We start from the raw sequence: 56,666 nt of genomic DNA, 5'->3' as shown, positions 1-56,666 counted from the left end.
CAAGAATATCTGCCACTGTCGGGCGTTTGCTGGTCATGATTGTTCCTGTCTGTTTCAAGCTGCGAGCAATGATTTGAGTTTGACGTCCGGTGCCGCGAGCTGAGTAGCGGCGGGACAGGCGGAGCGAGCAATCAGCATTTCCGCCAATCTTATGTCCCTGGCGACAGCATTGCCGGGACCGATGCCGCTTGCCGCAACAAGGCGGCCATCAGCGGCGAGATGAAAGAGAATGAAAGCGCCGTCGCCAAGATCGCGGCGAATTGTCAGCGTGCCTTCATCCGGTAGCCCCGCCACCTGCAAGCCAAGCTCATATTGATCCGACCAGAACCATGGAACTGACAGATGCGGTTCCGCAAAGCCGAGCATGTTGCGTGCGGCCAAGGTTCCTTGTTCCTGGGCATTGCGCCACGCTTCCAGCCGCACGCGCCTGCCGCCATAGAGGGCGAGGGGAAAGATGCAGCAATCGCCAGCGGCGAAGATGTCGGGATCGCTGGTTTGCAGATATTCATTGACGAAAATGCCATTGCCGGTTTCGAGGCCTGCCGCTTCCGCAAGAGCTGTGACCGGCACGGCGCCTATGCCGATGATGACAAGATCCGCATGGATGGTTTCGCCATTGGCGAGACCTATCGTTGCGCTCGCGCCGCTATCCCGAATGGCCGATATGCCAATCCCGCAACGAAGCTGTACTCCCTCCTGCCGATGACGCGCCGCGATGGTTTCAGCGATTTCCTCCGGTACACCGCGCATCAAAACCCGCGCCTGGGTCTCCAGCACGGTCACTTCTGCTCCGCGTTTGCGCGCACTGGCGGCGAGTTCCAGCCCGATGAAGCCGCCGCCGACAATGACGATCCGGGCACCGGGCCGAAACCGCGCACGAATGGTCAGCGCATCGTCAAAGCTGCGCAGATAGGCGCAATGGCGGCTTTCGGCAGCGAGCGGCAAGGTGCGGGGAATAGCTCCCGTCGCCAGCAACAGTTTTTCATAAGGCAGGCTTTGTCCATCGGCGAAGGCAAGCTGTTTGGCTCGGCGATCGATGTGCGTCACCGTTGTTTCAGCGATGAATTGGATAGCCTTTTCGTCGAAATACTCCTGCGCCGCGATGGTCCGGGCAACGGGGTGGTCCTCGCAAACCATGATGTCCTTGGACAGTGGCGGACGCTCATAAGGCAGGTGTTTTTCAGCGCCAATCAATGTGACCAGCCCTTCGTAGCCGTTCTCGCGCAGGGCAAAGGCAGCGCGTGCGCCGCATTCGCCTGCACCGATGATGACCATGCCTGATGTCACGGTCATTGGCCCAACTGGATGAGGACTTTGCCAGCCTCAACCCTGATCGGATAGGTTTTAAGATTGACGCAGACCGGAGCGCCCTTGGCCTGTCCGGTCTTATAGCTGAAGCGGCCATTATGCTTGGGGCATTCAATGATGTCATCCATCACCAGCCCATCGGCCAGATGGATATGCTCGTGGGTGCAAAGTCCGTCGGTGGCGAAGAACTCATCATCCGGGCTGCGGTAAATCGCAAAGGTCCGGCCTTCATGATCAAAACGGATGACGTCTTCTTCATCGATATCATCAGCGGCGCAGGCTTCAATCCAGTCACTCATCATGGTCCTCCCTTGGGTAGGGTCAAAAAGCCCCAGCCTCGTGGTTTATTGGTAAGTTATTGCTTACGGATACTATTCAGCCGCAGCGCGTGCCGCTTTCCCGTGAAATTCCTCACGGTAGGGCTTCGCGGTCAGCGGCAATTTGCGTCTGAGGTAATAGTCTTCATTGCGCAGCTGACGCAGAAAGGCGGGCACCATTTCCCTGTAGCCATCCAAAATGGAGGGGTTGGGGGCGGGCAGGTCGTGCTTGATCATTGCATGCAGACGGGGCAGCGCATGGTAAGGCACCATCGGGAACATATGGTGTTCCACATGGTAGTTCATGTTCCAGTAGATGAAGCGGCTGACGGGGTTCATCAGGACTGTGCGGCTGTTCAGCCGGTGGTCGATGACATTGTCAGCAAGTCCGCCATGCTGCAGCAGTCCGGTCAGGACATGGTGCCATGCACCATAAAGCCGGGGCAAGCCGATGAGTACAAGCGGCAGGATCGAACCCATATAGAGTGCGAGGGTGATGGTCGCGGCATAGATCAAGGCCCAGATGCGGGCGACGCGGATGACCTTGTGCTGTTCCTGCTCGGGTATGAAGGTTTTTTCCTCAGCGCTGACAATGCCGGAGGCATTGCGTGCCATATCGATAACCGCATGCCATGCATCGAGGATGCCGAAGAAGTTTAGGGCAACGCGCAGCAGGTCAGGCGGGCGCATGACGGCGATTTCCGGATCACGGCCAACGATCACGGTATCCGTGTGGTGCCGTGCGTGGCTCCAGCGCCATGTCACCGGATTGCGCATGATCATGAAGCAGGCGATCTGATAGACGGCATCGTTCATCCAGCGGGTCTTAAAAGCAGTGCCGTGGCCGCATTCATGCCAGCGTGAATCCGAGGCAGAACCGTAGAGCACGCCATAGGCGAGGAAGAACGGCACGCACCAGATAGTGCCCCAAAGGGCAATGCCCAGAGCGGCAAGAACAATCATGCTGCCGAGCCAGATTGCCGTGTCGCGAATGGCTGGACCATCCACGCGCTTCATCAGCTCTTTCATATCCTTGCGGGGGATGTCGGTGTGATACCACTCGGCCGCTGCAAGACCCGTTTCGACCGCACGCGCCGAATCCCGGCCGATAAGGCTGTAATCGCGTGAAGGCGATAGCACTGCGTCCATTCGTGGACCTCCCAATCCGTGGCGGGTGATGAAAACCCGGGCTCATGGATTGAGATAGTAATGATGCAACGCGTGGCACTCAATTCGAAATGATAATATTCCATCATTGCCTATCATGCTGTGCTATGTGTAAATGATAGAAACTATCATTTGGATTTGCTATGGCGAATAGACCAACCATTGCCGATCTGGCGCGGGTTTCCGGCGTCAGTGTTGCTACTGTGGACCGCGTGCTCAACAACCGCTTGCCGGTGCGCGAAGAAACGGCACGGCGGGTTTATGAAGCAGCCAATAGCATCGGCTATCATGCGGCAGGCCTGATCCGGCAGCGCATGCGGCAGGAGCTTCCTGAATACAAGCTCGGTTTCCTGTTGCAGAAGTCCGGCCAATATTTCTATCAGGAATTTGCGCGGGAAATTGACCGGGCGGTGAATGCTGCGCCAAATTTTCGCGGAGTTCCTGTGGTGGATTTCTGCCCATCGCTGGCACCCGACGATATTATCGCCAAGCTGCGCTCATTGGCGGGGCGGACTCGTGCAATCGCGCTCGTTGCGCCGGATCATCCATCGATTACCGTGGTGATAGAAGAGTTGAAGGCCAAGGGGATCGCGGTCTTTTCCCTGCTCTCCGACTTTGCTGCCGGTGTGCGGGAAGGCTATGTCGGTCTCAACAACCGCAAGGCCGGGCGCACTGCCGCGTGGATGATCGCCAAGACAGCACGGCGTCCGGGCAAAGTTGCAGTCTTCGTTGGCAGCCACCGGTTCCAGGGGCATGAACTCAGGGAAATCGGCTTCCGCTCGTTCTTTCGGGAAGAAGCACCGGAATTCACCGTGCTTGATACGCTGATCAATCTGGAGACACGGCAGATCACCTATGAAGCCATGCTCAATTTACTGGAACATCACCCGGATCTTGCGGGCTGCTATGTGGCGGGCGGCGGCATGGAAGGTGCCATCGCTGCATTGCGCGAATGCACTCAGACTGAGCTGCCAGTGATGATCTGCAATGAGATTACGCCAGAGTCACGGGCGGCTCTTGCCGACAAAATCGCCATCATGGCAATCGCGACACCCCTGCCGCGCCTTTGCCGGGAACTGGTCGAACTGATGGGGCACGCGATTGAATCGGGGGCAGCCAATGCTCCGGGGCAAACCTTCCTGCCCTTCGATATTTATCTGCCTGAGAACATCTGAGCGCACGAATCTATCAGAAATGATAGTTTTTGGCTCATTGGGCCAATTGACTGACTGAGCAAGGGAACAGATGTTTCGCGCGACGCCAGCGTCGTGCTGGCATTTCATTCCTGGGAGATGTCTGGATGAGCGCGACACGTTCCGCACCGGTATTTGCAATCAATCATATGGTCACGCCCAAACTGCGGCCACAGGCATTTTTTGAGCTGACGCGGTGTCTGGGTTTGCAGGATGTCGAAATCCGCAATGATCTTGCCGGTAATGCCATTATCGATGGAATGCCCGCTGCGGATATTCGCGCGCAGGCGGCAAATGCAGGGGTGCGGATCGCAACAATCAACGCCTTGCAGCGCTTCAATGAATGGACCTCTGAGCGGGAACGCGAAGCCATCGCGCTTGCTGATTATGCGCGGGATGCGGGAGCCGCTGCGCTTGTTCTGGTGCCGGTCAATGACGGGACGGGCCAGAAGGATGGTGAGCGGCAAGCCAATCTGCGCACCGCACTCAAGGCCTTGCTGCCGATATTGAATGAGCGTGGCCTCAAAGGCTTTGTCGAACCTCTTGGGTTTGAGATTTGTTCGTTGCGGTCAAAACGTGAAGCGGTCGAAGCGATCAATGACATTGGCGGGCAGGGCACATTCCGCATTGCGCACGACACGTTCCATCACCATCTCGCCGGTGAACCTGCGCTGTTTCCCGAAATGACGGGACTGGTTCACATTTCCGGCGTGACTGATCCCGCATTGTCAATCAGTGATATGCGCGATTCGCATCGTGTTCTCATCGACGTGCAGGATCGGCTTGGCAATATTGCGCAGATTCAGGCGCTGCTGGATGCAGGTTATAAAGGCCCGTTCTCATTCGAACCTTTTGCCGAGGAAGTGCAGCAGCTGATAAATCCTGCGGCAGCACTGAGTGAAAGCATAGAGCTGATTAAATCCAAACTGGTTTGATGCCGACTATCGCGGGCAGCCACAGCTCTGTGCTGAGGTTGCCCGCCCCGCTGAACAGTCTTGGCAGGTTCAACCGTGAACCGGTGATATACCCGCTCAAAGTGCACAGCAGTGCAAATTTTTTGCCGGATAATTGCGCGATGCAAATGGCCGAAAAGTTCGGCTCCCTCATCTTTTTTATTGGTTCGCTGTCGTGAATCCCGCTTGACGCTTCGATTGGAAAATGGAATAAATATTTCAGAAACTGGATGCAACGGTTTTTATATTCCGTATGATAAATCCAGAACAAAGTTTGCGCGATGTCTCGCGCACTCTGGGGCAGAGGCGTCGCTGGCAGCAGGGGTTTGCATGGCTGCGATGCTGAAGTTCGAGGAGCTTCCGGATCAGGACGGTGTGGCCGGGCACCATTGTGGAGGAGACGAAATGAAGAAACTAATTTTGACACTGGCTGTTTCAGCCCTCATGAGCACAACGACATTTGCCGCGAATATTGGCGTCTCCATGGCGCAGTTCGACGACAACTTCCTGACCGTATTGCGCAACGGCATGCAGGATTACGCCAAGACGCTTGACGGTGTGACGCTGCAGGTTGAAGACGCGCAGAACGACGTTGCCAAGCAGCAGAGCCAGATCCAGAATTTCATCGCTTCCAAGGTTGATGCGATCATCGTCAACCCTGTTGATACGGATGCGACAGCGGCCATGTCGAAGATTGCTTCGGCAGCGGGTATTCCATTGGTTTACGTCAACCGCGAACCGGTCAATGTGAATGAACTGCCAGCCAAGCAGGCGTTTGTTGCTTCCAACGAAGTTGAATCCGGCACGCTGGAAACCAAGGAAGTGTGCAAGCTTCTGAAGGGCAAAGGCAAGATCGTCGTGATGATGGGCGAACTGTCCAATCAGGCTGCACGCCAGCGTACAAAGGACATTCACGACGTTATTGCGACGGATGAGTGCAAGGGTCTGACGATTGTTGAAGAGCAGACGGCCAACTGGTCGCGTACTCAAGGTGCCGATCTGATGACCAACTGGCTCTCCGCTGGTCTGGAATTCGATGCGGTTATTTCCAACAATGACGAAATGGCTATCGGCGCAATCCAGGCGCTCAAGGCGGCTGGCCGCAAGATGGAATCGGTTGTTGTTGCCGGTGTTGACGCGACGCAGGATGCATTGGCCGCAATGGCAGCCGGCGATCTCGATGTGACCGTTTTCCAGAACGCTGCCGGTCAGGGCAAGGGTTCGGTTGATGCGGCACTGAAGCTGGCCAAAGGCGAAAAGGTTGAGACCAAGGTCTACATTCCTTTCGAACTGGTGACCAAGGACAACCTGGCAAAATACCAGACCAAGAACTAAGGCTTTCCGCCTTGAACCGGAACGCATCGCAAGGTGCGTTCCGGCCTTCAGATTATAGTCTCGGGAGGAGACGGTTATGGCAGTCAGCCCTACGACAATGGCTGCGGTTCGCGCCAGTGGCGCGGTGCCGAAAGCCGAATATCTGCTCAACGTAGAGAATATTCGCAAGGAATTTCCCGGCGTTCTGGCGCTGGATGATGTGTCTTTTCGTCTGAAGCGTGGCACTGTGCATGCGCTGATGGGCGAGAATGGTGCCGGTAAATCCACTCTGATGAAGATACTCGCTGGAATATATGTTCCAGATCAGGGCGAGGTATTTCTCAAAGGATTGCCAATCCGTTTGAAATCGCCGCTGGATGCGCTTGAGAATGGTATCGCCATGATTCATCAGGAGTTGAACCTGATGCCGTTCATGACGGTGGCAGAGAATATCTGGATCCGCCGTGAGCCCCAAAACATGTTCGGCTTTGTCGATCATGGCAAAATGTTCGAGATGACCGCCGATCTGTTCAAGCGGCTGAACATTGCGCTCGATCCCGAAGCGCAGGTGCGTGACCTCAGTGTTGCCAACCGGCAAATGGTCGAAATCGCCAAAGCGGTTTCCTATGAATCCGATGTCCTGATCATGGATGAGCCGACCTCCGCGTTGACAGAACGCGAAGTAGAGCATCTTTTCGAGATTATTCGCAGCCTGCGCACGCAAGGCATTGGCATCGTCTATATCACCCACAAGATGAACGAGCTGTTCGAAATTGCCGATGAATTCTCGGTGTTTCGCGATGGCCGTTATATCGGCACCCATGCTTCCACGGATGTAACACGCGACGACATTATCAAGATGATGGTCGGGCGCGAAATCACCCAGATGTTTCCGAAAGAGATCGTACCGATCGGCGATGTCGTTCTGTCGGTGAAAGATCTGTCGCTGAAGAATGTTTTCAGCAGTGTTTCGTTCGACGTGCGTGCGGGTGAAATCCTCGGCATTGCCGGTCTTGTCGGCTCCGGCCGCTCCAATGTGGCGGAGACCATATTCGGCGTCACGCCCGCAACCACCGGCTCGATCGCAATCAATGGCAAGCCGGTCGCTATCGGCTCGCCCAATCAGGCGATTCAGCACGGCATGGCGTTCATAACCGAAGACCGCAAGGAAACGGGCTGCCTGCTTATTCTGGACGTTCTGGAAAACATGCAGATCGCTGTGTTGCAGGACCGGTTTGTCAAATTCGGATTTGTTGCGGAAAAGGAAATTTCTGCTGCCTGCAAGGTGATGAGCGACAAGCTGCGGGTGAAAACGCCCAATCTGCAGGAGCGGGTGGAAAACCTGTCCGGCGGCAATCAGCAGAAAGTTCTGATCGGCCGCTGGCTGCTGACCAATCCCAAAATTCTCATTCTCGACGAGCCGACACGCGGCATTGATGTTGGAGCCAAGGCGGAAATTCACCGTCTTGTCTCGGAACTGGCCAAACAGGGCGTCGCCGTCATCATGATCTCATCGGAAATGCCCGAGGTTCTCGGCATGAGCGACCGGATCATGGTGATGCATGAGGGCCGGGTGACCGGCTTTCTTGATCGGGCAGAAGCAACCCAGGTAAAAGTGATGGAGCTGGCTTCGAAATGAGCAAGGCTGGCATGAGCAGTGATACGTGGTTCGACAAGCTCACCATGAGGGAAACGGGAGATTGCAGGGAGCCGCGGTTTGCCAAGCCTATGACTGGTTTTGCAGCCCGACAATCTCCCTCATGGTGAGCTTGTCGACCACGGGCAGCAGGAATGCAATTTTGAATAAACGCACCTCTATTCGGGGGAGGAAAGAACATGACGAGCGAACAAGCAATCGCAAAGGCACCGGCGCAGTCGTCCTCAAAGCAGGGCCGCCGCTGGCCGCCGGAAGTCAGCATCCTTTTGGTGCTGATCGGCATCGCGCTGATTTATGAAGTGCTTGGCTGGATTTTCGTCGGCCAGAGCTTTTTGATGAATCAGCAGCGTCTGACGATCATCATTCTGCAGGTCTCGGTCATCGGCATTATCGCTGTCGGGGTGACGCAGGTCATTATCACAGGCGGTATTGATCTTTCGTCCGGCTCGGTTGTCGGTATGACGGCCATGATCGCCGCAAGCTTTGCGCAGGCATCCACCTGGGCTCGGCCGGTTTATCCCAGCCTGACCGATCTGCCCTTCATCATACCGCTGATTATCGGTCTCGGTATCGGTTTGCTTGCCGGTATCGTCAACGGCGCCTTGATTGCGCAGACCAAGATACCGCCCTTTATCGCCACACTTGGCATGATGGTTTCAGCGCGTGGTGTTGCCAAATGGTACACCAAGGGTTCGCCGGTTTCGGGCCTTACGGACCAGTTCAATTTCATTGGCACGGGCATCTGGCCGGTGGTGGTGTTTCTGGTGGTTGCGTTTATTTTCCACATTGCGCTGCGCTATACCCGATATGGAAAATTCACCTATGCGATTGGCGCCAACGTGCAGGCAGCACGGGTCTCCGGTATCAATGTCGAGCGCCATCTGGTCAAGGTCTATGCTATCGCCGGTCTGCTGGCTGGTCTGGCCGGTATCGTGACGGCAGCGCGTGCGCAAACCGCGCAGTCGGGTATGGGCGTCACCTATGAGCTTGATGCCATTGCGGCGGCTGTTATTGGCGGCACATCGCTGACAGGCGGTGTCGGGCGGATCACCGGCACGGTGATCGGCGCAATCATCCTTGGTGTGATGATATCCGGTTTCACGTTCCTGCGGGTGGACGCCTATTATCAGGAAATCATCAAGGGTGTGATCATTGTCGCCGCAGTTGTTGTCGATGTTTACCGGCAGAAAAAAGAAAAGTTTGAAGCTGAATAGGTCGCATAATGCCTATGCAAGTTCAAGAAGTAAGATAGAAACCAAAAATCTGTAACGCCCGGAACCCATCCGGGCTTCTTTCCAAGAGGTAATGAAATGACTGTACGCTTTGGTCTGCTCGGTGCGGGCCGTATCGGCAAGGTGCACGCGAAGGCCGTGATATCCAATCCGCAGGCGCAACTTGTTGCGGTAGCAGATGCTTTCGAGCAGGCAGCCAAGGACATTTCTGCGGCCTATGGTTGCGAAATCCGCACCATTGATGAGATCGAAAAAGCAGGCGATATCGATGCGGTCATCATCTGCACGCCAACCGATACGCATGCGGATCTGATCGAGCGTTTCGCCCGCGCCGGCAAGGCCATCTTCTGCGAAAAGCCGATCGATCTGAACGTCAAGCGCGTTGAAGAATGTCTTGCGGTTGTCGATGAAACCAAGGCGACTCTGATGGTCGGTTTCAACCGCCGCTTCGATCCGCACTTTGCCGCTGTGCGCAAGGCTATTGACGATGGTTCCATCGGCGCGGTCGAGATGGTCACGATCACCTCGCGTGATCCGGGCGCACCGCCTGCCGAATACATCACTCGTTCCGGCGGAATCTTCCGCGACATGACCATCCACGATTTCGATATGGCCCGTTTCCTGCTCGGCGAAGATCCAGTCGCTGTTACAGCCCATGCTTCGGTGCTGGTGGACAAGAAGATCGGCGAGCTGGGAGATTACGATAGCGTTTCAGTGATTCTGTCCACGGCTTCCGGCAAGCAGTGTGTCATTTCCAATTCGCGCCGCGCCACCTATGGCTACGATCAGCGTATTGAAGTGCATGGCTCCAAGGGCATGGTTGCGGCGGAAAACCAACGGCCGGTTTCGATCGAGATCGCCAATGGTTCCGGCTATACCCGTCCGCCGCTGCATGATTTCTTCATGACGCGCTACACGGAAGCCTATGCCAATGAAATCACTGCGTTTATCAATGCGATTGCAACCGGCGCCAAGGCTGCTCCAAGCGGCAAAGACGGGTTGATTGCTCTGGCACTTGCCGACGCAGCGTTGCGTTCGGTCAAGGAAGGCAAGACGATCACGGTTTGAGTTTCGTGGTTTATCTCCGATATCTCTCCCCTTGTGGGAGAGAACGGATTTTCTTGGATTTAGCCCTTTCGCTAAATCCTTAGAAAATCCAAGTGAGAGGGAAGTTTTTGATTAAATCCCCTCTCTTGCGATTTCTGGCACTTGAGCTTCGCTGCGCTCGCTAAGATGCCGAAATCGCTTTCTCCCCGCAAGGGGGAGATAATCGGCATCGGGCATTGCAACTCGTTGTTCAAGTTTTACCGCACATCAACCCAGCGCTGTTCATTGAACGAACGGGCCATGGCGTGGACGGTGCGCTCGATTTCCAGTCCTTCTTCAAACCCGATCAGATGTGCGTCCTGACCATTGATGCGTTTGATCAGCTCATGGCACTCGATGATTTTCAGGTCATTGAAACCGAGGCCGTGGCCCGGAGCGGGGATAAACCGGCCATAGGGATCGTGATGCGGGGCGGTCAGGATCGTGCGGTAGCCCTGCTCGGTCGGTCGGTCTGCCGTGACGTAGAGCTGAAACTCGTTGGCGCGCTCCTGATCGAACAGAATTGATCCCTTCGAGCCAAAAATCTGCAACGCGATGCGGCCTTTGCGGCCCCATGCGGAACGGTTCACCTGCAGCGTCCCGGCGACGCCATTCTCCATATGCAAAAGCACGCTGGCGCTGTCATAGGTTTCGACCGCGCGTGACTTGCCGTCTTCGGTCTTGCGCTCAGCATAGGGTCGCGACATGTCGCACATGACCCCGCTCACCCGGCCAAACAAGGCCCATAGCAACGAGAGAGGATGAACTGCGAAATCATCAAGCGCGCCGTAACCGGAGGTTGCAGCGTGTTTCCAATAGAACAGCGCGTCCGGATCAGCCATAAAATCCTCATCCATCTCGATACGCAGATGGTTGACGTCGCCGATGATCTTTTCCGCAAGCAACTGGCGGATGTGGCGAATAGCTGGACCCTGAATGTAATTGTACCCAAGAGCGGCGACCTTGCCGGATTGTTTGGCGGCATCCGTCATGGCCTTGGCATCGTCGAATGCGGGCGCCATAGGCTTTTCGCACCAGACGTGTTTGCCGGCTTGCAGGGCTGCCAGCGCCATTTCCGGATGGAACTGATTGGGCGTGGTTATGGAGACAATGTCGACGTCGGGATCATTAACAACTGCGCGCCAGTCACCCGACGCCTTGCTGAAACCGAACTCATCGGCGCGTTGCCGGGCAAGGTCAGCATTGGCTTCACCCAGATGCACCAGATTAACGGGGGGAACGTCACCGAAAACAGCGCGGACAGAATTCCAGGCCAAGGCGTGGCATTTGCCCATGAATCCTGTCCCGATCAGCCCAACACCCAGCGCACGCGTATTTCCATGACCTGACATGTCTTCACTCCCACGACATCCAGGGATAATCGCATCCCTTGCAGATATTGATTGAAGTAATCTATAACAAACAAAAATGGAATAACTGATCCGTTTTGTATGCCGGGTTATTTTGTTAGTCTCACCATAGCGTCGCAATACCAAGGGGAACGATTCGCAATGGGCAGCACGGTTATTCAGGCATCCTTGCCGCAGGACTTTGATGCATTGCGCACGCTGATCCTTGATCGCCGGCAAACGCTGCCGAAACGGCTGGCGCAGATTGCCGCCTATGCGCTGAGCAACCCTGATGAGATCGCTTTTGGCACAGCGGCGAGCATCGCTCAGTCAGCTGGCGTACAACCTTCGACGCTCATTCGTTTTGCCCAGCATCTGGGTTTTGATGGCTTCACCAGTCTACAATCGGTGTTTCGCGAACGCTTGCGTGAACGGCAGGGAACCTATGAAGAGCGGCTATCCGGGTTGCGTGGCGACACGTCAGGTCTGTCCAAAAATCGGGTTATTCTCAATGGTTTTTTGAACGCTGCCAGCCAATCAATCGAGACCATTTCCCGCAAGGTGGAAGAGAATACGCTTGAAGACGCGGTGGAGATCTTGGCAAAGGCCGAAACGATTTATCTCCTTGCCCGCCGCCGGTCCTATCCGATCACCGCCTATATGGCTTATGCCTTCGGCAAGCTCAAAATCCGTAATCAGCTGATTGAATCAACGGCGGGGATCGATCCGGAAATCCTGTCATTTGCCGAACCGCGCGATGCGGCCATCGCTATCAGTTTTTCACCCTATGCATCGGCAACCATTGAGCATGCGGCAGCTTTGGCAGCGCGGGGAGTGCCGGTTGTGGCGATCACCGATAGTGCATTTTCCCCGCTGGCCCAGTCGGCATCAGTCTGGTTTGAGGCGGCGGAGGGGGACTTTTCCGGTTTCCGCTCATTGTCCGGCACCATGGCGCTGGCGATGGCTTTGACTGTCAGCGTGGCGGAGCGGCGGCGCGGCCTGTAGAATAAATGTTGTAAGACTATTGTGCGTGGTTCGTGGTTCGTGGTTCGACAAGCTCACCATGAGGGAGATGGTAGCTGCAATACTAATCGGCAACATTGCAGGACAGCACCTGCAGTCCCCGCTCTCCCTCATGGTGAGCTTGTCGAACCACGAACCACGCACAATCATTTTGCAAATGAAACGCGGAGAAAACTAAAAAGAACATACATTCCATATTGACGATTTGATAGAATTATTATTTCATAAGGAAAAGTTCCCGGCCTGTCTTCAGCGGGATAGATCAGCATATCGGGAGGAACATCATGGGCAGCGCTGAAACAGGCAAAAAGCTTGATGTCATTACAATTGGCCGCTCATCAGTTGACCTTTACGGTCAGCAGATTGGTTCGCGCCTTGAAGACATCGCTTCCTTTGCCAAATCCGTTGGCGGTTGTCCGGCCAATATCGCCATTGGCACCGCGCGGCTCGGGCTGCGTTCGGCGCTTTTGAGCCGCGTCGGCAACGAACAGATGGGGCGTTTTATCCGCGAGCAGATGCTGCGCGAAGGCGTTGCAGTGGACGGTGTCATTACGGATGCAGAGCGTCTGTCGGCGCTGGTGATCCTGTCCGTTGAGAACGACAAAAGTTTCCCGCTGATTTTCTACCGTGAAAACTGTGCCGACATGGCGCTGAATGAAGATGATGTTGATCCCGATTTCATCAACTCAGCGCGCGCCGTGGTGGTGACGGGGACACATTTTTCCAAGCCCAACACCGACGCCGCCCAGCGCAAGGCAATCCGTCTGATGAAGGAAGCGGGCGGCAAAGTGGTGTTTGATATCGACTACCGCCCCAATCTCTGGGGACTTGCGGGACACGGTGATGGCGATAGCCGTTACATTGCCTCGGATGCGGTATCCAGCCATTTGAAAACGGTGCTGGCCGATTGTGATCTCATTGTCGGAACTGAAGAAGAAGTGCTGATCGCCTCGGGGGAGGCGGACCTTCTCGCAGCGCTGAAGACCATTCGCGCGCTTTCCGCCAATGCGATCATCGTGCTCAAGCGCGGGCCGATGGGCTGTATCGTGTATGAAGGAGCAATTTCCGACAATCTTGAAGACGGTATTGTCGGCAAGGGTTTCCCGATTGAAGTGTTCAATGTGCTCGGCGCGGGCGATGCCTTCATGTCCGGTTTCCTGCGCGGCTGGCTTGGCGGCGAAACATTGGCAACTGCGGCGACATGGGCCAATGCCTGCGGTGCTTTTGCCGTATCGCGGCTGCTTTGCTCGCCGGAAATCCCAACATTCGAAGAACTGCAATTCTTTCTGAAAAATGGCAGCCCGCAGCATGCCTTGCGCAAGGACGAAGCGATTAATCATGTGCATTGGGCAACCACCCGCCGCCATGACATTCCATCGATGATGGCGTTTGCCATTGATCATCGGGTACAGCTTGAAGATCTGTCGCAGAAGCTTGGCGCTGATATCAGCAAGGTACAGGCGTTCAAGGAACTCGCGGTCAAGGCAGCAGCGAAGGTCGCCAATGGCCGCAGTGGCTACGGCATGCTGCTGGATGAAAAGTTTGGCCGCGAAGCCATGTTCGAGTTTGCCCGGCACAATTTCGATTGGCTGGGGCGGCCGGTTGAATTGCCCGGCTCGCGTCCGCTGCGTTTTGAATTCTCGCAGGATATCGGCTCCCAATTGGCCGAATGGCCGGTAGACCATTGCATCAAATGCCTTTGCTTTTATCACCCGGACGATCCGGCCGAACTGAAAGCGGAACAGCAGGCCAAATTGCGTACATTGTTCGAAGCAGCCCGGAAGGTCGGCCGCGAACTGTTGATCGAAATCATCGCTGGTAAACATGGTTCGCTGGATGACAAGACGATTACGCGGGCACTGGAAGAACTCTATGCTCTTGGTATCAAGCCGGACTGGTGGAAGCTGGAGCCGCAGGCGTCGGCCACTGCGTGGAAGAACATCGAGGCTGTGATCGAAAAGAATGATCCATGGTGCCGGGGCGTTGTCCTGCTTGGGCTGGAAGCGCCGCAGGATGAACTTGAGGCTGCTTTCGCTGCAACTGCCAGTACGCCTGTGGTAAAAGGCTTTGCGGTCGGGCGCACTCTTTTCATGGAGACCGCCGAACAATGGCTTGCCGGCCGTATGTCCGATGAGGCTGCTATTGCCGAGATGGCGGATCGTTTCGAAAAATTAACCGGAGCCTGGCTTGCCAGTCGCAAGCAACAAGCGGCATAGGCAATATACAGATAGGCCGGGAGGAGATTGATATGACCAAGACGATACGCCTGACGATGGCGCAGGCACTGACGCGCTTCCTTGCCAACCAGATGACTGTGATCGATGGCAAGAAGCTTCCGGTCTTTGCTGGTGTCTGGGCCATTTTCGGGCATGGCAATGTCGCGGGTATCGGCGAAGCGCTGTATCAGGTCCGGGAAGAGTTGCCGACCTATCGCGCCCACAATGAACAGGCGATGGCGCATGCGGCCATTGCCTTTGCCAAGGCCAGTTTCCGGCGCCGTATGATGGCAGTGACAAGCTCGGTTGGGCCGGGTGCGACCAATATGGTCACCGCTGCCGCCCTGGCGCATGTTAATCGACTGCCGCTGCTGCTGCTCCCCGGCGATGTTTTCGCCAATCGCATTCCCGATCCGGTGTTGCAGCAGGTGGAAAGCTTTGGCGATGGTACGGTTTCCGCCAATGATTGCTTCCGCCCCGTCTCACGCTATTTCGATCGTATCACCCGGCCGGAACAGATTATTCCGGCTTTGGCGCGGACGATGGCTGTGTTGACCGATCCTGCCGAATGCGGCCCGGTTACCTTGGCACTGTGTCAGGATGTGCAGGCAGAGGCTTACGACTATCCGGAAAGCTTCTTTGATGAACGCGTATGGGCGCAACGCCGCCCGCGCCCGGATCGCGAAGAACTGGCGACCGCTGTTGAACTGTTGAAGGGTGCCAAGAAGCCGCTGGTGATTGCAGGCGGCGGCGTCATCTATTCGCAGGCGTCGAATGAATTGAAGGCTTTCGTCGAAGCGGCGGGTATTCCTGTGTGCGAAACACAGGGCGGCAAGTCATCTCTGCCGGACAATCATCCGTTGAACATGGCGGCTATCGGCGTAACCGGCACGGAGGCTGCCAACCGCCTTGCCGAAGAGGCCGATGTGATATTGGCTGTTGGCACGCGGCTGCAGGATTTCACCACGGGATCATGGGCCTTGTTCCGCAATGCCGGCAAGAAGTTCATTGGTCTCAATGTTCAGCCCTTTGATGCGGGCAAGCACCGTGCCGCGGCTCTTGTGGCCGATGCGAAGGAAGGCCTGTTGGAACTCGCCGCTGCGGCTGCCGGTTACAAGGCTCCCGCAAGCTGGACCGAAAATGCCAAACAAGGCAAGGCCGACTGGCAAAAGGCTGCTGCCAAGGTCACGGACCCTACCAATGCGGCCCTACCTTCGGATGCGCAGGTGATCGGCGCCGTGCAGCGGACCATGGGCAGTGAAGCTACCGTGCTGCACGCGGCGGGTGGTTTACCCGGCGAAATGCACAAACTGTGGCAGGCGGGTGCGCCGGGCTCATACCATGCCGAATATGGCTTCTCCTGCATGGGCTATGAGATTGCCGGTGGTCTTGGTGCAAAAATGGCCAAGCCGGACGAAGAAGTGGTAGTCATGATTGGCGACGGCTCTTACCTGATGCTGAATTCTGAAATCGCCACATCTGTCATGCTGGGGCAGAAGATCAACATCGTCCTGCTTGATAATCGCGGTTTTGGCTGCATCAACCGGCTGCAGATGGGCACGGGCGGCGCGAACTTCAACAACCTGCTGAAGGACAGCAAGCACGAGATACTGCCGGATGTCGATTTTGTCGGCCACGCCAGGAGCCTTGGTGCAATTGCCGAGAAAGTTGCCTCGATAGCCGAGCTGGAGAGCGCCTTGACACGGGCCAAGCAGAACGACCGGACCACAGTTATCGTCATTGATACCGATCCGCTGATCTCAACGGATGCGGGTGGTACCTGGTGGGATGTGGCGGTGCCGGAAGTGAGCCAGCGCCCGCAGGTCAATGACGCGCGCAAGGCCTATGAAGAGAAACTGAAAATGCAGCGGGTCGGTGACTAGGCGATCATGATTTTGCGTCAATCGATTCACCCCCCTCTGTCCTGTCGCTTTCCGGGGCGAGCCACGGGTCTCGCCCGTCCTTCGGCCCCCCCGCAACGGGGGAGATCAGCTCTCACAGCAATTTTTTTTCACCAACCACTGTTTAAGATAATCGATGCCATTGATGCAGGCTTGATCTCCCCCCTTGTGGGGGAGATGTCCGACAGGACAGAGGGGGTGAAGGTTTTGTTCACCGCTCTTTGGCTGGCATAATTTCATCACACAGAACAACCAAAGGAAGACAAGAATGATCCGTATCGGGGCAAACCCAATCGGCTGGTCCAATGATGACATGCTGGAAATTGGCGGCAATATCCCGCTGGAAACCTGTCTTGAACAGGCAAAGGCGGCCGGTTTTACCGGTATGGAGCTTGGCAACAAGTTTCCGCGCACTGCCGACAAGCTGCGTCCGATCCTCGATGCTTTTGGCCATAGTCTGGTCAGCGGCTGGTATTCGACCGAGCTTCTCGTCCGCGATGTCGAGGCAGAGCTCAAGGCCGTTGTTGGCCATGCAACCCTGTTGAAGGAAATGGGCTGCACGGTGCTCATCGCTGCTGAAACATCCAATGCCATTCATTCCAACAAGGACCTGCCTCTTTCAGCACGTCCGGTTTTGGAAAAGTCGGCCTGGACGGCTTTCGGCGAGCGCTATACGGCTTTTGCTGAGGCCATCAAAAAGATCTACGGCCTGCAGGTTGTCTATCACCACCACATGGGCACTGTCGTTCAAACCGAAGCTGAGATTGACCGCTTCATGGAAGTTACGGGCGAAGCTGTGCACCTGCTGCTTGATACGGGCCACGCCACATGGGGCGGCGGCGATCCGGCGCGTCTGGCGCGGCATTACAAGGCGCGCATCAGTCACGTCCATTGCAAGGATATCCGCGAGGCCGTCATGTGGCAGTCGAACCGCGAAGACTGGTCCTTCCTCGATTCTGTCCTTGCTGGCGTTTATACGGTTCCGGGCGATGGCATGATCGACTATGTTCGTGTCCTGAAAGAACTCAAAGGCTATAGCGGCTGGGTTGTTGTCGAGGCAGAGCAGGACCCTGAAAAGGCCGATCCAGCCGTTTATTCCAAGCTCGGCCACGCCAATCTCAGCCGCTTCATCAAAGAGGCAGGATTGGTTTGACCAGCGATTCCAAGCATCCGTTTTTTCGTCCCCTGTGGCGGCGCGTTGCCGTGGTGGCCTTTTGCTTTGCATGGGCCATCTTCGAATTCGTCACAGGCACACCGTTCTGGGGGACGATAGCGCTTGGTTTTGCCGGTTATGGCATCTGGCAGTTTTTCATAGCCTTCGATGCATCCGAACCGGTCAAACCGGCGGATGCGGATGAAAAAGAGGAATAGAACCATGTCGAAATTGTTGCTCAAGGCAAAAGCCGGCACCGGCCATGTGGCGCATGTAACGCCCGAGACCGCTGGCTGGACCTATGTCGGCTTTGATCTGCATCGCGCCACGCCGGGGGAGACCATTGCGGGCCGCAGCGGCGACAAGGAAATCTGCCTCGTGTTTGTCACCGGCAAAGGTTTTGCGCAGGTGAATGGGCACGATCTTGGTTTGCTGGGCGAACGCATGTCCCCGTTCGAGGGTAAGCCGTGGTCCATTTACATGCCGGCCAATTGCGACTGGTCCGTTGTTGCCGATACGGCGCTGGAACTTGCCGTCTGCTCCGCACCAAGCCTTGGCGGGGATATTCCGGTTCGTGTCATCGCGCCGAATGATTTGGGGCAGGAAACCCGCGGCAAGGGCACAAATACGCGCTACGTGACGAATATCCTGCCGGAAGGCGAGCCTGCCGATTCACTGCTGGTTGTCGAAGTGATCACCCCGGGCGGGCATACATCAAGCTACCCGCCGCACAAGCATGATCAGGACAATCTGCCAGCGGAGTCCTATCTGGAAGAGACGTACTATCACCGCCTCAATCCGCCGCAGGGTTTCGCCTTCCAGCGGGTCTATACGGATGACCGGTCACTGGATGAAGCCATGGCGATTGAGGACGGCGACGTGGTGATGGTGCCCAAGGGCTATCATCCCTGCGCTGCCTGCCACGGCTACGATCTCTATTATCTCAATGTCATGGCCGGCCCGAAGCGCACGTGGAAATTCCACAATGCGGTGGAGCATGAGTGGCTGACAAAGAGCTGATTGTTGCAGGCTGCATTGACATTGTGCGTGGTTCGACAAGCTCACCATGAGGGAGAGTGATGCTGTGAAGCCAAGCGCCAAGATTGCAGAGTAGCTCCCTGCAATCCTCCTTCTACCTCATGGTGAGCTTGTCGAACCACGCACCAATTTCATGCAGATTTTAAAAGCGCCTAAGCGGCGCTTTTCTCATGGAAATCGCGAATGGTCCCGATAATCCGGTCCTGATCTGCTTCACTCAAATAAGGATGCATGGGCAGGCACAAGATGTTCTTCGGCAGCGTTTCCGATACTTCAAGCCCGCCTGGCGCGCGCATATAATGCGAGTAAGCGTCCTGCAGATGCAGCGGCTTCACATAATAGATCACGGATGGAATGCCATTGGCCTGCAGATGCGATTTCAACGCATCGCGATTCTGTGTTTCGATGGCGTATTGCGCCCAGGCCGAACGTGAACCTGTCGGTACGTGTGCGACCTTGGCAACGCTCTTCAGGCCATCGGCGTAGCGCTTGGCCACAACCTGCCGCGCTTCCATTTCATCTTCCAGAATTGCCAGCTTTTCGATGAGGATCGCCGCCTGTATTGTATCGAGGCGTGAATTCATGCCGATGCGGACATTGTCATACTGTGTCTCACCCTTGCCATGGAACAGCACGGAGCGAAGAATGTCAGCCAAGGCACCATCATTGGTGAACATGGCGCCGCCGTCGCCATAGCAGCCCAAAGGCTTGGCCGGGTAGAAGCTTGTTGCGCCGACATGGCCGAAGGCACCGCACATGGCATTGTCACGCTTGCCGCCGATGGACTGAGCCGCATCTTCGATCACGAACAGGTTGTACTTGTCGGCAATAGCTGAAACCGACGTGTAGTCGGCAGCAAGACCGAACAGATCAACCGGGATAATCGCCTTCGGCTGCAGGCGGCCTTCCGCCAGTACTGCCTTGATAGCGGCTTCAAGCTGCTCGATATTGATATTGTAGGTATCGGCATCGACATCGACGAAGACCGGCTCTGCGCCGACCAGCGCAACCACTTCAGCTGTTGCAGCAAAGGTGAAGCTCGGGCAGAACACCGCGTCGCCAGGACCAATGCCGCGTGCCATCAATGGAATCTGCAGCGCATCCGTGCCATTGGCGCAGGCAACCACATGCTCAACGCCGAGATATTCACCCAGACGCTTTTCGAACTCGGCGACTTCCGGTCCGAGAATATATTTGCCTTCACGCACCACTTTGGCGATTGCCGCGTCAAGCTTGCCGCTAATCCGTTCACGCTGCGCGCCGAGATCGATGAACTGCATCATTGCTCCAATATCAAATATCCGCGAATCCGTCGCGGAAAACGGTCAAGACAACTCTTTAGAAGGACAGCGGGAGGTCTGCCAGACATTGTCGTTCAAAGTTTGTCCGGCCTTGTAACAACGCTTTACGTCAAGCGCAATCTGGCGGCCACAAACGTGCGTGGTTCGACAAGCTCACCATTAGGGAGAGTGAGGATTGCAGGGAGCAAGATTCTGCAACAGTTCTGATTGGCTGTGCGGCCGACCATCTCGCTCATGGTGAGCTTGTGGAACCACGCACAATTGTCGTCCCAAATGGCTCAGCTCACCTTGCCGTGTGCCACTGTTCCGGCTGTCAGAATACGCAGCACGCGAATCGCCTCTTCGCCATCGGTCAGCGGCTCGCTGCGGGTGTTGATGCTGTCGATGAAATTCTGGCACTCACGCGTCAAAGGCATGCCCTGAGCGATCTTGATATAGGTTGGCTCTTCCGTTGTGGAGGCCCACTGGCCATTGTCCTGCCAGATCGAATGTTTGTAGACCGCGAGCTTCTTGTCCCATTGTTCCATATCGTCGAACACGGCCATGGCCTTGGTTCCGACAACGGTCAGGCGGCGCTCTCGATAGGGATTGAGACGCGAGGCAAACAGATGGCCGCGAATATTGTTGGGAAAACGCATATGCAGATGCGCGAAATCACTCAAGTGATCGAGCACGGCGGCACCTTCGCCGCGCACTTCCAATGGCTCTGTGCCGGTAATGGCCAGGATCATCGACAGGTCATGCGGCGCAAGATCCCACAGCGCATCGTTTTCCGTATGGAATTTGCCTAAGCCCAGGCGATGCGAATGGATATAACGCACGTCGCCGAGGTCACCCGCCTTGATCAGCTCCAGCAGTTTTTCAAAAGCCGGGTGAAACCGCAGCACATGACCGACCATGAAGACGCGGCCATTGTCGCGCGCGGCCTTTACGGCCGCTTCCGCATCGGGAACGGTGAGGGCAATCGGTTTTTCGACAAGAACGTCCTTGCCATTGTTCACAGCGCGAATCGCTGCGGCCGCATGAAACTGCGGCGGCAATGCCATAACGATGGCGTCAACGTCCGGATGCGTGAACAAATCATCGACTTCGATATGCAAAACATTCTGCTCGGCAGCAAAGCCGGCAGCGCGATCACTGTTCTGATCCGAGACGGCATAAAGAGCGCCAAGACTCTTTAATGTGCGTATATGATTGCTGCCCCAATAGCCGCAACCCAGCACTGCAATCCGTGGAGCCATCTTTTCAGCCTTTTTCATCTCGGCATCCATTATCCGCAGGAAGAAACGAACACAAGTCTTGGATAAGGAGAAGATTGCTTGACAGGCCCTTGCTCCCCACATATATCCGCCCCGTCCCTGTCAATTGACAGTGCGTCCCCCGGTCCTCATCTGCAGGCTAGCCGTTCACGGGTCGCATGACATATGGGGCGAAGTAGCTCAGTAGGTTAGAGCAGAGGAATCATAATCCTTGTGTCGGGGGTTCGAATCCCTCCTTCGCTACCATTTCTTTCCAAACAAGGCGAATTTCAGATTAGCGCTTTTCAAGCGCGCTAATCGACTGGCTTGAGATTTTCGGGCACCGTACTCTGCGCGTTAGCGAATTCAGACTCTTGAACCGGAGCAAAGAGAATGCGTTCAATTTCTTCTACTCTTTCGCGGCGGCGCGCCAACCGCTTGTTGATGCGGCCAAACCATCGCTTCTTTCGTGTTGCCTCACGGCTGGCTTGCAACTGTTCAATGTAAACAGTCTCGACAGGTTCATTCGAAACCCTGTCGAAAATCCAACAAAACGAGGATGAAAGGCGTCGCACATCGATCTGCAATACGCCCGAAGCAGCATTTTCCTCAATGATTTCCTGAAGAACGACCTGATCCCAGATATCCGGGTTGCTGTTGCAACGGTCTTTCCAGGCCTCCATTAACTGTTGAGCAGCAGGCGTATCGTTGATGAGAATCGTGGCGGCAATCAACCTTCCATCCGATGGTTCGTAATAAACCGCGACATCCCCTTTCAGTTCGGCCAACGCAGGCCAGGGATCGCGATGGAAAACCGCGTCGACATCAACATACAAGAGTGGGCCCCGCTTTGATCGCCGTTCGTTGAACAGAAATTCCGCTTTCAAGGAGGCATTGCGCACCCAACTGCCCGTACTGACAATTGGTGTTGAAGATACGTTAAGACCAAGACGCGTAACGGACGCTATCATCCGCTCGGCTTCGCGTTCGTAGAATGAATCTTTTGTATAGAAGGCCACAATCTGGTTGTGGTCCTGCTGAACGGCCACAGCTCGACTGGCAATTTCGGTGTGATCGGGAAAACGCGCAATCATGGAGCGCTGCGCTGGAGACCAGATGCGGAACTTGTTCAAGATGGCGGCAAGCATTGGCTGTTCTTTCTGGACCGGTAGATATCCCGGCGAATTTGCATTCACACGTAATCAATAAAAAGATAAGGGCGAAACACCAGTCACAGGTCGCATTGAGAGCACGAAATCCAACTCTTTGGTTAAGGCGGCAAATAGTGTGGCGGAGTGGTATTGGGATGTCGTCGGATGAGAACGGCAAGACTTTCTGCGTCTTCGGTCCCTCTGCTGTCAAGTGGTAGAGTCTTATGAGCCGTGAGTGCAGGGATAGCTCGTATGTTGTGCGTCGGCACGTGCCTTGCGTTGCCAAACGGAGGGCGGATAATGTTTATCCAGCTTCTTTTTTCCGTCATGCACAATTTTGGCCGGAATTAACCTGCCCATGACCGTCGAGAACCTTTGAAATTTCCCGGCATTTCGGCAGTGTAGGTAAACCATGATTGTTTGATGGCGCTGAAGCGCAATCACAACAACCCGTTTGGCAGAGCGTGAGGGCGTTACCTGCAAAAAGAGGTTGATGATTGCGTGACAGGCCCTTGCTCCCCACATGTTTCCGCCCCGTCCCTGTCAATTGACAGTGCGTCCTCCGGTCCTCATCTGCAGGCTAGCCGTTCACGGGTCGCATGACATATGGGGCGAAGTAGCTCAGTAGGTTAGAGCAGAGGAATCATAATCCTTGTGTCGGGGGTTCGAATCCCTCCTTCGCTACCATTTCTTTCCAAACAAGGCGAATTTCAGGTTGTACGCAGTTGGTCATTTGCGTGTGATTTTCTGACATTCCATTTTAGCCCAAGAAGCATTTAAATTCCTCGCCATTAATCTTCTTCGAAGAGTTACCCAATGCCGTTGAAAGGCAATACCAATCTGAGATAGTTGTGCTGCCTTAGATTTGTCCCGGAGCTAACGTCCAATCAACGGCAAAAAATCGCTCAAGATTCATTGCGGAGTGACTTTTGATCAGTCGGGTTGGATTGTGATTGAATTGACTACCCGGTTGAGATAGCTGGCACATATCGAACTTTCAAATAAAATCCGGGATGTAATGGAAAACCAGCAGCTACGCACGAGGGATATCGGGCTCGATCATATACGTGCACTTGCGGCTTTTATGGTTTTCAGTTGGCACTTCCTGCATTTCACGAACGGTTATCCAGTTCCTTTTGAAGGTGCGCCTTCGGTATTTCCACTTGCTTTATTGGATGAAGGGCACACTGGTGTCGCACTTTTTATGACCCTCAGCGGGTACCTGTTTGCAAAAATATTGGATGGCCGCTCCGTAAATTATCTCACTTTCTTATCGCGCAGGGCATTAAGGCTTTTGCCACTTCTAATCATCGTGCTCATTGCCGAAGGAGTGCGGCTGTATCTTGCTGGCAACGACGTCCTCGCCTATCTGGCTACTCTTCCTTACGGTATCATTGAGCCAACTTTACCGAACGGTGCCTGGTCTTTAACCGTTGAATTCCATTTCTATCTGTTATTGCCGTTTCTTCTCTATCTCTGCCGAAAATCGCCCGGGCTCTTGTTTGCGGCGATAATTTTGGCGATCGGCTTACGAGCATTTTTGTTCATCGAGAACGGAACGGTCTTCTGGCCCGCATACTGGACACTGGTAGGCCGTTTAGACCAATTCCTCTTCGGCATACTTGCTTACCATTATCGATCTCTGTTCATCAAAAAGCATTTCTTGGCTCTCGCGATAGCAACTGCATTTTGCTTATTCTACTACCTGTATGACCGGATGGGCGGGCTCTACCATATGCCGGAATATCCATCACCGCGACCTATCTGGATCATCATGCCGACGATCGAAGGCGCCTTTTATGGTTGGATAATTGCTTATTACGACGCGTCTTTCAGGCATTCGCAGGGACTAATATCGAAATTTGTCGCTCGGATTGGAAAATATTCTTATTCTCTCTACCTTCTGCACTTTTTTGTTGTTTTTCGGATGGCAGATTATGTGCATCGACACATCATGGACATCTCTAATTATTATGCAGGACAGGTATGGGCGCTAATATGCTTTCTTGCATTGCTTCCAGTCGCTTTCGTCAGCTATCAGATATACGAAAAGCCATTTATGAATATCCGCACATCATATGCAAAAAGGTCCTTCAACCGCAGCCCGCAACATGAAGAGTGCCGGTGATTTATGGCACATTGGTTCCTAGACAAGCATCTCTTCCTTGCCGTTTCATTTGCTCTGGGACTACTTAACTTGTCGGAAGCGTGACCAGAATAGAGCAACGTATCCCGAGATTGATGCCGATCTTAGCCGGAAACATTCAGATCAGCCTTGCCAAGAACCATATCGGCCGCCTTTTCCCCGATCATCACTGATGGTGCCTGTGTGTTACCGCTGATGAGATTTGGCATGATGGAGGCGTCGGCAATGCGCAAGCCTTCCACGCCGCGTACTTTCAGCTGAGGATCGACGACCGACCGCGCATCCGCCCCCATGCGGCATGTTCCGACAGGGTGGTAGATCGTATCGGAATGCTGGCGGATGAGAGCGACAAGTCCCTCTTCGTCCTCGTTTCCCGTGCCGTAAAGCGGTCGGCCATTGAGAGCGGCGAGGGCGGGGGCAGCCAATATTTTCTGTGTCAGCCGCGCGCCACGCACGAGAATCTGCAAATCCTCCGGATGCGACAGGAAATTCGGGTCGATCAGGGGAGCGTGGGCAATATCCGGGCTTGCCAGACGCACCGTCCCCCGGCTCTTGGGCCTGAGGATACAGACATGCAGTGCCATTCCTGTGCCGAGATGAAGCTTGCGGTTGTGATCGTCAACAAAGCCGATGCAGAAATGCACTTGAAGATCAGGCCGCGTCACATCTGGGCTGCTGCGGATGAACCCGCCCGTTTCGGCAGCGTTGGAAGTCAGCATCCCCTTGCCTTTGGACAGATAGGTTACGAACGCGCCTGCACCGCGCAGCAGTACCGGCAGCGTCATGCCAAACAGGCCAGCACCCTTCGCCCACACATTGTGGATATAATCGAGATGGTCCTGCAGATTCCACCCACGTCAGGCGCATCGTGCACCACTTCGATATTGTTCTGACGCAAGTGATCCGCCGGACCAATGCCTGAAACCATCAGCAGTTGCGGTGAGCCGAACGCGCCGCCGCAGATGATGATTTCGCGATTGGCGACCATGATCTCTTCCCTGCCTGCAGACCCATAGGCAACTCCGACGGCTCGGCGGCCGTCAAACACGATGCGACGAACCTGTGTGTTGGCGATGATTTGCAGGTTGGGCATCGGGTCGCCCGCGTCGAGATAGGCACGTCCGGCATTGTAGCGGGCACCATTCTTCTGGAAAACCTGATAGCGGCCGACGCCCTCCTGCACCGCGCCGTTGAAATCTGCGTTGCGCGGATAGCCTGCCTGTACGGCAGCTTTAATGAAAGCCGATGTCGCCGGGCATTCATTGGAGAGTTCACTGACATGCAGCGGTCCATCTGCGCCATGCCATGCATCGGCGCCGCGCACATTGTTTTCCGAGCGCTTGAAATAGGGCAGCACATCCTGCCAACCCCACCCCGTGCAGCCGAGGTCCGCCCAAGCATCATAATCCTCCGGCTGTCCGCGCGTATAGATCATGGCGTTGATGAGGCTACTGCCGCCAACGCCGCGCCCGCGTGGCTGATATCCGCGCCTGCCGTTCAGCGCCGCCTGTGGCGTGGTTTCATAGCCATAGTTGAACCGGGATTTGAGGGGAACCAGTGCGGCCAGACCAAGCGGTATGTTGGAACGGTGCGGCGCGTGTCTTGGCCCCGTTTCGAACAGGGCGACGCTGATATTATTCGAAGCCCGCGCCAGCCTCGATGCCACGGCACATCCGGCGGGCCCCGCCCCCACCACGATATAATCGCAAGCCCCCACAATCCCGCTCCTCCCAAAGCTGCGTTGCGTGTCTTACCGGTATCAAGTCATCTCCTGACTGGAAACACAATACAGGGGTGCGATAGTGGGCCATACCGATCCGCATACCGTAAAAGCTTATAGTCTCCTCGGTGTGAGGCCAGCCTTGCGTTGCCAAACGGAGGGCTGATAATGTTTATCCAGCTTCTTTTTTCCGTCATGCACAGTTTTGGCCGGAATTAACCTCCCCATGACCGTCGAGAACCTTTGAAATTTTCTTGTATTTCGGCAGTGTAGGTCAACCATGATTGTTTGATGGCGCTGAAGCGCAATCACAACAACCCGTTTGGCAGAGCGTGAGGGCGTTACCTGCAAAAGAGGTTGATGATTGCGTGACCAAAATCGTTTGCCGCTCCGCTGTCCAGGCGGGCGAATGCATAGCGATATCCGGGGCGTTTTCGACATCATATGTGCAGCTATGAGGGGAGCCTATGCAGCCGATGATTTTCAAAACCTTGCTTTTGGGCGCACTGTTCGCCGGAGCCGCAACAAATGCGCAAGCCGGTGGTTTTGCGCGCGGAACAGCCGACACTGAAATCCTTTTTGAGGAAGGCAATTTCAATATGCGGTCTGGCGTGACCTTTGTCCGTCCCAGCCAGAAATATTCAAAGAACGCCAATCCGGATCTTGTCGGCACCGATCCCTACGAGACTTACGTCATTCCATCCTTTGCGGTGAAACTCAAACTGACAGATATGGTCAGCTGCGCCGGGACCTATACCCAGCCTTACGGCGGCAGCAAGAAATATGCAGCTCCGACTTATGACGGGAAACTTGCGGAGAAATTCCATATCGATGAATTCGGCGCGACATGCGCGGTCAAGTTCAATGCCGGCAAGGGCAACTTCTATCTTATCGGCGGCGGATTCGTCGAACAGCTCGACTATGAACGCCAGGATTTCGGCGGCCTGAATCTTACACTTGGCGGGCAGGATATTGGATATCGCCTCGGCGTAGCCTATGACATTCCGGATATCGCCTTCCGCGCCGAGCTAAAATACCGTTCGGCAACCTCCTATGGTGCGGATGGTACCTTGACCGTGCCGGGCGAATTGCTCGGCCTGCCAGTTCCGAGCCTGGACTTTCCTGCCAAAGGATCCGGCAATCTGCCCCAGAATATCGAGTTTGACTTACAGAGCGGCATTGCGCCCGGCTGGCTGGCTTTCAGCTCGGTTCAATGGACGGACTGGAGCGTCACAAAGTCTTTGATTGTCACATCGGATGCAGGCGGCACGACCGACCAGTATAATTGGCGCGATGGCTGGACGATCACCGGCGGTATTGCCCATGAATTTACCAAGGATCTGGCTGGCAGTGTCAGCGTAACCTGGGATCAGGGCGTGGCAACGGGTTGGGATACAACGGGCGAAAGCTGGACGCTGGCTCTTGGCGGTTCGTGGAAGGACAAGATCGGCGGTGAGCTGCGCGGCGGCGTGGGTATCAGCTATTTGCCGGCCGTGGAAGAAAACAAATACGGACCGTTCAATGCCGCATTTGATGCCGGATACGCCGTGGCGTTCAATCTCGGCTACGCCGTGAAATGGTGATGCTGTACCGGGAGAAGACTTGCTGAAACAGGTCTGATCTCCAACAGCAGCCGCTCTTTTCGACCAGAAACTTCAGTGTGAAGGAAGCCGGATCATGGCGCCTGTTCAATCCTCATCCGTGCATAATCCTGACTGGCTGGTTGGAAATCCCACGCGCATCCAGCAATGGGCGGCTTTGTGGATCGGGTCGGCCGGTCTGCAGATCCTGGGCCTGCAACCAATCCTGCTTGGTGCGCTCTATTCGGAAAAGCGGGTCAATTTTGATGAACTGGCTTTGATTGCCACAGCAGAATTCATTACCATTGCGCTCGGTTCGGTCATTGCCGGAATGCTGATTTCGACCCGTCATCTGCGGGCTAAATCGGCGGTGCTCCTGATCCTTCTGGCGGCGTTGAATTATGCGGTTTCCTACGCGACCACAGCAAATGAATTGCTGCTGGTGCGCTCGGTTGCCGGACTGGTCGAGGGCGGAACCGTCGCCATTTCGGTTGAGCTGATTGCCCGCTCACGCCATGCGGAGCGTCTCGGCGGTTTCTTTATCTCGCTGCAGACATTGGCTCAGTGCCTGCTAGCTGCACTGTTGGCGCTTTGGGCCGTGCCTCTGATGGGTTCGAATGGTGGATTCCATGTGCTGGCAGGCATCTGCGTGCTTTCGCTTGCCGCCGCCTTCTTTGTTCCTTCCGAATATGGATTGCTGCCCAAGCAGGTCAGCAACATGGATGGCGTTTTGACCGTTCGGGCCATATTGGCGCTTCTGGCGATCTTCACCTTCTTCCTGTTCATCGGCTCACTCTGGGCATTTCTCGAGCCGCTGGGTGCACGGTACGGCATTGATGCGCAAACGGTTGGTCTGCTGGTTTCCGCCAGTCTGGCGTTTCAGGTTCTGGGCGCCGTCACCGCAACCTTCGTTGACCGGCGTCTCGATTATCGCGTCTCCATTGTCGTCTGCGCGCTCATTGCCATCGCTGCATCGGCCGTGCTGGCAAACCATCCATCGGTTTCGCTGTTCTGGACTGCGGCATTGGTCATCGCGTTCCTCTGGATGTTCATTACGCCCTATCAGATCGGTTTGGCCGTCGCCGCTGACTCCTCGCGCAGCACGGCTCTTCTTCTTCCAGCTGCCCAAATCCTCGGGGCGGCCCTCGGACCACTGGCCGCATCGGCGTTTATTACCAATGATGACGTTGGTGTTGTGCCATGGTTTGGCATCGCCGCGTTGCTGTGCAGCCTTGCACTCTTCGGCGTTTTTCTTGTGTCTTCGCGCCGGCGTGCTGTTGCTGTTTGAATTGAAAGGCAGTCCCCATGAACATCGCAATTGGCAATGATTGGCAGAACTGGTCCGGTTCCGTAACGGCACAACCACAGTTGATGTCTCATCCGACACAGCTGGAACAACTGAGCGAAACAATCAAATCTGCACCCGGTCCTATTCGCATTGCAGGAACAGGGCACTCGTTCACACCATTGGTCAAAAGCCAGGGGACTATTCTTTCACTCGATAATTTTAACGGCGTCGTCTCTCATGATGGCGACAAGCTGCAAGCCCGCGTGGAGGCTGGAACAAAAATCGGTGCTTTGACAAAGCTGCTGCATGGCATCGGTCAGGCTCTGCCCAATATGGGTGATATCGACAAACAGGCTTTTGGTGGGGGGCTTGGCACGGCCACACATGGTTCCGGTATTACCCTGGGTGCCTATCACACGCAGCTCGTGGCGATGCAGATCGTCGATGGCCAGGGGAAAGTCAGGGAATTTGACCGGACGTCGAATTCTGACGCGATGGATGCCATGGGTGCCTCGCTCGGCGCATTTGGCGCGGTGACGGAAGTTACCATTCAGAATATGGCCAATTACCGGCTGCATCGCCGCCGCTGGACCGAACCGGTTGGTGGTGTTCTCGACCGGTTCGAGACCATTATGAAAGCCCACCGATCATCGGAATTTTACTACATTCCGTTCTCGGGGCAGGCACTGTTTCTGTCGAGCGATATCACGGATGCGCCGGTAACGACGCGGCCTCCAACGGAAGATGATGATGCGCTGGGGACTCTGCGGAAGTTACGCACGTACCTCCAGCGTTTCCCATGGATGCGACGCAAGCTGATCGGGACAGCCATCGCCCGTCTGCCCAACGAGGATTATGTCGGCGAATGGCTCAACGTCTACGCGTCCGAGCGCAATGTGAAATTCAATGAGATGGAATACCACCTGCCGTTTGAGGAAGGTGCGCGGGTGCTTCGCCAGATCATCAAACTGTTGGAAGAGCGGTTTCCGCACGTCTATTTCCCGATTGAAGTGCGTGTCGTGGCGCCCGATAATGTCTGGCTCAGTCCTTTTTACAAACGCGCCAGCTGTTCGATTGCGATCCATCATGATGCACGCGAAGACCCGCAGCCTTATTTCAAGGCAGCGGAGGCGATTTTCCGCGCCCATGGCGGGCGTCCACATTGGGGCAAGATGCATAATCTGACCGCCAAGGAACTGAGCGGGCTTTATCCGCGCTGGTCCGACGCCATGGCAGTTCGACGCGATATGGACCCTGAAAACCGCTTTGTTTCGCCCTATCTGGCGCAGCTTCTGGGTGTTGATCTGTGAGCATTGTTCCTTATTTTTCTGATATGTCTAAGGCGCTCCGGCAGGAGGGCATTCATCAGCCATGCCTGGTGCTTGATCTTGACCGGCTGGACCGCAACATTGCCGTTATCAAACACGGGCTTGCACCCAATCTTGCGTTGCGCCTTGTCGATAAATCCCTGCCGTGCCTGCCTCTGCTCGCCCATATCGGCAAAACCTTTGCCAATCGCCAGTTCATGACGTTTCATCTGCCGATCACGGCTGCTGTTTTGGGTGAATTCGCCGATGCGACGGTTATTCTGGGCAAGCCAATGCCGGTTGAGGGCGTACGTCTTGCGCTCACCGGCAATGGCATTTTAGCCAAGGTCAAGAACGCGCCGCAGCGGATAGCATGGCTCATTGATACGGATGAACGGCTGGCAGCCTACGGCGCGCTGGCCAATGAGCTCGGCACTGATCTGCAATTTTGCTTCGAAGTTGATGTCGGTTTGCATCGCGGCGGTTATCCCAATGGCCCGGCTTTGGCGCACGCACTGCAAGTGCTGAAACAATATCCACGCCTGCAGTGTCAGGGAATCATGGCCTATGAGGCCCATATCAACCATATACCAGCCCTCTTTGGCGGGCCGAAGAAGGCTTTGGCGAAGACCAAGGCATTGTTTCAGCAATTTGCTGCGTGTCTCGGCCCAGACCAGCGCTCGATTCTCAATCTCGGCGGCAGTTCCACGGCCTTGCTCTACGACACCGCCATTGCAGCCAATGATGTTTCGATGGGCTCGGCATTTGTTTTGCCCACCGATTTCGATGTGCCAAGTCTGAAAGAACTGGCTCCCGCGATTTTCATTGCAACGCCGGTTCTCAAAGTTGTCGATCCCCTGGTGCCGGGATTGGATGACAGGACATGGATCATGCAGAAGCTGGGATTGTTTCCCAAGCGGGGCTGCTTCCTCTATGGCGGCAAGTGGATGGCAAAACCGGTCTATCCATTCGGCATGAAACCCAACAAGACCATGGGCTTTTCAACCAACCAGCAGTTCATGAGCCTGCCCGCAAGCGCTATAATCAAACCTGATGATTTCGCATTTCTGCGGCCCACCCAGAGCGAGTTCGTGCTGCAGCTGTTCGGTTCAATCGTCGTTTATTCCGGCGGCAAGGTCACCGCGCGCTGGCAGACCCTGCCATTATCCTAAGAGCACTCAGCGGGTAAACAGCTTGACCACCGTATTGGCCAGTCCCTTGTAGGGAGGCTTGAGCCTGTCGGTCAGCGGCATGCTCGCCTGATGCAGCACGGGCATGGCCTTGCTGAAGGTCAGGAACCCGTCGTGCCCGTGATAATGACCCATGCCACTGGCACCAACGCCGCCAAATGGCAGGTCATTGCAGACATTGTGAAACAGTGTCTCGTTCACGCACACACCGCCAGCGACGATATTCGACAGCATCTTTTCCGTTTCGGCCTTGTCATTGCTGAAGCAATAGAAGGCGAGGGGACGGTCATGCGCGTTGATATAGGCAATTGCTTCGTCCGGCGTGGTGTAGGTTTTAATGGGGAGGATCGGTCCGAAGATTTCCTCCTGCATGATCTTGCTGTCATCGCCGGGATCAAGCACCAGCGTCGGCGGCAGCAAGCGGTCCGCTTCGGCCTTCGCCGCATCTTCCGGTTCAACGAGCGTCACCACGTCAAGCCCGCGCCCCCGCGCATCATCAAGCAAACCGCGCAGACGGCGATACTGGCCTTCGTTGACGATGTGAGTGTAGTCCGGGTTGGCGTCGATCTGCTTGTAGCGGGAAGCGACTTCGCTGCATACAGCCTGAACAAATTCATCCCGGCGCGCCAAGGGTACGAATGCATAATCCGGGGCAATGCAGGTCTGCCCAGCATTATAGAGCTTGCCCGTGACCATTCGCGTTATGGCTTTGGCAAAAGGCACGGCTTCGCCGACAAAAACCGGCGACTTGCCGCCAAGTTCGAGTGTTACGGGTGTGAGATTGGGCGCAGCTGATGCCATAACCTTGCGACCAACCGCAGTCGAACCGGTGAACAGCAAATGATCAAACGGCAGACCGGCAAAGGCGCTGCCAACGTCCGCCCCGCCAAGTGCCACGGCCACACGGTCATCCGGAAAAACATCAGCGAGAAGCGCAGCCAGAAATTCGCTGGTGCGCGGTGTGTGCTCGGATGGTTTGAGGTAAACATGGTTGCCGGCGGCAATAGCGGTAGCAAGTGGCGTGAGTGCCAGATTAACCGGGTAATTCCATGGTGCAATAACGCCGACAACACCCAGGGGAACGTAGCGCACTTCCGCTTTGGCTGGCCACATGCGCCAGCCCGCAGCGCGGCGCTGCGGCTTCATCCAGGATTTCAGATGGGAGAGCATATGATCGATCTCGCTGAAAACCGTCATGCCTTCACCAAGCATGCTTTCATGCCGGGAACGATGGCCGAAATCCGCGCTGATCGCCTTGACCATCGGCTCAAGCCGGTCTTTCAGGGCTGCACGCAAACGCTTCAGATCATCATGGCGCTGGGCGTAATCCGGCCGGTTGACCAGCCATGCAGCGCGCAGCTTCGCGAGCGTGGGAACCAATGTATCGGCAGGCGTGGCGTTCATATCCATCGTGTTTCCCCTCCGCATTCTTATTACCGCTCATACTTACCATGGATCTCGTGCGCGACATCAGCGTTTTCAATGACTGTGCCGTGCATGATCCGTTCGATCATTGCAGCAGTCGTGGACACGCTTCAAGGTTCGCAGCGGTCAGTGGCAGGTGAATAACGGCCACAGGGCCTTTCGGCCGAGACAGGCCGGACATTTTCTTTCCTTATACGGCCAAAGAAAATGGGGCTTTTTATCTTGCGTACAGCCGGACATTTGCGAAACAATAAGTTCACGTTACGGTACGAGCGTGCTAGGTCGTAAACTCATAAATCTGGGTGAAATGGCGCCTGAAACGGCAAGAAGATGCGAGGAGAGATGCGAAGGGCGGGGCCTTTCCCCCGGCTGAGCGGCTCGACACTGCAGCTTGCAGCCGTTTCGGCGTCCAGAGGATATGGTCCATTTGCCCGGCTACATCGTCGCAAAGGCTCAACAATGAACCACATTGCTATCGTCTTTGCTCCTTGTATCCGAACAAATGGCCGCATACCATTTCAATCAGATTTATGAGTCTACGACCTAGTTATTCGTCAATAAAACCGGGGGAATCGGGTTTGGTGCATAGCTCAAACGACAGGATTCATTCAGCGTCAGAATTACTGGCGCTGGTTACCTTGTTGACAGGCGACGGAATTCCAGCTGCGCTTGTCCTGCGTGGCACGGGCATCGACGAAAAAGAGCTCTCATCCCCTGATACGCTCATCTCTGTGTCGCAGATGCTGACCGGTATTCGCAATGCTTTCACGCTTTCAGATGATCCGCATGTGGGTTTGCGGCTTGGTCTGAGCATGCAGATTACCATGTACGGCATCTACGGTTTTGCGCTTCTCAGCAGCGCAACATGCCGGAGCGCCTGCCACTTTGCTGAAAAATATCATGCCTTGACCCTTCCTATGGGTAAGCAGACGTTCCGGGAAACCAGCAAACACGGCATCTGGTCGACAGAACCCGACGTGAACAAGACCTCCGACCCACAGCTTTATATTTTCAAGGTCGAACACGTTCTGGGAACGATTATCTCCTTTGCACGGGACATTGCCGATCCGGGGTTCAGCCCATCTGTCATCCGCTTGAGCTATTCCAGGCCAACCGACCCTTCGATCTATGAAACTGTGTTCAACTGCCCGATTGAATACAATCAACCGGTCAATGAATTGCTTGTCGATGTCGCATGGCTGGAGCGAACGCCAAGGCGTGCGCATGAAATGACTTTCTCCATGGTCCGGCAGCTTTGCGATGAAATGGTTGACCGGATAACATCCTCGGCAGGCATAGCGGGACGGTTGCGTCAGCTTTTTGTGCAGAGCGCCGGGCGGTTTCCGGCTATCGATCTGGCCTGTGAGCAGCTTGGAATCAGTGCGCGGACATTACGTCGCAAATTGACCAGCGAGGGCACGTCGTATCAGTCCCTTCTCGATGAAACCCGGCTGGGTCTTGCCAAGAAATATCTGCGCGAAACCGAACTGACCATGGATGAAATCGCCAGCCGCCTCGATTACAGTGATGCCTCCAACTTCCGCCATGCCTTCCGGCGCTGGACGGATATGACGCCGATGGAATTCCGAACCGGTTTGAATAGCGGCTTGGAATTGCACACTCCGGCACTTAGCGTGGTTCGGATCACCAGCGAAAGCTACTGAACGCGTCGTCAGATGCCCGCGTACCATTCGTAGCCACGATCTTCCCAGAAGCCGCCCTTACCGCCCCAAAGCGTCTTGAAACTGTCGACCAGCTCTATATGCATGACATATTTGGCATGTTTGTAGCCAAGCTGACGCTCTACACGCAAGCGCAGCGGTGCGCCGTGAGCGACTTCCAGATCCTTGCCATTCATGTTGTAGGACAGAATGGTTTGCGGATGGTAGGCATCGACCAGATCGATGCTCTCATAATATACGCCACTGCCGTCGAGTGATTTTTCGTACTCATCAGCACAGTGGAACACTGCGTAGCGTGCGCCCGGCGCAATACCGGCTTTCTGCAAGACCAGTCCCAATGGAACACCCGTCCATTTGCCGATGGCACTCCAGCCTTCGACGCAATCATGCCGGGTAATCTGCGTGCGTGATGGCATGGCTTTCAAATCAGCCAGCGACAAACTCAAGGGCGTTCGCACCATGCCGTTCACCACAAGCCGCCAGTCGGCGAAATTGCCTTCCAGGAGCCTGGCATAATCTTCGCTGTCAGGCATTTGCGTGCCATTGGCCTTGAACGTCGGCGACAGGTCCGCCTCGGTAAATTCGCGTGCCAAGGGCTCGTGCGGCATCAGCAAACGCTGTGCACCCATCGTCAGGGCCTCGCCCTTTTGCAGAATGTCGTTGACGCTGGAATTTTCCACCAGTGCATCACAGCCGGTCAATAAACCTGTAGCAGCAACGCTGGAGCCGATAAGGAAACGGCGGCGGGTCACGTTGAATTTCATTTGTTTGTTTCCTTGCCGGCATCAATGGTCAAACCGTAGTAACCGGTGATCATCGAGCGCAGATTGTTCCAGACGCCGGAAACCAGCACCATCACCAGATGCACGACGACGAACGCGACGATCAAAGATGCGGTGATGAAGTGGATCGTACGGGCGGATTGGCGGCCGCCGAATATGTCGAGCAGCCACGGGAAGATGGAATCAAACCCGGGTGACATGGTCAGGCCCGTCAGCACCATCAGCGGCAGGATAACGAAAATAACGGCCATATAGGTGAGCTTCTGCAGGCTGTTGTAACGCCGTGCTTCTTCGCCCTTGGGAAAACGCAGGCGTGCGTGCTCGCTGATTTCATGGGCGAGATGTGCAGGGGTCAGCTGATCTTTGGTCGGCACCAGGTCGCGCTTGAAGTGCCCGGCAATCAGCCCGTAGAGCAGATAGACAAAGCCATTGATGACGAAGAACCAGGCAAAGAAAAAGTGCCAGCGGCGTCCCGCTGCCAGATCCTGATAGCTTGGAATGGTAATCCAGCTTGGAAAGGCCCGCGGCGTTAATTCACCATCGACCGTTGAAGCGCCCAAAACGCCGGTGGTGGGAATTGAGACCGATCCAATACGCGTGATCCCTTTGATTGAATCGCCGTCGGTAACAGCGCCGATGGAGATAAAGGAATGGTCGGCATCAGCGCCATATTGGCCCCAATAGAGATCGGGATGGGCGTTGAAAATCTGCAATCCGCTCATGAGCAGGAAACTGAGGCAGATGACATTAAGCCAATGGGTCAGACGAACGGCGACCGAGTGGCGATAGAACCGGATTTTCTTGGGGTGTGCCGTTCCATGATCAGTCACACTTGTCATGATTGCTTCCTTGGCTTTCCAGGCGAGGTTCCGGTGCCGTCTTATGATGGAGACGGCACCGGTCTTGGAACTAGTTCTTCTTCGGAGCCATTGCGTCCGGCTTCATTGCGTCTTTTTCATCGCGTCAGGCTTCATTGCATCTTTCTTCATGGCATCGGGCTTCATCGGATCCGCTGCCATGGCCTGCTTGTCGCATTCCTTGGACATTGCGTCCTTCTTCATGGCATCCTTTTCCATACCGGCCTTCTTCATGCAGTCAGCCTTCATGCTTTCCGTCTTCATAGGGTCTGCTTTCATGGCGTCTTCCGCAAGCGCGGTGTTGATACCGGCAAAGCCGGAAGCGAGAACGAAAGCGGACAGGGCGATACGGCGTGCAATAATGTTCATAATAGTCTCCTCTGATGAAATTAGACACGTATCTGCGTGCCATTGAGTTTCGGATGCCAAGACGGTCATCCACACTTCCTGGGCATCGCGCTGCGTGTCTCACAGCTTTTCATGCCAGGAATTCCTTGTTGCGCTTATGCGCAGTGTTCAGTTGGTTGCGGCAGCGAGAATTGGTCCGCCATTCGGCGTCTGGATCAGGACCGCTGTGCGCAGGCCGGGCTTTGTTGCAGGGATATCCAAGGTCACGGCGTTGCCGTTCCATGTTCCAAGATTGGACAGGCTGTGGACCACATTCTTGTGCGGCAGCGTATGTCCGGTGTTTTCACCGCGGCTGACCGGCACGTTGACGGTGTGATCGTCGTAGGTCACCAGCCAGATATCCGCGCCTTTTGCCGGTGCCTTGCCGGCGTCGATTGCAAGAGAATGATCCTTTATGGAGACAGACAATGCTTCGAGCTTCTGCCCATCGGCAATCAAGCCATTGATTTCGCTGATCCGGTTGCCGACGACATCGGCGCGGCCATTGACGACCACTTGCGGTGTAAAGGGGCCGTCACGGCCGAGCGGTGTTTCGTAGGTAATCTGGCGGTCCGTATATTCCGGTGTCGCAAAGATGTCTTTCCAGCCGAGCCTGTCCCAGTAGGTCACACCAAAACTCAAGGCCAGAACATCCGGACGTTTGCTGATTTCAATGAGATTGGCATTGGTGGGCGGGCAGGACGAGCAGCCCTGGCTGGTAAAGAGTTCGACCACGGTCAATGGCTTGGCATTGTCGGCAAACGCGCTGCTGGCACCAAAGCCGAGCAATCCTGCTGCGACAGACACTGCGCACAAATACCTGATGTTTCTGCGTGACCCCATTGCGGCCTCCTGTTTCGTGGCTTGTGCACCGGAAGCATTGGCCGGTCACATCAGGCAATTCGCAGGGGCAGGCAATTTGGTTACAGCGATCACGGATTGGTGATAACAAAAGTTAAGTCACCAGCTACTGGCACGAGCCAATTCCTGTCGGTATGATCGGCTATCTGTAACCTTTTCGCCGCCGCCGCGAATAAAGGAATGAATCAGGGTGCATTCGGTAGAAGCGCGATTGAAAGAACTGATGCTTGCCAGTCTGGCAGGCGACGCGCGCAGTTACCGCGTCCTGTTGGATGATGTCGCCAAGCATTTGCGTGGCTACTTCCTGCGGCGGCTCGCCGACGCCTATAGAGGCGATGCGGACGATCTTGTGCAGGAAACGCTGATGGCCTTGCATACAAGGCGGCAGACTTATGAGCCGGATCGGCCGTTTACAGCCTGGCTGCATGCCATTGCGCGTTACAAGCTGATCGACCATTTCCGGCGCAATCGCATCCGGGCGACGGTGCCGCTGGACGATGCGGAAGACCTGTTCGCGCAGGACAATTCAAATGCAGCGGCGGACCGCATGGATATCGACCGCCTGTTGCACACCATACCGGAGAAATCACGCGATCTGATTTACCGGACGAAGATTGAAGGGCAGTCGATAGCCGAAGTGGCCCAAAGTACCGGCCTTTCGGAATCATCGGTAAAGGTAAGCATTCACAGAGGGATAAAGGCAATCGCCGCGAAGTTGAGAGGGCAGTCCGCCGATGACGACAAATGATCTGATCGACCGTCTCACCGGTGAGCTGAAGCCGGTATCGCGCGCTGCTGTCGCAAAGCGGATCGGTATCGGCATGGGCGTCGGCTTTGTTGCCTCGGCTGTCCTCATGATGTCGTGGCTCGGCATGCGTCCGGATATGATGGATGCGACGGGCACCATGCCGTTCTGGGGCAAGTTCGTCTATACGCTCGGCCTGGGTGTCATCGGTGTCTGGGCGGTCAAGCGCATCGCTTATCCCCTCGGCAATATCCGCATCAACATTGCCTTGATGGCGATCTTGTTTCTGGTCATGGCCATGCTTGCTATGAGGCAGTTGATGATGACGCCGCCGAGCGAATATTACGCGATGATGAAGGGGCATACGATTGCCGTATGCACGTTCAATATTGTCATTCTTTCCGTGCCGCTATTGGGTGCGGCATTCTGGGTGCTGCGCGGTTTGGGGCCTACGCGTCTCACGCTGGCTGGCGCGGCGGCAGGCCTCGCTGCAGGCTCCGTTGCTTCGTGGGTCTACTCTTTCCATTGCGATGAAAGCGCCATGCCTTTTATTGCGGTCTGGTACACACTTGGAATCATCATCCCGGGACTGATTGGTGCCATAGCTGGACGGTCAGTGCTGCGGTGGTAGACGAGAATCGCTGCAAATTTACTGTGCGTGGTTCGACAAGCTCACCATGAGGCAGAATGCTGGCTGCAAGGCCATAGGAGGTGTTGCAGAGTCCAGTTCCCTGCAAACCTCACTCTCCCTCATGGTGAGCTTGTCGAACCACGCACCAACTTCATGCAGACTTTGAAAAGCCTATTGAAATAAGATCAGGCGACGGCCTGGCCCTGCTGAGCCAGGCGCTTGAGCATGGCTTCAGCCTGCGGGGCACGTTCCGAACGGCCAATGAAACCGCCGCCGAAGACGCGGGCGGTGTTCGTATCATCCGAGTAGAGAACGCAAGCCTGACCGGGCGCAATACCGCTTTCTCCATCCATCAGTTCCACCCATGTTTCACCATCGCGGTGGTGCAGGACGGCGGGACGGGGCGGACGTGTGGAACGTACCTTGGCATAGACCTCGACGCCGCCTTCAGGAATGCTGTCGAGCGTATCGTCACCGAGCCAGTTGACGTTGCGCAGGAAAACCTTGCGGGTTTCCAGTGCTTCACGCGGGCCAACCACAACACGGGCATTGGCCGCATCGAGATGCACGACATAGAGCGGATCGCCGGTGGCAACGCCAATGCCGCGGCGCTGGCCAATCGTGTAATGCACGATGCCTTCGTGACGGCCGAGAACGCGGCCATCGATATGCACGATGTCGCCGGGGTTGGCCGCTTCAGGCTTCAACTTGGAAATAATATCGGAATATTTGCCCTGCGGTACAAAGCAGATGTCCTGGCTGTCCTGCTTGTTGGCAACCGACAGGCCAAGCTCTTCAGCAATGGCGCGGGTTTCCGCCTTGGTCAGTGATCCCAGGGGGAAGCGCAGATAGTCGATCTGTTCCTGCGTCGTGGCAAAGAGGAAGTAGCTCTGGTCCTTGTCCGTATCAACCGGACGATAGAGCGACCGATGCTCGCCATTGGCATGGCTGCGGATATAATGACCCGTCGCGAGGGCATCGGCACCAAGATCGCGTGCGGTCTGCAACAGATCGGCAAATTTCACGGTCTGATTGCAGGATACGCACGGAATCGGTGTTTCGCCGCTGACATAGCTTGCAGCAAACGGATCGATCACGGCTTCGCGAAAACGTGCTTCATAATCGAGAACATAGTGGGGAATGCCAAGACGCTCGGAAACTCGGCGTGCATCTTCAATGTCCTGACCGGCGCAACAGGAGCCGGCACGGTGGGTCGATGCACCGTGATCATAGAGCTGCAAAGTAACGCCAACGACATCATAACCCTGGCGTTTGAGAATGCCTGCGACAACAGAAGAATCCACGCCGCCAGACATGGCGACGACGATACGGGTGTCTTCCGGCTTACCCGGCAGATCGAGATTATTCAGTGTCATAAGCAGATCCGGTTCTTGCAGCGACATAACGGCGCAGGGAATTCAAGGCCTCTATATAGGTCAATTGACTCGATCTTGCCAACAGGAAGTGTTCAGCGCCGCACTTTTCTCACGCAAAGGTGAGGGATGGGCCACCATTGAGTGGCGATCCTACAACCTCTGGTGGCCGCAAAATTGCTCAGTTGAATAATCTTTTCGAATTTACAGAAGTTACCAATGAATGACCGGAGGTTTAGGCAATTATTAAAGCCCTGCATGTAATGTCAGGTGCGATAGGTCTTGAAGTTTAGTGTAGAGAGTACAATGACCGATCTTGTTCGACCGAGAGTAAAATACGTAATCGGCCCGGATGGCAGCCCGCTGACCATCGCCGATCTTCCACCCGCAAATACGCGGCGTTGGGTTATTCGCCGCAAGGCTGAGGTGGTTGCCGCTGTTCGCGGTGGTCTTCTTAGTCTTGAGGAGGCTTGCCATCGCTATACTTTGACGGTGGAAGAGTTCCTGTCCTGGCAGTCCTCGATCTCTGATCATGGTCTGGCAGGCCTCAGAACGACCCGGATACAGCAATATCGTCATTAGATGATGGCGCCTTGAGTTTGGCTTAGGCTGGTCGTTGAGACCAGCCTTTTCCTTTTCAATCGTGTGATTCTGCCTTTTCCTGCTGCACAATGAAATGCGTGGCGATCGCCGAGAGAATCGCTGAAGCCGCGAAAAACCACAGGCCGGGCTGCGCAATCGCCGTGGCAAGTCCGCTGGTCTTGGCGGCAAAAATCACCAGGGCCACAAGCAGAACATCCAGCATCGACCATTTGGACAGAATGCCGATCCAGCGATGCAGGAGATGGGCGGCAACGGGTTCATGCGCGGCAGCCAATTGTGCAATCGCCAGTTTGCCAATCGGCAGAATCACCGAAAACAGTGCGACAATCACAGCGAGAATCCAGTCGCCTCCGCTCCAGAGGGCAGCGATCAGACCGGCCAATGAGGGGCTTTCGTCGAAAAAATAGAGTTTGCTGACACTCATCAATGGCATGGTCAGACCAAGGGCCAGTGAAAAAGTCGCAACAAAAAGAAAGATTGGAATCAGAATTCTCTTGAATGCCATGATGTTCCGCCACACCTCAAAACCTGATCTAAAGGTCATGAATGACGGCAAGGCACTTTGGACGTCAAGGAGAAGATCAATGGCGAACGATATCACTATCACCAAAGAAGAGACGGCAAGGGGCGGGCGCTATGTCGCTGTTGTTTCCGGGCACGAAGCGGAAATGACATTTTCGCGGACGAACGCGCATCTCATCATCATTGATCATACGGGTGTGCCTGACGCGCTGCGCGGCCAGGGTGTAGGCCAGGCATTGGCGCTGCACGCGGTGGAGGACGCAAGAGCAGGAGGATGGAAGATTATTCCTCTCTGCCCATTCATGCGCGCCCAATCCCTTCGACACAAGGATTGGGCGGATGTCGTTCAGCAATCCTAGGCCTGCTGGACCTTAATCAGCCGATCATGGCGCGTTTGTCGGCGACAGGCATTTCATCCATGTCGCGGACCTTGCCGTCGCGCTGTTCGAGCGCTTCGGCCTTTGCCAATTCGGCTTCTGATTCGGACAAGGCCATTTCAGCATCGTCTTTTTGAGACTTCAGATCACGGATCGAATCAAAAAGATTGTCACGGCGCTGCCGTGCGGCCTTGGCGAATGTCGGGTAGGCAAAATGCGACGTGTCGGTAATGCCCGCCTTCTTTTCCTCGGACATAATCTGCGCGTCCAACTCAGCAGCCATGCGCTCGAATTCACCCATCATAAGGTCAAGCTGGCCGAGTTGACGGCGTTTTTCCTTGACCTGAAAGAGCTTCAACCGAACCAAACCTTCATGCGACTTCATACTCACTACCCCCACAAAGCCGGTAAGCAGACTCTTAAACTGGAGTCATCCGGCTGGCGTTTCACCCGAATCACTTCGGGAAAATGAAACAAAAACTTAAAGGTTGCCGCGTCTGGTAACCTTTCCTTTACGTTCAGCGTTAATCATACGCCTTAAGACTTAAAGCTCTGTAAATTGAAGCCGGAAGTTTCAGGTGAAAAATTTATTGAGTCGAATGAATCACTTAGGTGATGAACCTGAAGCTTTCGCTGATGGTTTTTGACCGGGTGACTCACCTTATGAATCAATGCTGTGCCTATGATTTTTAATTTAAGAGTCAAAGACACTTGCAAAGCGGAATTAGATTTTGTTAACCATTCGGTGGCAATCTTAACGTTATGGAAACGGCTTGTTTCGCGACCTGGCTTCGGGATTGCCTGACCTAGGGATTTGGGCAACCCATTTCAGCGGCGGGAAAAGGGGAATGATATGCGGGTTCTTTTAATCGAAGACGATAGTGCAACGGCCCAGAGCATCGAGTTGATGCTCAAGTCGGAAAGCTTCAATGTTTATACGACGGATCTGGGCGAAGAGGGTGTCGATCTCGGCAAACTCTACGACTATGATATCATCCTCCTCGACCTCAATCTTCCGGATATGTCCGGTTATGAAGTTCTGAGGACCCTGCGCCTTTCCAAGGTAAAGACGCCTATCCTCATCCTCTCCGGCATGGCTGGTATCGAGGACAAGGTTCGCGGCCTCGGCTTCGGCGCTGATGACTACATGACCAAGCCTTTCCACAAGGACGAACTGGTGGCCCGCATTCACGCGATCGTCCGTCGTTCTAAGGGTCATGCCCAGTCGGTTATCACCACTGGCGACCTGATCGTCAATCTTGATGCGAAGACAGTGGAAGTGACCGGTCAGCGCGTTCACCTGACTGGCAAAGAATACCAGATGCTGGAGCTGCTTTCGCTCCGCAAGGGCACCACGCTCACCAAGGAAATGTTCCTCAACCATCTCTATGGCGGCATGGATGAGCCTGAGTTGAAGATCATCGACGTTTTCATCTGCAAGCTGCGCAAGAAGCTCGACAGCGCGTCCGGCGGTATCAATTACATTGAAACAGTTTGGGGCCGTGGTTATGTGCTGCGCGAACCGGATGCTACTGATCTGCGCGAAATCGCCTGATCTGCCAAACGGTCTGAAAAATCAAAAAGGCTCCGTCATTGACGGAGCCTTTTGCTTGTTGTCCGGCTGAATTACACGGCCATTTCCAGCTCACGGCTGCGGCCAATCCGGGCCATCCAATTGTTATATTCCGGCTCCCGCTTGAGCTGCCAGCCATAATGGCGGCGCAATGCATCAACCAGCTTGCCATTTCGCCCCAAGAGATCATCGGCATATTTGATCATGAGCGAATTCGGCCAGGCTTGCGGGCGGATCTGTTGCAGGCGTTCGAACAGGCGGTCTTCCGACTCATCCGGGTAAGTCTGCGCAAGCAGGGAGAGCATGGCCGCTGTCGAGCGCGAAACGCCCATGTGGCAATGGATCAGCAGGTGTCCTTCGGCCCGTTCAGTCTTCGAATCGGCTAAATCCTTGCCGAAACTCAGGATTTTGGCCACGTGTTCCTGTTGCGGCAAGATCTGACCTTCGATGGGATTGATAATATCGTGAAAATTCAGCGTCGTCCGCTTGTGTTCGCCATAGGCTTGAAACGCTTCAAGTTCGGGCCAGTTCGGATCAAGGATGGAAAGGACGTGCGTAACAGTGCGCTGGCTTTGCGCCGGTAATTCATCAATGCCGCAGATGGTGAGTGTCGAAATGGAAAGGGGTTTCATGGAAAATCCGGTGATCCTGTCTTAGGGGCGCTGTTTGTCGGGAAGTACAGAGATGATAGCAAAGATTGTTTCCCGCTTTCCGGCAAATTTGCGGCTTGCCGGTCGATTGTTCATTTGGGCTGCATCAATTCGATTCGATTGCCGAATGGGTCGTTGACGAAACGGCGATCGTAGCCCGGCAGGGCTAAGTCTTCTTTGATCTCATAACCCGCGTCTTCCAGAGCCTTTACCAAAGCGAAAAGGTCATCGGTCAGCAGCGCCGGGTGCGCCTTTTTTGCCGGCGAGAAACTGTCTTCGACCCCCAGATGGATTTTGATGTGGCTGTTCTGGAACCAGCAGCCGCCTCTTGCCGCCAGCGCAACCGGCTTTTCTACTTCGGAAAGTCCGAGCAAGTCCGCATAGAATTGCCGGGCTTCCTGCTCGCCGCCTGCGGGCATGGCCAATTGTATGTGATCGATTCCGGTTATCGTCATGAATTGCCTGTCAGATGAGAGTAGCGCTTACGCCCTTGGCCACCAAAGGTGCGATGCCTTCGTAAAAGAATGAAAGGCTGTCTTCCGGACCGTTTATTGCCCGTCCGCTTACTTTGCCCATGATCATTACACCGATCTGACAGTCCGGTTCGCCGATCACCAGCACAAACGGGTTCTCGTCATCGCCGCGCAGATAACGGCCGCCAAATTCCCGTCGTGCAACCTCGAACACATAGGCCGAAGCCAGAAAATGCAGATCTTCCGGCAGTTCGGCCTTCTGTTCATAAAAATCATTCAGCACTTGATCGACCAAGCCGATTGTCGAGGGCGAATAGTCAAGCTCGCTTGCGTCGATAGGCGAACCTTTGCCGCTGAACGCGACAATAAAATCAGAGGCTTGCGATTCCATTCCGGCTTCAAGGGTTGCTGGCATTCTCTTTTTCTTCAAGAAGTCGAACAATCCCATGGAAGCTCCCTTTTATCTGTCTTTCGCAAGCGTTTCGCAGCCACGATAGCCACGATTGTGCCGTTGTGCCACCTCCGGTTGAAAATTTGTCGGGTTAAACAGTCAGGATCACACTTCCGGTTGTTTTACCCGCCTCAAGATCGGCATGGGCTTTTGCTGCATCTTTCAGGGCATATTCCGTGCCGATAGGGTTGGAGAGGCCATCCTGCAGCGCGGCGATCAAAGCCTTTGAACCGCGTTCGTAAAAATCTGCGTTGTTAACGGAAGCAATGACACTGGGGCGCATGACGGCGATATTGCCGAGCTCTTCAATAAGGATAGGCGGGACTGCACTGGCGGACTGGCCGATAGAACCTAGAATTCCAAATGGGCGGATGGTCTTCAATGTCTGCTTGAAAGTATCGCCGCCTATGCCATCAATAGCGAGCTGGACGCCTTTGCCGTCGGCAATGCGGCGTGTTTCATCGGCCCAATCCGGTGATTTGTGCAGCAGGACCGCATCCGCACCTGCAGCTTTTGCCTGTGCGATCTTGGCGTCGGAACCAACGGTGCCTATGACATTTGCACCGAGCCGTTTAGCCCAGCGCGTTACCAACTGACCGACACCACCAGCGGCAGCATGCACCAGTATCCAGTCACCCTTTTTGATGGAGCGCACCTCGTGCAGAAGCATATAAGCGGTGAGTCCGCGCAGCATGGTGCTTCCGGCAACGCGGTCGGCGATGGTGTCCGGCAGTTTGATGAGGCGGGATCGGGGAATCAGCCGCACTTCCGCATAGCCACCCAATGGCATGCCAATATAGGCTATGCGGTCGCCCGGCTTCAGATCGGTGACGTTACTGCCGACGGCTTTGACGGTGCCTGCGCCTTCGAACCCAAGCACGGCAGGCAGGCTTGGCGGAGCGTAAAGTCCCGACCGGAAGTAGATATCGACAAAATTGACGCCGATAACAGTCTGGCGGATGCGCACTTCATCCGGTCCAGGGGCAGGGACATCGATATTTCGGGGCTGTAATACTTCCGGACCGCCGGGCCCGGTCATTTCTATGATCAATGACATGCTTTTCTCCATGATTGTCCGTGCATTGGATCACATAAGTATCGGTGAGAAAATTCCGAGTTTTCTCGCATTAGATGTGCAATAATGCACAGATGATCGATTGGCAGGATTTACACTATTTCTCCGTTCTGGCACGGACAGGCTCCCTTTCCGCAGCAGCGCGGGAACTGGGAGTTGATCACGCCACAGTGGGGCGGCGAGTGGCTTCACTGGAGCAATCTCTTTCGCTGCGTCTGGTTGATCGTTTGCCGCGCCGGTCGCCGTTAACGCCAGAGGGTGTCGCCATTGCTGGACTGGCAGTGGAAATGGTGGCTGTGACCCATGCCATTGAACGGCGGGCGCGGGGCCTGGCGGCATCCTCCACATCGCTGGTTCGAATCAGTGCACCACCGGCTGTCGCCGCGCGGCTGATTGCGCCGCATGTGGTGGAGTTTCATCGGGCCCATCCCGGCATAACACTCGCCGTGTCGGGCGCGTCACAAAATGCCGCTCTCGACCGGAGTGAAGCCGATCTTGCCATCCGCATGTCGAGACCTTCGGAGAAGGAACTGCTGATCAGGCGTATTGGCGCCATGCATTTCGGGCTTTATGCCACGCGTGAGCAAGCCGCGCTGCCACCGGCGTCGCTTGCCTTCATCGCTTATGATGCGGCGCTCGATCATCTGGCACAGCAGGTATGGTTGCGAAGCATCCTTGCCGGGCGGCCTATCATTTTTCAGGCGAGCGATTTGTTTGGGCAGCAAGAAGCGGCGCGCGCAGGGTTGGGCGCGGCAGCTATGCCATGTTTTATGGGAGACAACGACCCGATACTGGTCAAACTGCCGGTTGAAAAATTGCCGCCTGTGCGCGACGTCTGGCTTGCCGCTTACCCGGATGTTGGCCGTTCACCGGATGTTCGAACAGTGATGACCTTTCTCGCGCAAATCATCGGCAGGGAATGCCCTCTCAGAGATTAGAGTGCGCCACCGGCCGGTGATGCTTGCGGGAGAATTTCGGAAATGGATTCGCGATTGAAGGGTTTCAGCAAATAACCAGCCGCGCCCGCGCGCTTGGCACGCATTATCTTGGTAACGTCAATTTCCGCGAGACAAAGGTAGATCTTTGTCGTTTCGCTGCCGGGAAGGGCGCGGATCTGGGTGATGATGTCCACCGAGGGCATATCCGCAAGGGCACAATCGAGGATAATAATATCAGGCATCTCGACGCTGCAGGCGGAGACTGTTTGTACGCCGGTATCAGCGGTGGTCACAACGACAGTGTCGCTGGCAAGAAGCCGCTTTGCAACTTTCCTGACCACAGGTGATCCGTCCACGACCATACAACGCAGCAAAGCAAATCCCCCGAAATTGCTGCAATATGCAGCTGCCTCGGGGGATAATATCAGGCCGGTCATGAAGAAATGACCAAGCGGGATGGTAAATTTTTAAACAGATCAAGCGGCGGAGAAGACGATCTCTTCCGGTGTCGCGTGGATGGAAATGGTCATGCCGGCTTCCTGCGCGAGCAGCAGCGTATAATAAGGCTGCACAGCGTGAGCGTCGATTGGCTCTTCCGGTGTTTTGCCACTGTGTAATTCGAGGAATTTGGGCGGAACACGCAGCATTGGTCCACGCGACGTAAGGATAAACTTCGGCTCTGTCTCCGGAGTTTCCATCGTCACGTTCAATGTGCCGCCACGCGGCAGGGCGGCATTGCCGATGAGCACGAGATTGAGCAGCAGCTTCACCTTGTTCTTGGGCATAAGCACGCGATTGCCGGTCCAGGTGAATTCAGCCTTTTCACCCTTCATATATTCATTGGCGACATTCTGTGCATCGCCGGTATCAATCTGCACACCAGCCGAACCGGCAGCGCCAAAAGCGATACGGGCAAACTGAAGCCGGGCCGAGGCGCTGCGGGCACTGGATTTGATCAGGTTCATCGCATCTTCGTCGGCACCGCCTTCTTCCAGAAGCTCCAGTCCGTTGTTGATCGCTCCGACCGGTGAAATGATGTCGTGGCAGATGCGGCTGCTCAGGAGCGCTCCGAGGTCCGTTGCCGAGAGAATAACGGGCAATGTCATAAGAGAATCTCCTAAGGATTGGCTGGTGGTTTTGGTCGATACATTGAATTGATTCCGAATCAGATGTTCATGCCGAATCAGTCCGATTGCTGCGGTATTGGGATACATAGCTCAGTCCGGAACGGCAAGAACGACGTCAAAAATGCCATTGCGTGCTGAAATTCCTATCTTTTTATCGCCTGAGGCAAGCCTTTGAAATGCCAAGATCGATTCATAAACTTTTATACAAGGTTTAGACCTTTAAATGGTGCTTCAATTGTAAAGCGAACACAAGATTCGCACCTGGCGTCAGACAAAGAAGCGAACAGCCAAAAGGAATTATGATGGCGTCTCTATTCTTGTCTATGAACCGTTTTTTTCTCCTCGTCCTGACGATGGTGTCACTGGTTGTCGCGCAGCCGCAGATAGCGCGTGCGGGCCAGGACCAGTTCACGATGGACGAGATCGTCAATTCGGGACAAAGATTCTTCGGGTCTACCTCTGGAGGGCTGGCAACGGCGGTCGAGAAGGTTTTCCAAAGCTATGGCTTGCCGAATGGGTACATTCTTGGCGAGGAAGGATCGGGCGCCATCATTGGCGGCCTGACCTATGGCGAAGGCTCGCTCTATACAAAGAATGCGGGTGATCACAAAACCTTCTGGCAGGGACCTTCCATCGGCTGGGATTTCGGCGGGCAGGGATCGCGCGTCATGATGCTTGTCTACAATCTTGACGATGTGCAGAACCTCTATGGCCGTTTTGTCGGCGTTGCAGGTTCAGCCTATCTGTTTGCCGGTGTTGGTTTCAACGTGTTGAAGCGCAATCAGGTGCTGCTTGTTCCAATCCGCACCGGTGTCGGTGCCCGTCTCGGTGTGAATGTCGGCTATCTCAAGATCACCCAGTCGGCGACATGGAATCCGTTTTGATCCATTCACCTTACTGACAGACGATAGGACGCGGAAGCCTTTCCGCGTCTTTGCCGTTTGAAGCCCGACCGTCATTGTGCCAGATTGAGCCTCCAACAGGACTTTCATCGTGATCCAGACCGCACTTTATTTTGCTCTTGGTTTTTTGAGCGCCGTGCTGCTGGCGCTGATTTTTGCGCCGCCGGTCTGGCGTCGCGCAATGTTGCTGACCCGCAGGCGTGTTGAAGCCGAAACGCCGCTGACGCTGAACGAGATACAGGCGCAGCGCGATGGTTTGCGTGCCGAACATGCGGTGAGCGAACGCAAGCTTGAAATGGCGATGGAAGGCATGAAGGAAAAGGCCGCAAAACAGCTGGCTGAGTTCAGCGAAAAAGACCGTGTTGCGCGCTCGCTAACCGGCGAGATGGGTGTGCGGGATAGGACAATCGAAGAATTGCGTGCTGCGCTCGCAGAACGCGAGCAGATATTGGAAAAATCAGGGAAAAACCTGAGCGGGGCCCAACAGATCGCCGACCAGCGTGCGGCCGAGCTTGAGCTTTTGCATCGGCGGCTGAACAGCACCGCAACCAAGGCGGACAGTTTGCAGATCGATGTGGCTGCCAAGGATACGCGTATCGAGAATCTTTCCGATGAACTGAAGGAAGCGCGTAAAGGCAAACGTGACAGCGACGAACAGAAGCGCAAGGTTGAAACAGAACTCAACGCCCTTCGACATTCGCTGGAGCAGGAAGCGAGCCGTGGCGGCAATGCCGAGGCGCGGCTGAACGCGCTGGTATCCCAACTCTCTGACAGCGAGGCCAAGCTTTTGCGACGTGAAAAGGAAGTCGAACGGCTCAATGAGCGTTTGCGCAAGGTCATCGCGGAAGGCCGCAAGCAGGGACAATCCGCGACAGATGCGCCGCGTGGCAAACAGGCGCTTGTGCAGGCGGAGGAAAGCAAATTGTTGCGCGAGGAGATGAACGTGCTTGCGTCGCAGGTTGTTGCCATTGTTGCTCAACTCGAAGGGCCTTCATCGCCCGTCAACAAGCTGCTGGCTGTCTCGGGCAAGGATACATTGGCGGCTTACGATGAGAATGGCGAGGCTATCGTCAGTCTGGCAGACCGTATCCGCACCCTGCAGCGTGCAGCTTCCCAAGTCGAATCAAATACCGGAGAACCGGCTAAACCGTGACAGGGCAATGCCGGAGGCTGTGGCCACATTCAGGCTGTCAAACGTGCTCGACATGGGAATCCTGACTGTCCGCAATGTCTGCATCAAAGTTTTGGGCAAGCCTTCGCCTTCGGTGCCCAGAAGCAGCGCCGTGCGCGCTGCAGGACGGGCCGCATGGATGCTTTCGGTGCCTGCCGGGCTCAGCGCATAAATATCAAAATCTACCCGCTGCAACGTGCTGACAAGGTCTTCGATTGAGCCTTCCCGCGCATAGGGCACTTTAAGGGCCGCGCCGACGGAAACGCGGATCGCCTTGCGGTAAAGCGGATCGCAGCTGGTTTCGTCCATCAAGATACAATCGGCTTCAAAAGCAGCAGCATTGCGAAAGATTGATCCCATATTATCGTGATTGGATATGCCGCAAAGCACAACGGCAAGCGATCGTTCCGGTAAGGCTTCGATGAGCTGCGCCGCGGAGCGGGGCGCAGTGCGACTGCCAACCGCCAGAATGCCGCGATGCATGGGAAAGCCGGCAATGGCGTCCATGGTTTCGCGTGAGACGCAATAAACAGGCACGTCGTCCGGACAAAGACGGATTTGTTCGGTCAGTCCTGCAAGCCGGTTTTCAAGGACGAGAAGCGACTCTACAGCGAAGGCTGCATTGGCGAGCAGCACATTAAGCACAACCTTGCCTTCGGCGATGAAACGGCCTTCACGGCCAACCAGATCACGCTCGCGGACATTGCGATAGGGTGCAAGCCGCAGATCGTGCGCATCGGTGATGCGGATCACGCGTTCTTCCAGCCATGCTTGCTCGCCGGTCGCCATTATCAGGCCACTTCGCCAGCAGCAGCCAAACCGACGCGTGCTTCGCCTGCCATGCGAACCAGTGCCATATGCATATCTTTGGCCGATCCTAGGGAATCGGCAAAGAAAATACGCTGGGTTTCATCGCCGTTGGCAAGATCAAAGCCCTCGGCGTCTATGCCTGTGATGAGCCATTTTCCATCGGCAGCTTTGGCGTAAAACCGCGCATAAAGCGCAATAGCATTCGCATGATCATTGTTCATATGTTCGACAGCGGATTTTTCGGCCCCCGCCAGTTCGTCGTTGACGGGGCTGAGGCTGAGCAAGTCATCCGCTGTCAGTTGATAGGCTTTACCAAACCCGCCATTGAGACTGGCGCCGGTTGGCTCCAGCCGGAAAAAGCTGAAATCACCAAGGCCGGCGTAGAGCCTTGCCTTGGGCTGGTGCGAGAGATAGCGCCATTCAATCCGCGCATGTTCGTCGTTATCGCGGGCAATTTTGCGCGCTTTGGCAAACACCGTGATGCGCGGATGGGCAAGCGGATCGCCTTTGCCAGCTTCGCCGACCAGTATGGAACAGCGCGGATCGGCGATGAGGGCAGGAGTGTGGGCGGATAGAGCCGATACCAGAATAGTCGGGGTGCCGTCATGATCGGTGGAAAGACCGACCCGCGTTGCAATCGGGGCGCCGGTATTGGGATCGAGTGTGGCGATGACCGCGTACCGGGCTTTGCGGATCAGAGTCTTTGCCAGGCGAATGGCCTCTGCATCGGTCTGGCGCAGTACATCCTTTTTCACGGTCACAGCTTATCCCTCATTGCATAAGCGAGAGATAGTTGCTGGATGTGAACAGGACAAGCGATTTTCACGGGCTTCTCAGCCCAAATACAAGGATGATAAGACGTGTCAGGCGGCTATCGACCTGTTGTCATTGAGGTTTGCCATGTCGCTCATGCAATCGGCAAGCAGGTCGAGATCGACGGGTCCGATGGTGCACAGGACGGGGGCAAATTCTTCAGCGGGAACTTCGAGCGCCATAAGCTCAACAAGCGCTTCCATGAGTGCTTCGCGGGTGTCGTATCGTGCGGAATATGCTGGCATGAGTCTGCCTCTCGAGCCGAACCAATTGCGAAAAGCTTACAGCAATTAGGGTAAACAAATTCTTAATTTAGCCATTATTGAAATTTTTTCGCTTATGAAACGGATAAAATAACGTCATAATTTCAAATAGATGATAGAAAAGTGTCATCTGTTAACTCTATTTGCCATTGTTTGGCCCTAAATGACATCAATCTGTGATCAACTTCACCAGCAGGAAAAACAGCGATGAGAATTGCTTCGTGATCGGCGCAAGGAAGTGGAAAGCCCCCGCAATGGTGGGTGTGATTGCCGCCATTGGCCTCGTCAGTGGCTGTACAACACAGAATGCCCAGCATGCCGGTAAGGTGAAGGCAAATCTGGCAAGCAGCAATACGACAAGGACGTCGTCTTACGCCTATACCCCCAAGGACAAGGAATGCCTCGAACGGGCTATGTTCTTTGAATCTAATCGCTCGAGCCAGGATGGTTTGCTCGCGGTTGGTACTGTGGTTATGAATCGTCTCGATTCCGGAAAATATGCCAATACGATTTGTGGCGTGGTCGGTGAGAAGGGGCAGTTTGCTCCCGGCGTCCTGTCCCGCCCGATGCAGTCTGCCGCGCTTCCTGATGTGCAGAAGGCTGCTGATGCGGTGCTCAAGGGCCAGCGTCATCCCAAGGTTCAGGAAGCCATGTTCTTTCACACGGCTGGCCTCAAGTTCCCGTATCGCAACATGCACTACACGGTTGTTGCTGGCGGCAATGCTTTCTACGAAAAGCGTGACCGCTACAATACGCCGGATCTCGGCGCCAAGCAGGCCAGTGTGGCGATTGCCAATGCCTATATTGCCAGCATGAGAAATACGAACCCGGCGGCTGCAGGCAACATCATGGTTGCAAGCGCGCAGCCGACGATGACGACCACGACAGCGGGCCGTGTATCAAACCAGCCATTTGCTGTGGCGCAGGCCCAGATCCCGCAGGTTCAGGCCGTCCCCGCAGCCGCGCCGCAACAGATTGCCATGGCCAATATTGCGCTGCCGATCGATCCACCGGCTCAGACGCTTGCTTATTCAGCAGCGCATATCAATCAGCGCCAAGCTGTCGCAGTTGTGCCGCAGACTGCTGAACAGGCTGTGCTGGCCTATGAAGCGCCAACCAGCAAGTCGGTTGATGCTATCGGACAGATGCTGCTTGCGCAGGATCGTCCGGCCGCTGGAAACTAAGAAAATCTATGAGAAAAGCCGGGCAGTCTTGATGCTGCCCGTTGCGCTGGGTCAGGGCACCAGAAAGTGCTGCGACCATTCCGTATGCGGGACCATTTGCCCAATCGCGTATTGAAACGTCAAAACGGTCATGTGATCAGGCGATGTCGAGCAGGTGTAGGAGAGGTGATACCATTCACCCTTGCTGCGGAATGCTGCACCGGCCGACTGGATTTTGTCGCCGTTGATCTTTGGCTCCTGAAAGGCATAGGCAACCAGTTCATCCGGGACGAGTTTGACCGGATCGTGATGGATACGCTCCATTGCCTCCAGATCGCAGCGCTGTTCCAGCCGCGTTTCAGGGCTCAAACCTTTCAGTTCTTCCGCTTCCGTTGCATCCATGGCTCTGGATGGGCCAACCATGGCTACTGTCAACAAAAGCATCGTTAAAACTGTTTTCATCTGGGCAGGAGTCTCTTGAAATCGGGGTATGAGGATAATCCAACGCATTCAACAATGCAGCCGGTTTAAAACGGCGTGTGGGATATGCGGATCAAATCTGGAACGTCGCACCAATGTCGCCCGGATTGGGACTAAATTATGAACGGGCATTTGCAGTCCACAGGGTGGATAGCAAATGCCCGAAAGCGAGAGGTCAGGATGGCTTTTTAGCGGGTGTCTTCTTGTCGCCGTTCACTTCGATGTAAGCGTAAATATAGGCGAAAGATGGCAGGGCGCTGTTGGATGGCTCGACAAGGCCGGCAACTTTACCCAAAGACGCGGCATAATTATTGCAGTTGAAGCCAAACATTGTCCATTTTGGCGGGTTGGCCAGATTGGCGCGTACCTTGCTGAGAAGCTGTTGATATTGCGCTTCCGTCAAAGAAACGCGGTAGGCCGCGCCCGTGGCGAAATTGCAATCGGCATAGTTTGGCTTCAGCTCGGCAGGCATCGGAATGAGCGCGCCGCCATACAGCCCGATAAGGCTGCCCTTGGGGAAAAGGCCATTATACTGACGCGTCACCGGATTGCCATTGGCGTCAAGGCGGCCGAAAACCGCAAAGAGGTGGCCGCTGGGGATGCCGGGTGAGAGACGCTGGCGGAATTCGATATAGGCTGGATCTCCAGGCCTGGTGCGGTTGGCCGTCAGCTTTGCAGGAAAGCCATTGACGCTACCGTGAGAGGCGCAGGTCAATTCCGGGATCTCAGCTGTATAGGCTGAGGCTGTAACTGGCACATTCGATGCGGATGTGGACTGGCAGGCAGCGAGTGCCGCTGCGAGTGTGCATGCGGTCAATACTTTGAGGGTGCGGGCGGGAATGTTCTTCAGCAAGGTTATTCTCTTTCAATCCTGTGATGGCTTTGCCGCTTGAAACGGCTTGCTCTCAATAGACGAATGGCAGCACCCGCCAGGTCCTGGCGCGATACTGATGATATTCTCCCCCGAACGCTTCTTCCATCATACGTTCCTCAGGTCCTATCCGTGCGAAGAACAGGAAACCAAACCCCACCAGACCTGAAAGACCGGCGATATAATTGGACAAAAGCAAGGCCTGGGTCAATGCCAGGAGCCAGAAGGCGGTGTACATCGGGTGACGCAGGTGCTTGTAAATGCCCGTGGTGATCAGCTTGTGATCCTGTTTCAATTGCAACGACACCGACCACATCTGGCCAAGCGCCCTATGCGTGAGGCGGAACAGGATAAGCGCTCCGATGCCGGTAAGAATGCCAAGAGCAATCAGAACAGGGTGCGCCGGATAGGAAGCAAAACGCGGCTGGCTTGTGGCGACATAAACGGCCGGTAAAATTCCGAGGCCAATCAAGGAAACTGCAAGGCGTAACGTGTCTGCGCCTTTTTGACGGTCGACGGTCAGTTTGGCCCGTCGTGCGCGCCGGTCAAATGGACGGCGCAGCATATACCAGCACACGACAAAGATGACCCACAGGGCCTTTCCAACGACGATAAGCGAAATCATACGGGGGCAATTTCCGGAACTTTTAGTGCCGCTTGGGCACAGGATGCGTTGTCGCAGGGAAGACCGCCTCGAGCGGCAACGTCAATAAACGATTCCGGGCCGCAGAGAATGGCATGCCAGGAATAGGCAGTGCGTTTTTCGACCCCATAGACGAATTGCCGGTGCACGCGGAAGAAATTCCGGCGAATGGATTTGTAGGTTTCATCGCAGAGTTGATTGCGAAAACGCACCCGGACCAGAACGGGTGGCTCGGCATTGGTGATATTCAGATCGCGTACCGGGTCCGATTTGTAGAAATTCATCGGGTCTGTCAATGATTGCGCATCAATCCAAACTGTGTGACTGCGCGCTACGGCTGCGACGCTTTTGCGCAAGGCATTTGCCGCAGGGTGAAAGGCGATCTTGAGCAGGCTCGATCCCACGGTCAGCAGGCCATATCGCCGTGCATTGTTTGTTTGCAGAGCCTTGTCCAGAATCTGCAAGGCGCAGATCGCGCCCATGCTGTGAGCCGCAACGACAATTTCCGTATCGGCCGGTGCATTGCTTATGCGCGTCGCAGCATTGGCGATCACATATTGGAGTTTCGCCGTTATATCCGGCCGGCGATCCCGCGCCATGTCACGGGCAAAGGTCCAGTCGTCCATCAGCAGCAGGAAGTGCATCTTTCGAGCCGCCAGCACCACAAGGGCCAGCCCTGCGGCCATCGAAACGCCGAGCGGCGTGATGGTTCCGCCGTCAATGAACTCTTCAACCACGCGCCCCGCGCCCAGTGCAAGGCCGATAATGGCAGCCATGATGACCAGCGGATAAAGGAAGAAAAGTGCATAGCGCCAGCTTGTCGTGACAAAGCGGAAAAACGTGCCGGTTATGATGAAGTCGATGAGCGCCAGAATCCCGCTCAGAACACGAGTGACGGGATTTCGGGCTGCATAAAAGAGATTGATGTCGCCAAGACCGTACAGGACAAAATCAGTTTGCGTGGACCAGTTGTTTCCTGCTGCCAGCAACCGGAATTCACCGACGCTAACGGCGTCTCCAGCGGATGCAACTTTGAGCGCGCCCACTTCCCGCAACGCCATATCATAGACAGGTGCTGTTTTGGTCGCTTCGCGCATGAAGCGCCGATGATGAGCTTCCACCGGCATATGTTCAAAGCCTGGCAATAACACAACCAGGCGATTGACTACGGACATCTGCCACCTTTCCAG

General features: G+C 55.2%; 57 protein-coding genes, 2 tRNA genes and 1 pseudogene (1 of these 60 only partly in view). 29 read left to right on the top strand and 31 right to left on the bottom strand.

Annotated features, from left to right (window positions below):
* From HB779_RS25480 to HB779_RS19905, 4 genes are all read right to left on the bottom strand, one after another.
* On the bottom strand, positions 1–37 hold the start of the coding sequence (locus tag HB779_RS25480) for a 3-methyl-2-oxobutanoate hydroxymethyltransferase (protein WP_244642434.1). 863 nt of this gene lie to the left of the window's left edge; 37 of the gene's 900 nt are visible here — the first part of the coding sequence; the start codon lies at positions 35–37; its stop codon lies beyond the left edge, outside the window.
* Positions 38–54: 17 nt separating this feature from the next.
* Positions 55–1,293, bottom strand: coding sequence for an NAD(P)/FAD-dependent oxidoreductase (locus HB779_RS19915; protein WP_188343951.1), 1,239 nt, complete (start codon positions 1,291–1,293; stop codon positions 55–57).
* Positions 1,290–1,610 carry a MocE family 2Fe-2S type ferredoxin gene (locus tag HB779_RS19910; protein WP_188343950.1) on the bottom strand — a complete coding sequence of 107 codons (321 nt, stop codon included), beginning with the start codon at positions 1,608–1,610 and terminating at the stop codon, positions 1,290–1,292. Before HB779_RS19910 ends, HB779_RS19915 begins: the two co-directional genes overlap by 4 nt.
* A gap of 69 nt (positions 1,611–1,679) precedes the next feature.
* A complete protein-coding gene (locus HB779_RS19905) occupies positions 1,680–2,774 on the bottom strand; it encodes a fatty acid desaturase family protein (protein WP_188343949.1) in 1,095 nt (364 codons plus the stop codon).
* A 161-nt stretch (positions 2,775–2,935) separates the two neighbouring features.
* Between HB779_RS19905 and HB779_RS19900 the strand changes: the two genes are divergently transcribed.
* From HB779_RS19900 to iolG, 6 genes are all read left to right on the top strand, one after another.
* Positions 2,936–3,967 carry a LacI family DNA-binding transcriptional regulator gene (locus HB779_RS19900; RefSeq protein ID WP_188343948.1) on the top strand — a complete coding sequence of 344 codons (1,032 nt, stop codon included), beginning with the start codon at positions 2,936–2,938 and terminating at the stop codon, positions 3,965–3,967.
* Between the two features lie 125 nt (positions 3,968–4,092).
* Complete coding sequence (locus HB779_RS19895; protein ID WP_188343947.1) at positions 4,093–4,920, top strand: TIM barrel protein; 828 nt, start codon at positions 4,093–4,095, stop codon at positions 4,918–4,920.
* Between the two features lie 423 nt (positions 4,921–5,343).
* Positions 5,344–6,273: a sugar ABC transporter substrate-binding protein gene (locus HB779_RS19890; RefSeq protein WP_188343946.1), complete on the top strand. Its 930-nt coding sequence runs from the start codon at positions 5,344–5,346 to the stop codon at positions 6,271–6,273.
* 76 nt (positions 6,274–6,349) lie between these two features.
* The gene (locus HB779_RS19885; RefSeq protein WP_188343945.1) at positions 6,350–7,891 is read left to right on the top strand and encodes a sugar ABC transporter ATP-binding protein; all 1,542 of its coding nucleotides are present in this window, start codon (positions 6,350–6,352) and stop codon (positions 7,889–7,891) included.
* A gap of 197 nt (positions 7,892–8,088) precedes the next feature.
* Positions 8,089–9,123: an ABC transporter permease gene (locus HB779_RS19880; protein WP_188343944.1), complete on the top strand. Its 1,035-nt coding sequence runs from the start codon at positions 8,089–8,091 to the stop codon at positions 9,121–9,123.
* A gap of 96 nt (positions 9,124–9,219) precedes the next feature.
* On the top strand, positions 9,220–10,209 hold the full coding sequence (iolG, locus tag HB779_RS19875) for an inositol 2-dehydrogenase (protein ID WP_188343943.1): 990 nt from the start codon (positions 9,220–9,222) through the stop codon (positions 10,207–10,209).
* A 236-nt stretch (positions 10,210–10,445) separates the two neighbouring features.
* Here the strand turns inward: iolG and HB779_RS19870 are convergent, their stop codons facing one another.
* On the bottom strand, positions 10,446–11,579 hold the full coding sequence (locus tag HB779_RS19870; protein WP_188343942.1) for a Gfo/Idh/MocA family protein: 1,134 nt from the start codon (positions 11,577–11,579) through the stop codon (positions 10,446–10,448).
* 159 nt (positions 11,580–11,738) lie between these two features.
* On the opposite strand from HB779_RS19870, the gene HB779_RS19865 reads away from it, so the two are divergent.
* The 6 genes from HB779_RS19865 (at position 11,739) to iolB (ending at position 18,889) form a co-directional block, all read left to right on the top strand.
* Positions 11,739–12,581, top strand: coding sequence for a MurR/RpiR family transcriptional regulator (locus tag HB779_RS19865; RefSeq protein WP_188343941.1), 843 nt, complete (start codon positions 11,739–11,741; stop codon positions 12,579–12,581).
* A gap of 302 nt (positions 12,582–12,883) precedes the next feature.
* A complete protein-coding gene (gene iolC, locus HB779_RS19860; RefSeq protein ID WP_188343940.1) occupies positions 12,884–14,815 on the top strand; it encodes a 5-dehydro-2-deoxygluconokinase in 1,932 nt (643 codons plus the stop codon).
* A 32-nt stretch (positions 14,816–14,847) separates the two neighbouring features.
* The gene (gene iolD, locus HB779_RS19855; RefSeq protein WP_188343939.1) at positions 14,848–16,698 is read left to right on the top strand and encodes a 3D-(3,5/4)-trihydroxycyclohexane-1,2-dione acylhydrolase (decyclizing); all 1,851 of its coding nucleotides are present in this window, start codon (positions 14,848–14,850) and stop codon (positions 16,696–16,698) included.
* A gap of 286 nt (positions 16,699–16,984) precedes the next feature.
* Positions 16,985–17,869 (top strand): myo-inosose-2 dehydratase, encoded by an 885-nt coding sequence (iolE, locus tag HB779_RS19850; RefSeq protein WP_188343938.1) that lies wholly within the window; start codon positions 16,985–16,987, stop codon positions 17,867–17,869.
* Positions 17,866–18,087 carry a DUF3329 domain-containing protein gene (locus HB779_RS19845; protein ID WP_188343937.1) on the top strand — a complete coding sequence of 74 codons (222 nt, stop codon included), beginning with the start codon at positions 17,866–17,868 and terminating at the stop codon, positions 18,085–18,087. The genes iolE and HB779_RS19845 overlap by 4 nt, the downstream gene beginning before the upstream one ends.
* Positions 18,088–18,091: 4 nt before the next feature.
* On the top strand, positions 18,092–18,889 hold the full coding sequence (gene iolB / locus HB779_RS19840; RefSeq protein WP_188343936.1) for a 5-deoxy-glucuronate isomerase: 798 nt from the start codon (positions 18,092–18,094) through the stop codon (positions 18,887–18,889).
* Between the two features lie 170 nt (positions 18,890–19,059).
* On the opposite strand, the gene HB779_RS19835 is transcribed toward iolB, so the two are convergent.
* Both HB779_RS19835 and HB779_RS19830 read right to left on the bottom strand, forming a co-directional pair.
* Entirely contained in the window at positions 19,060–20,187 is a 1,128-nt protein-coding gene (locus HB779_RS19835) for a DegT/DnrJ/EryC1/StrS aminotransferase family protein (RefSeq protein ID WP_188343935.1), read from the bottom strand.
* Positions 20,188–20,486: 299 nt separating this feature from the next.
* Positions 20,487–21,449: a Gfo/Idh/MocA family protein gene (locus tag HB779_RS19830; protein ID WP_188346026.1), complete on the bottom strand. Its 963-nt coding sequence runs from the start codon at positions 21,447–21,449 to the stop codon at positions 20,487–20,489.
* 187 nt (positions 21,450–21,636) lie between these two features.
* Between HB779_RS19830 and HB779_RS19825 the strand changes: the two genes are divergently transcribed.
* A tRNA-Met gene (locus tag HB779_RS19825) sits at positions 21,637–21,713 on the top strand.
* Between the two features lie 47 nt (positions 21,714–21,760).
* Here the strand turns inward: HB779_RS19825 and HB779_RS19820 are convergent.
* A complete protein-coding gene (locus tag HB779_RS19820) occupies positions 21,761–22,594 on the bottom strand; it encodes a putative nucleotide-diphospho-sugar transferase (protein ID WP_244642433.1) in 834 nt (277 codons plus the stop codon).
* A 613-nt stretch (positions 22,595–23,207) separates the two neighbouring features.
* On the opposite strand from HB779_RS19820, the gene HB779_RS19815 reads away from it, so the two are divergent.
* Positions 23,208–23,284, top strand: a tRNA-Met gene (locus HB779_RS19815).
* A gap of 331 nt (positions 23,285–23,615) precedes the next feature.
* The gene (locus HB779_RS19810; RefSeq protein WP_188343934.1) at positions 23,616–24,725 is read left to right on the top strand and encodes an acyltransferase; all 1,110 of its coding nucleotides are present in this window, start codon (positions 23,616–23,618) and stop codon (positions 24,723–24,725) included.
* A gap of 122 nt (positions 24,726–24,847) precedes the next feature.
* On the opposite strand, the gene HB779_RS25790 is transcribed toward HB779_RS19810, so the two are convergent.
* Entirely contained in the window at positions 24,848–25,528 is a 681-nt protein-coding gene (locus tag HB779_RS25790; protein ID WP_371823878.1) for a GMC family oxidoreductase, read from the bottom strand.
* Complete coding sequence (locus HB779_RS25785) at positions 25,525–26,409, bottom strand: GMC family oxidoreductase (RefSeq protein ID WP_371823877.1); 885 nt, start codon at positions 26,407–26,409, stop codon at positions 25,525–25,527. Before HB779_RS25785 ends, HB779_RS25790 begins: the two co-directional genes overlap by 4 nt.
* Positions 26,410–26,930: 521 nt before the next feature.
* On the opposite strand from HB779_RS25785, the gene HB779_RS19800 reads away from it, so the two are divergent.
* From HB779_RS19800 to HB779_RS19785, 4 genes are all read left to right on the top strand, one after another.
* Complete coding sequence (locus HB779_RS19800) at positions 26,931–28,046, top strand: OmpP1/FadL family transporter (RefSeq protein WP_244642432.1); 1,116 nt, start codon at positions 26,931–26,933, stop codon at positions 28,044–28,046.
* 94 nt (positions 28,047–28,140) lie between these two features.
* Positions 28,141–29,331: an MFS transporter gene (locus tag HB779_RS19795; protein ID WP_188343933.1), complete on the top strand. Its 1,191-nt coding sequence runs from the start codon at positions 28,141–28,143 to the stop codon at positions 29,329–29,331.
* 17 nt (positions 29,332–29,348) lie between these two features.
* On the top strand, positions 29,349–30,641 hold the full coding sequence (locus HB779_RS19790) for a D-arabinono-1,4-lactone oxidase (RefSeq protein ID WP_244642431.1): 1,293 nt from the start codon (positions 29,349–29,351) through the stop codon (positions 30,639–30,641).
* Positions 30,638–31,810, top strand: a complete 1,173-nt coding sequence (locus tag HB779_RS19785; protein ID WP_371823876.1) for an alanine racemase — start codon at positions 30,638–30,640, stop codon at positions 31,808–31,810. Before HB779_RS19790 ends, HB779_RS19785 begins: the two co-directional genes overlap by 4 nt.
* 6 nt (positions 31,811–31,816) lie before the next feature.
* Here HB779_RS19785 and HB779_RS19780 read toward each other — a convergent pair whose 3' ends face one another.
* Positions 31,817–33,238, bottom strand: coding sequence for a coniferyl aldehyde dehydrogenase (locus HB779_RS19780; RefSeq protein ID WP_188343932.1), 1,422 nt, complete (start codon positions 33,236–33,238; stop codon positions 31,817–31,819).
* 656 nt (positions 33,239–33,894) lie between these two features.
* Here HB779_RS19780 and HB779_RS19775 point away from each other — a divergent pair.
* On the top strand, positions 33,895–34,917 hold the full coding sequence (locus HB779_RS19775; RefSeq protein WP_188343931.1) for an AraC family transcriptional regulator: 1,023 nt from the start codon (positions 33,895–33,897) through the stop codon (positions 34,915–34,917).
* 8 nt (positions 34,918–34,925) lie between these two features.
* Here the strand turns inward: HB779_RS19775 and HB779_RS19770 are convergent, their stop codons facing one another.
* The 4 genes from HB779_RS19770 to HB779_RS19755 all read right to left on the bottom strand — a co-directional run bounded on the left by HB779_RS19770 (position 34,926) and on the right by HB779_RS19755 (position 37,804).
* Positions 34,926–35,699 (bottom strand): molybdopterin-binding protein, encoded by a 774-nt coding sequence (locus HB779_RS19770; RefSeq protein WP_188343930.1) that lies wholly within the window; start codon positions 35,697–35,699, stop codon positions 34,926–34,928.
* Complete coding sequence (locus HB779_RS19765) at positions 35,696–36,556, bottom strand: cytochrome b/b6 domain-containing protein (RefSeq protein WP_188343929.1); 861 nt, start codon at positions 36,554–36,556, stop codon at positions 35,696–35,698. Before HB779_RS19765 ends, HB779_RS19770 begins: the two co-directional genes overlap by 4 nt.
* A 102-nt stretch (positions 36,557–36,658) precedes the next feature.
* Complete coding sequence (locus tag HB779_RS19760) at positions 36,659–36,943, bottom strand: pentapeptide MXKDX repeat protein (RefSeq protein ID WP_188343928.1); 285 nt, start codon at positions 36,941–36,943, stop codon at positions 36,659–36,661.
* 147 nt (positions 36,944–37,090) lie between these two features.
* Positions 37,091–37,804 (bottom strand): thioredoxin family protein, encoded by a 714-nt coding sequence (locus tag HB779_RS19755; protein ID WP_188343927.1) that lies wholly within the window; start codon positions 37,802–37,804, stop codon positions 37,091–37,093.
* 208 nt (positions 37,805–38,012) lie between these two features.
* Between HB779_RS19755 and HB779_RS19750 the strand changes: the two genes are divergently transcribed.
* Together HB779_RS19750 and HB779_RS19745 are read left to right on the top strand one after the other, a co-directional pair.
* Positions 38,013–38,570 (top strand): sigma-70 family RNA polymerase sigma factor, encoded by a 558-nt coding sequence (locus tag HB779_RS19750; protein WP_188343926.1) that lies wholly within the window; start codon positions 38,013–38,015, stop codon positions 38,568–38,570.
* Positions 38,557–39,198, top strand: coding sequence for an NrsF family protein (locus tag HB779_RS19745; RefSeq protein WP_188343925.1), 642 nt, complete (start codon positions 38,557–38,559; stop codon positions 39,196–39,198). The genes HB779_RS19750 and HB779_RS19745 overlap by 14 nt, the downstream gene beginning before the upstream one ends.
* A 185-nt stretch (positions 39,199–39,383) precedes the next feature.
* Here the strand turns inward: HB779_RS19745 and mnmA are convergent, their stop codons facing one another.
* Positions 39,384–40,574 (bottom strand): tRNA 2-thiouridine(34) synthase MnmA, encoded by a 1,191-nt coding sequence (mnmA, locus tag HB779_RS19740; RefSeq protein ID WP_188343924.1) that lies wholly within the window; start codon positions 40,572–40,574, stop codon positions 39,384–39,386.
* A 303-nt stretch (positions 40,575–40,877) separates the two neighbouring features.
* On the opposite strand from mnmA, the gene HB779_RS19735 reads away from it, so the two are divergent.
* Entirely contained in the window at positions 40,878–41,153 is a 276-nt protein-coding gene (locus HB779_RS19735) for a DUF1153 domain-containing protein (RefSeq protein ID WP_091878079.1), read from the top strand.
* Positions 41,154–41,208: 55 nt separating this feature from the next.
* Here HB779_RS19735 and HB779_RS19730 read toward each other — a convergent pair whose 3' ends face one another.
* Positions 41,209–41,679, bottom strand: coding sequence for a paraquat-inducible protein A (locus tag HB779_RS19730; protein ID WP_188343923.1), 471 nt, complete (start codon positions 41,677–41,679; stop codon positions 41,209–41,211).
* Between the two features lie 79 nt (positions 41,680–41,758).
* Between HB779_RS19730 and HB779_RS19725 the strand changes: the two genes are divergently transcribed.
* Positions 41,759–42,055, top strand: coding sequence for a GNAT family N-acetyltransferase (locus tag HB779_RS19725; RefSeq protein ID WP_188343922.1), 297 nt, complete (start codon positions 41,759–41,761; stop codon positions 42,053–42,055).
* A 16-nt stretch (positions 42,056–42,071) separates the two neighbouring features.
* On the opposite strand, the gene HB779_RS19720 is transcribed toward HB779_RS19725, so the two are convergent.
* Positions 42,072–42,458, bottom strand: a complete 387-nt coding sequence (locus HB779_RS19720; RefSeq protein ID WP_188343921.1) for a flagellar export protein FliJ — start codon at positions 42,456–42,458, stop codon at positions 42,072–42,074.
* Between the two features lie 468 nt (positions 42,459–42,926).
* On the opposite strand from HB779_RS19720, the gene ctrA reads away from it, so the two are divergent.
* Positions 42,927–43,628 (top strand): response regulator transcription factor CtrA, encoded by a 702-nt coding sequence (gene ctrA, locus HB779_RS19715; protein WP_188343920.1) that lies wholly within the window; start codon positions 42,927–42,929, stop codon positions 43,626–43,628.
* Positions 43,629–43,699: 71 nt separating this feature from the next.
* Here ctrA and HB779_RS19710 read toward each other — a convergent pair whose 3' ends face one another.
* The 4 genes from HB779_RS19710 to HB779_RS19695 all read right to left on the bottom strand — a co-directional run bounded on the left by HB779_RS19710 (position 43,700) and on the right by HB779_RS19695 (position 46,277).
* Positions 43,700–44,278, bottom strand: coding sequence for a tyrosine phosphatase family protein (locus HB779_RS19710; protein WP_188343919.1), 579 nt, complete (start codon positions 44,276–44,278; stop codon positions 43,700–43,702).
* Between the two features lie 110 nt (positions 44,279–44,388).
* Positions 44,389–44,751, bottom strand: a complete 363-nt coding sequence (locus HB779_RS19705) for a VOC family protein (protein WP_188343918.1) — start codon at positions 44,749–44,751, stop codon at positions 44,389–44,391.
* A 10-nt stretch (positions 44,752–44,761) separates the two neighbouring features.
* Positions 44,762–45,184, bottom strand: a complete 423-nt coding sequence (locus tag HB779_RS19700) for a hypothetical protein (RefSeq protein ID WP_188343917.1) — start codon at positions 45,182–45,184, stop codon at positions 44,762–44,764.
* Positions 45,185–45,311: 127 nt separating this feature from the next.
* Complete coding sequence (locus HB779_RS19695; protein WP_188343916.1) at positions 45,312–46,277, bottom strand: quinone oxidoreductase; 966 nt, start codon at positions 46,275–46,277, stop codon at positions 45,312–45,314.
* A 92-nt stretch (positions 46,278–46,369) separates the two neighbouring features.
* Between HB779_RS19695 and HB779_RS19690 the strand changes: the two genes are divergently transcribed.
* On the top strand, positions 46,370–47,233 hold the full coding sequence (locus HB779_RS19690) for a LysR family transcriptional regulator (protein WP_188343915.1): 864 nt from the start codon (positions 46,370–46,372) through the stop codon (positions 47,231–47,233).
* Here HB779_RS19690 and HB779_RS19685 read toward each other — a convergent pair.
* Both HB779_RS19685 and chpT read right to left on the bottom strand, forming a co-directional pair.
* The gene (locus HB779_RS19685) at positions 47,230–47,607 is read right to left on the bottom strand and encodes a response regulator (protein ID WP_188343914.1); all 378 of its coding nucleotides are present in this window, start codon (positions 47,605–47,607) and stop codon (positions 47,230–47,232) included. The genes HB779_RS19690 and HB779_RS19685 overlap by 4 nt on opposite strands.
* Positions 47,608–47,709: 102 nt before the next feature.
* Positions 47,710–48,339 (bottom strand): histidine phosphotransferase ChpT, encoded by a 630-nt coding sequence (chpT, locus tag HB779_RS19680; RefSeq protein WP_188343913.1) that lies wholly within the window; start codon positions 48,337–48,339, stop codon positions 47,710–47,712.
* Positions 48,340–48,728: 389 nt separating this feature from the next.
* On the opposite strand from chpT, the pseudogene HB779_RS19675 reads away from it, so the two are divergent.
* Positions 48,729–49,244 (top strand): annotated as a pseudogene (locus HB779_RS19675) (DUF1134 domain-containing protein); the annotation flags it as partial.
* A gap of 109 nt (positions 49,245–49,353) precedes the next feature.
* Positions 49,354–50,415, top strand: coding sequence for a hypothetical protein (locus tag HB779_RS19670; RefSeq protein ID WP_188343911.1), 1,062 nt, complete (start codon positions 49,354–49,356; stop codon positions 50,413–50,415).
* Here HB779_RS19670 and HB779_RS19665 read toward each other — a convergent pair.
* From HB779_RS19665 to HB779_RS19655, 3 genes are all read right to left on the bottom strand, one after another.
* Positions 50,386–51,222, bottom strand: coding sequence for an RNA methyltransferase (locus HB779_RS19665; RefSeq protein ID WP_188343910.1), 837 nt, complete (start codon positions 51,220–51,222; stop codon positions 50,386–50,388). The two genes, HB779_RS19670 and HB779_RS19665, sit on opposite strands and share 30 nt — an antisense overlap.
* A gap of 2 nt (positions 51,223–51,224) precedes the next feature.
* Positions 51,225–52,004, bottom strand: a complete 780-nt coding sequence (locus tag HB779_RS19660) for a HugZ family protein (RefSeq protein ID WP_188343909.1) — start codon at positions 52,002–52,004, stop codon at positions 51,225–51,227.
* A gap of 102 nt (positions 52,005–52,106) precedes the next feature.
* Positions 52,107–52,301 (bottom strand): hypothetical protein, encoded by a 195-nt coding sequence (locus HB779_RS19655; RefSeq protein ID WP_188343908.1) that lies wholly within the window; start codon positions 52,299–52,301, stop codon positions 52,107–52,109.
* A gap of 239 nt (positions 52,302–52,540) precedes the next feature.
* Here HB779_RS19655 and HB779_RS19650 point away from each other — a divergent pair, with 239 nt between their 5' ends.
* Positions 52,541–53,503 (top strand): cell wall hydrolase, encoded by a 963-nt coding sequence (locus HB779_RS19650; RefSeq protein WP_244642428.1) that lies wholly within the window; start codon positions 52,541–52,543, stop codon positions 53,501–53,503.
* Positions 53,504–53,554: 51 nt separating this feature from the next.
* Here the strand turns inward: HB779_RS19650 and HB779_RS19645 are convergent, their stop codons facing one another.
* The 4 genes from HB779_RS19645 to HB779_RS19630 form a co-directional block, all read right to left on the bottom strand.
* The gene (locus HB779_RS19645) at positions 53,555–53,926 is read right to left on the bottom strand and encodes a DUF930 domain-containing protein (protein ID WP_244642427.1); all 372 of its coding nucleotides are present in this window, start codon (positions 53,924–53,926) and stop codon (positions 53,555–53,557) included.
* 211 nt (positions 53,927–54,137) lie between these two features.
* Positions 54,138–54,815, bottom strand: coding sequence for a hypothetical protein (locus tag HB779_RS19640; RefSeq protein WP_188343906.1), 678 nt, complete (start codon positions 54,813–54,815; stop codon positions 54,138–54,140).
* Between the two features lie 52 nt (positions 54,816–54,867).
* Entirely contained in the window at positions 54,868–55,458 is a 591-nt protein-coding gene (locus tag HB779_RS19635; protein ID WP_188343905.1) for a protein-S-isoprenylcysteine O-methyltransferase, read from the bottom strand.
* Complete coding sequence (locus HB779_RS19630; protein ID WP_188343904.1) at positions 55,455–56,651, bottom strand: hypothetical protein; 1,197 nt, start codon at positions 56,649–56,651, stop codon at positions 55,455–55,457. Before HB779_RS19630 ends, HB779_RS19635 begins: the two co-directional genes overlap by 4 nt.
* Between the last annotated feature and the right edge of the window lie 15 nt (positions 56,652–56,666).

The organism is Phyllobacterium sp. 628 (assembly GCF_014189505.1).
Taxonomy (GTDB): Bacteria; Pseudomonadota; Alphaproteobacteria; order Rhizobiales; family Rhizobiaceae; genus Phyllobacterium.
The sequence above is the reverse complement of the archived record's forward strand: the minus strand, read 5'-3'. Positions and strand labels throughout refer to the sequence as shown.

Bases quoted from the DNA above. Each gene is read 5' to 3' on its own strand.
- HB779_RS19915 (WP_188343951.1), bottom strand. From the start codon at position 1,293: ATGACCGTGACATCAGGCATGGTCATCATCGGTGCAGGCGAATGCGGC.
- HB779_RS19910 (WP_188343950.1), bottom strand. From the start codon at position 1,610: ATGATGAGTGACTGGATTGAAGCCTGCGCCGCTGATGATATCGATGAA.
- HB779_RS19905 (WP_188343949.1), bottom strand. From the start codon at position 2,774: ATGGACGCAGTGCTATCGCCTTCACGCGATTACAGCCTTATCGGCCGG.
- HB779_RS19900 (WP_188343948.1), top strand. From the start codon at position 2,936: ATGGCGAATAGACCAACCATTGCCGATCTGGCGCGGGTTTCCGGCGTC.
- HB779_RS19895 (WP_188343947.1), top strand. From the start codon at position 4,093: ATGAGCGCGACACGTTCCGCACCGGTATTTGCAATCAATCATATGGTC.
- HB779_RS19890 (WP_188343946.1), top strand. From the start codon at position 5,344: ATGAAGAAACTAATTTTGACACTGGCTGTTTCAGCCCTCATGAGCACA.
- HB779_RS19885 (WP_188343945.1), top strand. From the start codon at position 6,350: ATGGCAGTCAGCCCTACGACAATGGCTGCGGTTCGCGCCAGTGGCGCG.
- HB779_RS19880 (WP_188343944.1), top strand. From the start codon at position 8,089: ATGACGAGCGAACAAGCAATCGCAAAGGCACCGGCGCAGTCGTCCTCA.
- iolG (WP_188343943.1), top strand. From the start codon at position 9,220: ATGACTGTACGCTTTGGTCTGCTCGGTGCGGGCCGTATCGGCAAGGTG.
- HB779_RS19870 (WP_188343942.1), bottom strand. From the start codon at position 11,579: ATGTCAGGTCATGGAAATACGCGTGCGCTGGGTGTTGGGCTGATCGGG.
- HB779_RS19865 (WP_188343941.1), top strand. From the start codon at position 11,739: ATGGGCAGCACGGTTATTCAGGCATCCTTGCCGCAGGACTTTGATGCA.
- iolC (WP_188343940.1), top strand. From the start codon at position 12,884: ATGGGCAGCGCTGAAACAGGCAAAAAGCTTGATGTCATTACAATTGGC.
- iolD (WP_188343939.1), top strand. From the start codon at position 14,848: ATGACCAAGACGATACGCCTGACGATGGCGCAGGCACTGACGCGCTTC.
- iolE (WP_188343938.1), top strand. From the start codon at position 16,985: ATGATCCGTATCGGGGCAAACCCAATCGGCTGGTCCAATGATGACATG.
- iolB (WP_188343936.1), top strand. From the start codon at position 18,092: ATGTCGAAATTGTTGCTCAAGGCAAAAGCCGGCACCGGCCATGTGGCG.
- HB779_RS19835 (WP_188343935.1), bottom strand. From the start codon at position 20,187: ATGCAGTTCATCGATCTCGGCGCGCAGCGTGAACGGATTAGCGGCAAG.
- HB779_RS19830 (WP_188346026.1), bottom strand. From the start codon at position 21,449: ATGGCTCCACGGATTGCAGTGCTGGGTTGCGGCTATTGGGGCAGCAAT.
- HB779_RS19820 (WP_244642433.1), bottom strand. From the start codon at position 22,594: ATGCTTGCCGCCATCTTGAACAAGTTCCGCATCTGGTCTCCAGCGCAG.
- HB779_RS19810 (WP_188343934.1), top strand. From the start codon at position 23,616: ATGGAAAACCAGCAGCTACGCACGAGGGATATCGGGCTCGATCATATA.
- HB779_RS25790 (WP_371823878.1), bottom strand. From the start codon at position 25,528: ATGACGCTGCCGGTACTGCTGCGCGGTGCAGGCGCGTTCGTAACCTAT.
- HB779_RS19800 (WP_244642432.1), top strand. From the start codon at position 26,931: ATGCAGCCGATGATTTTCAAAACCTTGCTTTTGGGCGCACTGTTCGCC.
- HB779_RS19795 (WP_188343933.1), top strand. From the start codon at position 28,141: ATGGCGCCTGTTCAATCCTCATCCGTGCATAATCCTGACTGGCTGGTT.
- HB779_RS19790 (WP_244642431.1), top strand. From the start codon at position 29,349: ATGAACATCGCAATTGGCAATGATTGGCAGAACTGGTCCGGTTCCGTA.
- HB779_RS19780 (WP_188343932.1), bottom strand. From the start codon at position 33,238: ATGGATATGAACGCCACGCCTGCCGATACATTGGTTCCCACGCTCGCG.
- HB779_RS19770 (WP_188343930.1), bottom strand. From the start codon at position 35,699: ATGAAATTCAACGTGACCCGCCGCCGTTTCCTTATCGGCTCCAGCGTT.
- HB779_RS19765 (WP_188343929.1), bottom strand. From the start codon at position 36,556: ATGACAAGTGTGACTGATCATGGAACGGCACACCCCAAGAAAATCCGG.
- HB779_RS19760 (WP_188343928.1), bottom strand. From the start codon at position 36,943: ATGAACATTATTGCACGCCGTATCGCCCTGTCCGCTTTCGTTCTCGCT.
- HB779_RS19755 (WP_188343927.1), bottom strand. From the start codon at position 37,804: ATGGGGTCACGCAGAAACATCAGGTATTTGTGCGCAGTGTCTGTCGCA.
- HB779_RS19745 (WP_188343925.1), top strand. From the start codon at position 38,557: ATGACGACAAATGATCTGATCGACCGTCTCACCGGTGAGCTGAAGCCG.
- mnmA (WP_188343924.1), bottom strand. From the start codon at position 40,574: ATGACACTGAATAATCTCGATCTGCCGGGTAAGCCGGAAGACACCCGT.
- HB779_RS19735 (WP_091878079.1), top strand. From the start codon at position 40,878: ATGACCGATCTTGTTCGACCGAGAGTAAAATACGTAATCGGCCCGGAT.
- HB779_RS19730 (WP_188343923.1), bottom strand. From the start codon at position 41,679: ATGGCATTCAAGAGAATTCTGATTCCAATCTTTCTTTTTGTTGCGACT.
- HB779_RS19725 (WP_188343922.1), top strand. From the start codon at position 41,759: ATGGCGAACGATATCACTATCACCAAAGAAGAGACGGCAAGGGGCGGG.
- HB779_RS19720 (WP_188343921.1), bottom strand. From the start codon at position 42,458: ATGAAGTCGCATGAAGGTTTGGTTCGGTTGAAGCTCTTTCAGGTCAAG.
- ctrA (WP_188343920.1), top strand. From the start codon at position 42,927: ATGCGGGTTCTTTTAATCGAAGACGATAGTGCAACGGCCCAGAGCATC.
- HB779_RS19710 (WP_188343919.1), bottom strand. From the start codon at position 44,278: ATGAAACCCCTTTCCATTTCGACACTCACCATCTGCGGCATTGATGAA.
- HB779_RS19705 (WP_188343918.1), bottom strand. From the start codon at position 44,751: ATGACGATAACCGGAATCGATCACATACAATTGGCCATGCCCGCAGGC.
- HB779_RS19700 (WP_188343917.1), bottom strand. From the start codon at position 45,184: ATGCCAGCAACCCTTGAAGCCGGAATGGAATCGCAAGCCTCTGATTTT.
- HB779_RS19695 (WP_188343916.1), bottom strand. From the start codon at position 46,277: ATGTCATTGATCATAGAAATGACCGGGCCCGGCGGTCCGGAAGTATTA.
- HB779_RS19690 (WP_188343915.1), top strand. From the start codon at position 46,370: ATGATCGATTGGCAGGATTTACACTATTTCTCCGTTCTGGCACGGACA.
- chpT (WP_188343913.1), bottom strand. From the start codon at position 48,339: ATGACATTGCCCGTTATTCTCTCGGCAACGGACCTCGGAGCGCTCCTG.
- HB779_RS19665 (WP_188343910.1), bottom strand. From the start codon at position 51,222: ATGGCGACCGGCGAGCAAGCATGGCTGGAAGAACGCGTGATCCGCATC.
- HB779_RS19655 (WP_188343908.1), bottom strand. From the start codon at position 52,301: ATGCCAGCATATTCCGCACGATACGACACCCGCGAAGCACTCATGGAA.
- HB779_RS19645 (WP_244642427.1), bottom strand. From the start codon at position 53,926: ATGCTTTTGTTGACAGTAGCCATGGTTGGCCCATCCAGAGCCATGGAT.
- HB779_RS19635 (WP_188343905.1), bottom strand. From the start codon at position 55,458: ATGATTTCGCTTATCGTCGTTGGAAAGGCCCTGTGGGTCATCTTTGTC.
- HB779_RS19630 (WP_188343904.1), bottom strand. From the start codon at position 56,651: ATGTCCGTAGTCAATCGCCTGGTTGTGTTATTGCCAGGCTTTGAACAT.